Annotated in this window: 59 protein-coding genes, 1 tRNA gene and 1 riboswitch (1 of these 61 only partly in view); of the genes, 39 read left to right on the top strand and 21 right to left on the bottom strand. The window is 63.9% G+C overall.

Annotated elements, in window-relative coordinates:
- The 7 genes from rdgB to IB235_RS14610 all read left to right on the top strand — a co-directional run.
- Positions 1-71, top strand: partial view of an RdgB/HAM1 family non-canonical purine NTP pyrophosphatase gene (gene rdgB / locus IB235_RS14640; protein WP_192337335.1) — the 3' portion only. The gene continues 535 nt to the left of window position 1, outside the view; only the last 71 of its 606 coding nucleotides appear in the window; its start codon lies off the left edge, out of view; the stop codon is at positions 69-71.
- Positions 64-438: a RidA family protein gene (locus IB235_RS14635; protein ID WP_192337334.1), complete on the top strand. Its 375-nt coding sequence runs from the start codon at positions 64-66 to the stop codon at positions 436-438. The genes rdgB and IB235_RS14635 overlap by 8 nt, the downstream gene beginning before the upstream one ends.
- Positions 439-440: 2 nt before the next feature.
- Complete coding sequence (gene hemW, locus IB235_RS14630) at positions 441-1,625, top strand: radical SAM family heme chaperone HemW (RefSeq protein ID WP_192337333.1); 1,185 nt, start codon at positions 441-443, stop codon at positions 1,623-1,625.
- Between the two features lies 1 nt (position 1,626).
- Positions 1,627-1,980, top strand: coding sequence for a YbaN family protein (locus IB235_RS14625; protein ID WP_155039150.1), 354 nt, complete (start codon positions 1,627-1,629; stop codon positions 1,978-1,980).
- 108 nt (positions 1,981-2,088) lie between these two features.
- Positions 2,089-2,673 carry an S-(hydroxymethyl)glutathione synthase gene (gene gfa, locus IB235_RS14620; RefSeq protein ID WP_155039151.1) on the top strand — a complete coding sequence of 195 codons (585 nt, stop codon included), beginning with the start codon at positions 2,089-2,091 and terminating at the stop codon, positions 2,671-2,673.
- Between the two features lie 131 nt (positions 2,674-2,804).
- Positions 2,805-3,935, top strand: coding sequence for an S-(hydroxymethyl)glutathione dehydrogenase/class III alcohol dehydrogenase (locus IB235_RS14615; protein WP_192337332.1), 1,131 nt, complete (start codon positions 2,805-2,807; stop codon positions 3,933-3,935).
- Positions 3,936-4,015: 80 nt separating this feature from the next.
- Entirely contained in the window at positions 4,016-4,654 is a 639-nt protein-coding gene (locus tag IB235_RS14610) for an ATP-dependent Clp protease proteolytic subunit (protein ID WP_155039153.1), read from the top strand.
- Between the two features lie 42 nt (positions 4,655-4,696).
- On the opposite strand, the gene IB235_RS14605 is transcribed toward IB235_RS14610, so the two are convergent.
- Complete coding sequence (locus tag IB235_RS14605; protein WP_192337331.1) at positions 4,697-5,854, bottom strand: hypothetical protein; 1,158 nt, start codon at positions 5,852-5,854, stop codon at positions 4,697-4,699.
- A 211-nt stretch (positions 5,855-6,065) separates the two neighbouring features.
- Here IB235_RS14605 and fghA point away from each other — a divergent pair, with 211 nt between their 5' ends.
- The 5 genes from fghA (at position 6,066) to IB235_RS14580 (ending at position 10,997) form a co-directional block, all read left to right on the top strand.
- The gene (gene fghA, locus IB235_RS14600) at positions 6,066-6,899 is read left to right on the top strand and encodes an S-formylglutathione hydrolase (RefSeq protein ID WP_192337330.1); all 834 of its coding nucleotides are present in this window, start codon (positions 6,066-6,068) and stop codon (positions 6,897-6,899) included.
- Positions 6,900-7,087: 188 nt separating this feature from the next.
- Entirely contained in the window at positions 7,088-8,890 is a 1,803-nt protein-coding gene (locus IB235_RS14595) for a methanol/ethanol family PQQ-dependent dehydrogenase (RefSeq protein WP_155039156.1), read from the top strand.
- 108 nt (positions 8,891-8,998) lie between these two features.
- Positions 8,999-9,661, top strand: coding sequence for a c-type cytochrome, methanol metabolism-related (locus tag IB235_RS14590; RefSeq protein WP_192337329.1), 663 nt, complete (start codon positions 8,999-9,001; stop codon positions 9,659-9,661).
- On the top strand, positions 9,658-10,476 hold the full coding sequence (locus IB235_RS14585) for a substrate-binding domain-containing protein (RefSeq protein WP_192337328.1): 819 nt from the start codon (positions 9,658-9,660) through the stop codon (positions 10,474-10,476). The genes IB235_RS14590 and IB235_RS14585 overlap by 4 nt, the downstream gene beginning before the upstream one ends.
- Positions 10,473-10,997: a PQQ-dependent catabolism-associated CXXCW motif protein gene (locus IB235_RS14580; protein WP_192337327.1), complete on the top strand. Its 525-nt coding sequence runs from the start codon at positions 10,473-10,475 to the stop codon at positions 10,995-10,997. Before IB235_RS14585 ends, IB235_RS14580 begins: the two co-directional genes overlap by 4 nt.
- Here the strand turns inward: IB235_RS14580 and IB235_RS14575 are convergent.
- Together IB235_RS14575 and IB235_RS14570 are read right to left on the bottom strand one after the other, a co-directional pair.
- The gene (locus IB235_RS14575) at positions 10,978-11,901 is read right to left on the bottom strand and encodes a YncE family protein (RefSeq protein ID WP_192337326.1); all 924 of its coding nucleotides are present in this window, start codon (positions 11,899-11,901) and stop codon (positions 10,978-10,980) included. The genes IB235_RS14580 and IB235_RS14575 overlap by 20 nt on opposite strands.
- On the bottom strand, positions 11,898-12,449 hold the full coding sequence (locus tag IB235_RS14570) for an SRPBCC family protein (RefSeq protein ID WP_192337325.1): 552 nt from the start codon (positions 12,447-12,449) through the stop codon (positions 11,898-11,900). The genes IB235_RS14575 and IB235_RS14570 overlap by 4 nt, the downstream gene beginning before the upstream one ends.
- A 245-nt stretch (positions 12,450-12,694) precedes the next feature.
- Here IB235_RS14570 and IB235_RS14565 point away from each other — a divergent pair, with 245 nt between their 5' ends.
- Genes IB235_RS14565 through mobA form a run of 7 tightly spaced genes read left to right on the top strand, consistent with a single transcriptional unit; the run spans position 12,695 to position 18,157 of the window.
- Entirely contained in the window at positions 12,695-13,834 is a 1,140-nt protein-coding gene (locus IB235_RS14565) for an ABC transporter substrate-binding protein (protein ID WP_225612341.1), read from the top strand.
- A gap of 8 nt (positions 13,835-13,842) precedes the next feature.
- Positions 13,843-14,817 (top strand): YVTN family beta-propeller repeat protein, encoded by a 975-nt coding sequence (locus IB235_RS14560; protein ID WP_155039162.1) that lies wholly within the window; start codon positions 13,843-13,845, stop codon positions 14,815-14,817.
- Between the two features lie 25 nt (positions 14,818-14,842).
- On the top strand, positions 14,843-15,391 hold the full coding sequence (locus IB235_RS14555) for a hypothetical protein (RefSeq protein ID WP_192337323.1): 549 nt from the start codon (positions 14,843-14,845) through the stop codon (positions 15,389-15,391).
- A 39-nt stretch (positions 15,392-15,430) separates the two neighbouring features.
- Positions 15,431-16,153 carry an ABC transporter ATP-binding protein gene (locus tag IB235_RS14550; RefSeq protein WP_192337322.1) on the top strand — a complete coding sequence of 241 codons (723 nt, stop codon included), beginning with the start codon at positions 15,431-15,433 and terminating at the stop codon, positions 16,151-16,153.
- Positions 16,150-16,968 (top strand): ABC transporter permease, encoded by an 819-nt coding sequence (locus IB235_RS14545; RefSeq protein WP_192337321.1) that lies wholly within the window; start codon positions 16,150-16,152, stop codon positions 16,966-16,968. Before IB235_RS14550 ends, IB235_RS14545 begins: the two co-directional genes overlap by 4 nt.
- Complete coding sequence (locus IB235_RS14540; RefSeq protein WP_192337320.1) at positions 16,965-17,558, top strand: hypothetical protein; 594 nt, start codon at positions 16,965-16,967, stop codon at positions 17,556-17,558. The genes IB235_RS14545 and IB235_RS14540 overlap by 4 nt, the downstream gene beginning before the upstream one ends.
- Complete coding sequence (gene mobA / locus IB235_RS14535; RefSeq protein WP_192337319.1) at positions 17,555-18,157, top strand: molybdenum cofactor guanylyltransferase MobA; 603 nt, start codon at positions 17,555-17,557, stop codon at positions 18,155-18,157. Before IB235_RS14540 ends, mobA begins: the two co-directional genes overlap by 4 nt.
- A gap of 10 nt (positions 18,158-18,167) precedes the next feature.
- Here mobA and IB235_RS14530 read toward each other — a convergent pair whose 3' ends face one another.
- The 12 genes from IB235_RS14530 to IB235_RS14475 all read right to left on the bottom strand — a co-directional run bounded on the left by IB235_RS14530 (position 18,168) and on the right by IB235_RS14475 (position 27,944).
- Positions 18,168-18,899, bottom strand: coding sequence for an ABC transporter permease (locus IB235_RS14530; RefSeq protein WP_192337318.1), 732 nt, complete (start codon positions 18,897-18,899; stop codon positions 18,168-18,170).
- Entirely contained in the window at positions 18,896-19,684 is a 789-nt protein-coding gene (locus tag IB235_RS14525; protein WP_192337317.1) for an ABC transporter ATP-binding protein, read from the bottom strand. The genes IB235_RS14530 and IB235_RS14525 overlap by 4 nt, the downstream gene beginning before the upstream one ends.
- Positions 19,681-20,349 (bottom strand): thiaminase II, encoded by a 669-nt coding sequence (gene tenA / locus IB235_RS14520; protein ID WP_192337316.1) that lies wholly within the window; start codon positions 20,347-20,349, stop codon positions 19,681-19,683. The genes IB235_RS14525 and tenA overlap by 4 nt, the downstream gene beginning before the upstream one ends.
- Positions 20,346-21,284, bottom strand: coding sequence for an ABC transporter substrate-binding protein (locus IB235_RS14515; RefSeq protein WP_192337315.1), 939 nt, complete (start codon positions 21,282-21,284; stop codon positions 20,346-20,348). The genes tenA and IB235_RS14515 overlap by 4 nt, the downstream gene beginning before the upstream one ends.
- Entirely contained in the window at positions 21,281-22,240 is a 960-nt protein-coding gene (locus IB235_RS14510) for a HesA/MoeB/ThiF family protein (RefSeq protein ID WP_192337314.1), read from the bottom strand. The genes IB235_RS14515 and IB235_RS14510 overlap by 4 nt, the downstream gene beginning before the upstream one ends.
- Entirely contained in the window at positions 22,237-22,833 is a 597-nt protein-coding gene (locus IB235_RS14505; RefSeq protein WP_192337313.1) for a thiamine phosphate synthase, read from the bottom strand. The genes IB235_RS14510 and IB235_RS14505 overlap by 4 nt, the downstream gene beginning before the upstream one ends.
- On the bottom strand, positions 22,830-23,594 hold the full coding sequence (locus tag IB235_RS14500) for a thiazole synthase (protein WP_192337312.1): 765 nt from the start codon (positions 23,592-23,594) through the stop codon (positions 22,830-22,832). Before IB235_RS14500 ends, IB235_RS14505 begins: the two co-directional genes overlap by 4 nt.
- A 1-nt stretch (position 23,595) precedes the next feature.
- Positions 23,596-23,793: a sulfur carrier protein ThiS gene (gene thiS / locus IB235_RS14495; RefSeq protein WP_192337311.1), complete on the bottom strand. Its 198-nt coding sequence runs from the start codon at positions 23,791-23,793 to the stop codon at positions 23,596-23,598.
- Entirely contained in the window at positions 23,777-24,754 is a 978-nt protein-coding gene (locus IB235_RS14490; protein WP_192337310.1) for an FAD-dependent oxidoreductase, read from the bottom strand. Before IB235_RS14490 ends, thiS begins: the two co-directional genes overlap by 17 nt.
- Positions 24,751-25,566 carry a bifunctional hydroxymethylpyrimidine kinase/phosphomethylpyrimidine kinase gene (thiD, locus tag IB235_RS14485; RefSeq protein WP_192337309.1) on the bottom strand — a complete coding sequence of 272 codons (816 nt, stop codon included), beginning with the start codon at positions 25,564-25,566 and terminating at the stop codon, positions 24,751-24,753. Before thiD ends, IB235_RS14490 begins: the two co-directional genes overlap by 4 nt.
- A gap of 69 nt (positions 25,567-25,635) precedes the next feature.
- Positions 25,636-25,740: riboswitch (TPP riboswitch) on the bottom strand.
- 42 nt (positions 25,741-25,782) lie between these two features.
- Positions 25,783-26,781: an NAD-dependent epimerase/dehydratase family protein gene (locus IB235_RS14480; protein WP_192337308.1), complete on the bottom strand. Its 999-nt coding sequence runs from the start codon at positions 26,779-26,781 to the stop codon at positions 25,783-25,785.
- Entirely contained in the window at positions 26,778-27,944 is a 1,167-nt protein-coding gene (locus tag IB235_RS14475; protein ID WP_192337307.1) for a nucleotide sugar dehydrogenase, read from the bottom strand. Before IB235_RS14475 ends, IB235_RS14480 begins: the two co-directional genes overlap by 4 nt.
- A gap of 138 nt (positions 27,945-28,082) precedes the next feature.
- Here IB235_RS14475 and IB235_RS14470 point away from each other — a divergent pair, with 138 nt between their 5' ends.
- Together IB235_RS14470 and IB235_RS14465 are read left to right on the top strand one after the other, a co-directional pair.
- Complete coding sequence (locus IB235_RS14470; RefSeq protein WP_192337306.1) at positions 28,083-29,600, top strand: aldehyde dehydrogenase (NADP(+)); 1,518 nt, start codon at positions 28,083-28,085, stop codon at positions 29,598-29,600.
- Positions 29,601-29,717: 117 nt separating this feature from the next.
- On the top strand, positions 29,718-30,332 hold the full coding sequence (locus IB235_RS14465) for an HAD family phosphatase (RefSeq protein WP_155039181.1): 615 nt from the start codon (positions 29,718-29,720) through the stop codon (positions 30,330-30,332).
- On the opposite strand, the gene aroQ is transcribed toward IB235_RS14465, so the two are convergent.
- The 3 genes from aroQ to IB235_RS14450 form a co-directional block, all read right to left on the bottom strand.
- Entirely contained in the window at positions 30,329-30,781 is a 453-nt protein-coding gene (gene aroQ / locus IB235_RS14460; protein ID WP_155039182.1) for a type II 3-dehydroquinate dehydratase, read from the bottom strand. The genes IB235_RS14465 and aroQ overlap by 4 nt on opposite strands.
- A gap of 62 nt (positions 30,782-30,843) precedes the next feature.
- Positions 30,844-31,545, bottom strand: a complete 702-nt coding sequence (locus IB235_RS14455; protein WP_192337305.1) for a response regulator transcription factor — start codon at positions 31,543-31,545, stop codon at positions 30,844-30,846.
- Positions 31,538-33,400 carry a PAS-domain containing protein gene (locus tag IB235_RS14450; protein ID WP_192337415.1) on the bottom strand — a complete coding sequence of 621 codons (1,863 nt, stop codon included), beginning with the start codon at positions 33,398-33,400 and terminating at the stop codon, positions 31,538-31,540. The genes IB235_RS14455 and IB235_RS14450 overlap by 8 nt, the downstream gene beginning before the upstream one ends.
- A 136-nt stretch (positions 33,401-33,536) precedes the next feature.
- Here IB235_RS14450 and IB235_RS14445 point away from each other — a divergent pair, with 136 nt between their 5' ends.
- The 10 genes from IB235_RS14445 to IB235_RS14400 all read left to right on the top strand — a co-directional run bounded on the left by IB235_RS14445 (position 33,537) and on the right by IB235_RS14400 (position 44,274).
- On the top strand, positions 33,537-35,510 hold the full coding sequence (locus IB235_RS14445) for an AMP-binding protein (protein ID WP_370576903.1): 1,974 nt from the start codon (positions 33,537-33,539) through the stop codon (positions 35,508-35,510).
- Complete coding sequence (locus IB235_RS14440; RefSeq protein WP_155039185.1) at positions 35,507-35,767, top strand: hypothetical protein; 261 nt, start codon at positions 35,507-35,509, stop codon at positions 35,765-35,767. Before IB235_RS14445 ends, IB235_RS14440 begins: the two co-directional genes overlap by 4 nt.
- On the top strand, positions 35,764-36,582 hold the full coding sequence (locus IB235_RS14435) for an ABC transporter ATP-binding protein (RefSeq protein WP_192337303.1): 819 nt from the start codon (positions 35,764-35,766) through the stop codon (positions 36,580-36,582). Before IB235_RS14440 ends, IB235_RS14435 begins: the two co-directional genes overlap by 4 nt.
- Before the next feature lie 11 nt (positions 36,583-36,593).
- Positions 36,594-37,574 carry a branched-chain amino acid ABC transporter permease gene (locus IB235_RS14430; RefSeq protein WP_155039187.1) on the top strand — a complete coding sequence of 327 codons (981 nt, stop codon included), beginning with the start codon at positions 36,594-36,596 and terminating at the stop codon, positions 37,572-37,574.
- A gap of 141 nt (positions 37,575-37,715) precedes the next feature.
- Positions 37,716-38,792 carry a branched-chain amino acid ABC transporter permease gene (locus tag IB235_RS14425; RefSeq protein ID WP_192337302.1) on the top strand — a complete coding sequence of 359 codons (1,077 nt, stop codon included), beginning with the start codon at positions 37,716-37,718 and terminating at the stop codon, positions 38,790-38,792.
- Between the two features lie 42 nt (positions 38,793-38,834).
- Complete coding sequence (locus IB235_RS14420) at positions 38,835-40,115, top strand: ABC transporter substrate-binding protein (RefSeq protein WP_192337301.1); 1,281 nt, start codon at positions 38,835-38,837, stop codon at positions 40,113-40,115.
- 51 nt (positions 40,116-40,166) lie between these two features.
- A complete protein-coding gene (locus IB235_RS14415; RefSeq protein WP_192337300.1) occupies positions 40,167-40,985 on the top strand; it encodes an ABC transporter ATP-binding protein in 819 nt (272 codons plus the stop codon).
- Between the two features lie 20 nt (positions 40,986-41,005).
- Entirely contained in the window at positions 41,006-42,223 is a 1,218-nt protein-coding gene (locus IB235_RS14410; RefSeq protein WP_192337299.1) for a phenylacetate--CoA ligase family protein, read from the top strand.
- Positions 42,224-42,259: 36 nt separating this feature from the next.
- Positions 42,260-43,834, top strand: a complete 1,575-nt coding sequence (locus tag IB235_RS14405) for a peptidoglycan-binding protein (RefSeq protein ID WP_192337298.1) — start codon at positions 42,260-42,262, stop codon at positions 43,832-43,834.
- Positions 43,831-44,274: a DMT family transporter gene (locus IB235_RS14400; protein ID WP_155039193.1), complete on the top strand. Its 444-nt coding sequence runs from the start codon at positions 43,831-43,833 to the stop codon at positions 44,272-44,274. The genes IB235_RS14405 and IB235_RS14400 overlap by 4 nt, the downstream gene beginning before the upstream one ends.
- 135 nt (positions 44,275-44,409) lie before the next feature.
- On the opposite strand, the gene ykgO is transcribed toward IB235_RS14400, so the two are convergent.
- Together ykgO and IB235_RS14390 are read right to left on the bottom strand one after the other, a co-directional pair.
- On the bottom strand, positions 44,410-44,535 hold the full coding sequence (ykgO, locus tag IB235_RS14395) for a type B 50S ribosomal protein L36 (RefSeq protein WP_011746405.1): 126 nt from the start codon (positions 44,533-44,535) through the stop codon (positions 44,410-44,412).
- 82 nt (positions 44,536-44,617) lie between these two features.
- Positions 44,618-44,692: transfer RNA gene (locus IB235_RS14390), tRNA-Val, on the bottom strand.
- 200 nt (positions 44,693-44,892) lie between these two features.
- Between IB235_RS14390 and IB235_RS14385 the strand changes: the two genes are divergently transcribed.
- From IB235_RS14385 to IB235_RS14370, 4 genes are read left to right on the top strand one after another with little or no spacing between them, the layout of a single operon-like run.
- Positions 44,893-45,756 carry an N-formylglutamate amidohydrolase gene (locus IB235_RS14385; RefSeq protein WP_155039194.1) on the top strand — a complete coding sequence of 288 codons (864 nt, stop codon included), beginning with the start codon at positions 44,893-44,895 and terminating at the stop codon, positions 45,754-45,756.
- Positions 45,757-45,780: 24 nt separating this feature from the next.
- Positions 45,781-46,671, top strand: coding sequence for an SPFH domain-containing protein (locus IB235_RS14380; protein ID WP_155039195.1), 891 nt, complete (start codon positions 45,781-45,783; stop codon positions 46,669-46,671).
- Positions 46,671-46,937 carry an NfeD family protein gene (locus IB235_RS14375; protein WP_192337297.1) on the top strand — a complete coding sequence of 89 codons (267 nt, stop codon included), beginning with the start codon at positions 46,671-46,673 and terminating at the stop codon, positions 46,935-46,937. Before IB235_RS14380 ends, IB235_RS14375 begins: the two co-directional genes overlap by 1 nt.
- Positions 46,934-47,338 (top strand): NUDIX hydrolase, encoded by a 405-nt coding sequence (locus IB235_RS14370; protein WP_192337296.1) that lies wholly within the window; start codon positions 46,934-46,936, stop codon positions 47,336-47,338. Before IB235_RS14375 ends, IB235_RS14370 begins: the two co-directional genes overlap by 4 nt.
- Here the strand turns inward: IB235_RS14370 and pyrF are convergent.
- On the bottom strand, positions 47,335-48,024 hold the full coding sequence (pyrF, locus tag IB235_RS14365; protein ID WP_170297626.1) for an orotidine-5'-phosphate decarboxylase: 690 nt from the start codon (positions 48,022-48,024) through the stop codon (positions 47,335-47,337). The genes IB235_RS14370 and pyrF overlap by 4 nt on opposite strands.
- Positions 48,025-48,190: 166 nt before the next feature.
- Here pyrF and clpB point away from each other — a divergent pair, with 166 nt between their 5' ends.
- The 4 genes from clpB (at position 48,191) to IB235_RS14345 (ending at position 54,219) form a co-directional block, all read left to right on the top strand.
- The gene (gene clpB, locus IB235_RS14360; RefSeq protein WP_192337295.1) at positions 48,191-50,818 is read left to right on the top strand and encodes an ATP-dependent chaperone ClpB; all 2,628 of its coding nucleotides are present in this window, start codon (positions 48,191-48,193) and stop codon (positions 50,816-50,818) included.
- A gap of 144 nt (positions 50,819-50,962) precedes the next feature.
- Positions 50,963-52,597: an alpha-D-glucose phosphate-specific phosphoglucomutase gene (locus IB235_RS14355; protein ID WP_192337294.1), complete on the top strand. Its 1,635-nt coding sequence runs from the start codon at positions 50,963-50,965 to the stop codon at positions 52,595-52,597.
- A gap of 69 nt (positions 52,598-52,666) precedes the next feature.
- Complete coding sequence (gene msrP, locus IB235_RS14350) at positions 52,667-53,566, top strand: protein-methionine-sulfoxide reductase catalytic subunit MsrP (RefSeq protein ID WP_192337293.1); 900 nt, start codon at positions 52,667-52,669, stop codon at positions 53,564-53,566.
- Positions 53,566-54,219: a sulfite oxidase heme-binding subunit YedZ gene (locus tag IB235_RS14345; RefSeq protein WP_192337292.1), complete on the top strand. Its 654-nt coding sequence runs from the start codon at positions 53,566-53,568 to the stop codon at positions 54,217-54,219. The genes msrP and IB235_RS14345 overlap by 1 nt, the downstream gene beginning before the upstream one ends.
- Positions 54,220-54,429: the final 210 nt, after the last annotated feature.

Raw genomic sequence — 54,429 nt, 5'->3', positions numbered from 1 at the left:
CGCCCGAAGAAAAGAACAGCATCAGCCATCGCGCCGATGCCTTCAGAAAGCTTGAGGCCGCCTTTGCGTAGGATCTCGACCGGATCGCCGTTTGAAACCGCGCTCGGCTACAGCCGGGCGGTGGTCAAGGGGCCGTGGTGCTTCGTCTCGGGCACCACGGGCTATGATTATGCGGCGATGTCCATGCCGGACAGCGCCGCTGAACAGGCCCGCAACGCCTTTGCCACGATCTTTGCAACGCTGGATCAGGCCGGGTTTACACCCGCCGACATCATGCGCGTGCAATACACGATCACCGATGCCGCGCTGGTCGATGAAATCGCTCCGGTGCTGGGTGAGGCGATGAAGGATGCGTTACCTGCAGCGACAATGGTTGTAGCGGGCCTGATCAAACCCGAAATGAAGGTCGAGATCGAAGTGACCGCCTTTCGGGAGTGACAGTGACAACCACCCTTGCCCAGACCGATCCCCTTGCCGATGACTGGCGGGCAGGGGGATTCGCGCTTTACGTCCATTGGCCGTTCTGCGCCTCGAAATGCCCCTATTGCGATTTCAACAGCCATGTCTCGGCGTCGATCGACCAAAGCCGCTGGCTGGCAGCTTACCGGGTCGAGCTGGCAAGGCTGGCTCGCGAGGTTCCGGGCCGGGTTCTGAACAGCATCTTCTTTGGTGGTGGCACTCCCAGCCTGATGGCACCCGAAACCGTCGCCGGCGTGATCGATGCCGCGCGTCAGCATTGGCCCTTTGCCAATGACATCGAGATTACCCTTGAGGCCAACCCGACCAGCATCGAGATGGGCCGGTTCCGCGCCTATGCCGATGGCGGGGTCAACCGCGTCTCGATGGGGATGCAGGCCCTGAACGATGATGATCTGCGCCGTCTGGGCCGGATGCATAGCGTGGCCGAGGGGCGCGCCGCCTTTGACATTGCGCGGGAATGTTTCACGCGTGTCAGCTTTGATCTGATCTATGCGCGGCAGGATCAGGACCGCGCCCATTGGCGGCGCGAGCTGACCGAGGCCCTGTCCATGGCTGTCGATCACCTGTCCGCCTATCAGCTGACCATCGAGCCCGGCACGGCATTCGGCGCGCGTCACGCCAAGGGCGGTCTCAAGGGCCTGCCCGACGATGACCTGTCCGCCGACATGTATCAGGACACGCAAGAGATCTGCGCCGCCGCCGGGATGCCGACCTATGAGATTTCGAACCACGCCCGGCCGGGTGCCGAAAGCCGCCACAATCTGGTCTATTGGCGGCAGGGCGATTGGGCCGCGATCGGCCCCGGCGCACATGGCCGGCTGACGCTGCCAAATGGCCGCTGGGCGACCGAGGCACATCGCGCCCCCGGCGCATGGCTGGATGCGGTCGAGAAGCACGGCAATGGCGACAGCGCCCGCGAGCTGCTGACGCTTTCGGACCGCGCCGTGGAATACCTGCTGATGTGCCTGCGCCTCAGCGAAGGGATCGACATCCCCCGCTACCTTGCCCATGGCGCGACGCTGCCGCAGGATCGTCTGGCGGATCTGGTCGGCCTTGGACTGGTTGAGCAAAGGGGCGACAGGCTGGCTGCGACAGCGGCGGGCCGTCCGGTCCTGAATGGAATCCTGAGGGAGCTGGCGGAATAGGATGCGTTATCTGTGGCTCGCCCTTGGCTGGCTTTCCCTGACCATCGGGTTGTTGGGGGTGATCCTGCCGGTCATGCCGACTGTGCCCTTCCTGATCGTCGCGGTCTGGTCCTTCGCCAAATCCTCGCCGCGCCTCAGCGCCCGGATCACCCGGCATCCGACCTTTGGTCCCCAGATCCGGGCTTGGCGCAAGCGCGGTGTCATCGGCCGTCCGGCCAAGATCTGGGCGACTTTGGCCATGACCTGCGGCGTTGGCTGGTCGTTGTGGCTGGGACTGGACCCGCGGCTGATCGCCGGACAGGCGCTGGTTTGCAGTGCCATCGCGCTGTGGTTGGTCACCCGTCCCGAGGCCTGACCCTAGCCCAAGGATTACAACCTTTTGCCCACTTGCTTGCGCCCGAACGCGGCGCAAACTGCGCTCACTGAGGCCGGTCATGGCCCAGGGTCTATCGGGAGGGAGACCATGAGCGACACTTCCGGGGTAAAGATCCACCCCGCCGTTGATAACGGCATCAAACCGGCCAAAGCCGGTTTTTCGGGCGGCGAACTTCACTGCAAATGCGCAACCAACCCGGTGCGCGTCGCGGTCAAGTCTCAGACCGCCCATAACCACGTCTGTGGCTGCACCAAATGCTGGAAGCCCGATGGCGCGGTCTTCTCGCAGATCGCCGTGGTCGGACGCGATTCGGTCGAGGTGCTCAGTGGCGCCGAGAAGCTTGAAGTCGTGAACCCCGACGCGCCGATCCAGCGCTTTCGCTGCAAGGATTGTGGCGTCCACATGTATGGCCGCATCGAAAATACCGGGCACCCGTTCTATGGTCTGGATTTCGTCCATACCGAGCTTTCGGATCAGGACGGCTGGTCGGCCCCGGAATTCGCGGCCTTCGTCAGTTCGATCATCGAATCGGGCGTCGATCCCAGCCGCATGGCGGGCATCCGCGCCCGGCTCAAGGAATTGGGGCTGGAGCCCTATGATGCGCTGTCGCCGCCGCTGATGGATGCGATCGCGACCCATATCGCCAAAAAATCTGGTGCGCTCCCGGCTTGACGACGGCTGTTTCAAAGGCAAGCAGGGGGTCGGTCATACCGGCCCCCGATGCCGTCGCAGCACAAGCAGCCGGGGTCGCACGGTGACCGACATTCAGCAGGCCACCAGGCCGACTCGGAAGGAGAATCAAGATGAGAACACGTGCAGCCGTAGCGCTTGAGGCTGGCAAGCCGCTGGAGGTCATGGAAGTGAACCTTGAAGGCCCGAAGGCCGGCGAGGTCATGGTCGAGATCAAGGCGACGGGCATCTGCCATACCGACGAATTCACCCGCTCGGGCGCCGACCCGGAAGGGCTGTTCCCGGCGATCCTGGGTCATGAAGGCGCGGGCGTCGTGGTCGAGGTCGGACCGGGTGTCACCTCGGTCAAGGTCGGCGATCACGTCATTCCGCTTTACACCCCCGAATGCCGCCAATGCGCGTCCTGCCTGTCGGGCAAGACCAACCTTTGTACCGCGATCCGTGCGACGCAGGGCCAGGGGCTGATGCCGGACGGGACCAGCCGTTTCAGCATGCTGGATGGCACGCCGATCCGTCACTACATGGGTTGCTCGACCTTCTCGAACTACACCGTGCTGCCGGAAATCGCGGTCGCCAAGGTGCGCGAGGACGCGCCCTTCGACAAAATCTGCTATATCGGCTGCGGCGTCACCACCGGTATCGGCGCGGTGATCAACACCGCCAAGGTCGAGATCGGCGCGAAAGCCGTGGTCTTCGGTCTGGGCGGCATCGGGCTGAACGTCATTCAGGGCCTGCGTCTGGCTGGGGCCGACATGATCATCGGCGTCGACCTGAACAACGATAAAAAGGGCATGGCCGAACATTTCGGCATGACCCATTTCATCAACCCGAAAGAGGTCGAAGGCTCGGTCGTGCAGGAAATCGTCAACATGACGAAGACCCCGTTCGACCAGATCGGCGGCGCCGATTACAGCTTCGACGCGACCGGCAATACCAAGGTCATGCGCGACGCGCTGGAATGCACCCATCGCGGCTGGGGCCAGTCGATCATCATCGGCGTGGCGGCTGCGGGCGCGGAAATCAGCACCCGTCCGTTCCAGCTGGTCACCGGCCGGGTCTGGAAGGGCACGGCCTTTGGTGGTGCGCGCGGCCGCACCGATGTGCCGAAAATCGTCGACTGGTACATGGACGGCAAGATCGAGATCGACCCGATGATCACGCACACCATGCCGCTGGATGACATCAACAAGGGCTTCGACCTGATGCATTCGGGCGAGTCGATCCGCTCGGTCGTCCTTTACTGATCGTAAACGGCTGCTTAGTTAAAAGGACGGCGGGGCCGATTGGTCCCGCCGTCGCCATGAGGAACAGAAGGAGCAGGCCGATGCGTCACCAGTGGCTGAACGACGACGACGACGATGATGACGACGACGATCGCCCGCAGAAAGGCGACAAGGACGAAGGTCTGGGCCTGCCCGAGGGCGACAAGATCGGCAAGCTGTACTTCAAATCGCGCACGGTGATTGTCGCCGGGCCGATCAATGACAAGCTGGCGCAGCGCACTGTCGCCCATCTTCTGGCCCTGGCCGAGGACAGCGACGCGCCGATCAACATGCTGATCTCCTCGCCCGGCGGGCATGTGGAATCGGGCGACATGATCCATGACGTGATCAAGTTCATCCGCCCGACCGTGCGCACCATCGGCTCGGGTTGGGTGGCTTCGGCTGGCGCGCTGATCTTCGTCGCGGCGAAGAAGGAAAACCGCTACTGCCTGCCCAATACGCGCTTCCTGATCCACCAGCCCTCGGGTGGGATCGGCGGGACGTCCACGGACATGATGATCCAGGCGGAGCAGGTGCGCCTGATGCGCGACCGCCTGAACCAGATCTTTGCCGAGGCGACCGGCCAGACGATTGAGCGGATCGAAAAGGACACTCAGCGCGACTTCTGGCTGAATACGCAAGAGGCGCTGGATTACGGCCTGCTGGGCAAGATCATCCGCACTGTGGATGAGCTGAAATAAGATTTGGCGGGACGGGCTGTAGGGTCCGTCCCGCGAAGCCATTCAGTCCATGTCTCGGCCCCATGCATGGCCGAACTGGATGTAGAAGATCGATTCCTCCGGCCCCTTGGCCAGATCCAGCCCGACATCCAGCCCGATCTTGCGGGCCAGCTTGTAGCGGACGCCCGCGCCATAGGCCCAGATGTCACCCTCGGCATCGTAAAGCTTGGTGTGCGACACGAAGCTTTCGCCATAACCGCCAAACACGACGCCCGCCCAACGCGGGGTGAATTGCCGCCGCAGCTCGACCTCGGTGCTATAGGCCGCATCGCCCGAATAGCGACCGGATTGCACACCGCGCAGGTCGACCGAGGGCAGGGTGAAGAACGGGTTGTCGCCGTTGGTCCATTTGTATTTCGACAGGATGCCAAGGCTCCAATCCTCGCCAAAGGGCGTGAAGCTGGCCAAAGCGCCTTGACCGACCCTGAAATCCGCATCGCTGCCAAAGGCGTCGTCATAGAAATCCAGCCTCAGCACGCCATTGATGCCATCCGTCGGCGAAAGCGGATTGTTGCGGGTATCGTAATGCAGCGACGCGCCAAGGGCGATATATTGCTTGGAATCGAACAGGTTGTTGATCTGGTCGCGCACACGCGATGCGACGGGGCCCAGATCCGCGTCCTCGCCCAGGGATACGTCGGTCTGGCGATAGATCAGCCGCGGTCCGGCCCAGAAATCGGATTCACCCAGCCGCATTCGCATATTGGCGAAGCCGGCAAGGTTCTTGTTGTGATAGTCGACCGATTGGTCCAACCCGAAGGGAAAGATCGGCATGGTCATGTCGGCCGCCCCGAACCCGTATTTGTAGCGGACGCTGCCATCCCGCATGTTGCCGCTGCGCAGGATGCCCCCGGCGGTAGAGCCGTTCCCGGTCTTGGCGATGCCGATCATGGTGCGCGGCGGCTGGTCTCCGGGATGTTCGGGGGTGCGGACGAACTGACCGATGATCCCGAAGCCGCCATCCACGGCAGGCTCGGTGATGATGACCGGGACCGGGATAAAGCCGCCCCGCGCCAGAAAGGCCGAGGCGTCGATATAGTTGTCCTCGGGGTCGACAAAAATATTGAAGTCGAAACCCTTCGCCGGTCCGGTGGCGATAGTGGCGAAGCCTAGGGCGGCGCCGAACAGGGCAAAGGAAATAGATCTGCGTCTTGCGGACATAAAATGTTCCTTATCGCCGATACTTTCGGGACATTAGCACGATTCGTCTAAGCTGCTTTCCGGCCTTGGCTATTCTTGGTTGCGCGTGGCGCTGCTGCCACTTGGCGCGTATACCGCCAATTTGGTGCAGATCCGGAGATTAACGGTTGCCCCGAAGCCCGGCTTGATTTCGATTGGCCGCAGCATTCGATCTGCCCGAGGGAATAGACAGATGAAATTCGACACCGTTTCTGAAAACCGCAGTTTCGGCGGGACGCAGGGCGTCTATCGTCACAAATCCGAGGCCACCGGCACCGAGATGACCTTCGCGGTTTATCTTCCCCCGGCGGCCGAATACGGCAAGGTCCCGGTCCTGTGGTATCTGTCGGGCCTGACCTGCACCCATGAAAACGCGATGACCAAGGCCGGGGCGCAGGAATGGGCCGCTGAATTCGGTATCGCGCTGATCTTTCCCGACACCTCGCCGCGCGGCGAAGGAGTCGCCAATGATGAGGCCTATGATCTGGGGCAGGGCGCAGGCTTCTATGTCGATGCCACGCAGAAGCCGTGGGCGCCGCATTTCAAGATGTGGCACTACATCACCCATGAACTGCCCGAGCTGGTCTTCTCCAACTTTCCGCTGGACCGCGATGCGCAGGGCATCACCGGCCATTCGATGGGCGGCCATGGCGCGCTGACCATCGCGATGACCTTCCCAGAGCGCTACAAGTCGGTCTCGGCCTTTGCGCCGATCGCCAATCCGACCGAATCCGATTGGGGCCGCAAGCAGTTCACCGCCTATCTGGGCGAGGACCGTGCTGCGTGGGCACCCCATGACGCGACTCTTCTGATGCGCGAACGCGGCTTCCCCCGCGAGATCCTGATCGATCAGGGTTCCAGCGACCAGTTCCTGAACCTGCTCAAGCCCGAATCCCTGGCCCATGCCATGGCCGAGCGTCGCCAACCCGGCGAGTTCCGCATGCAGCAGGGCTATGACCACAGCTACTTCTTTGTGCAGACCTTCATGGCCGATCACGTCCGCTGGCATGCCGAAAGGCTTGCCTGATCGCATGGGCGCTTTCCCCCTGCACCATGCAGGGGGAATTCCTATTGGATTTGCCGTTTTTCCCTAAGACTTTGGTGTTACGGTCCTGTCGGCTTCGTTGACGTAAAGACAAGCGGGCACGAACACTTACCCTCGGATGGCCACCCCGCGAGGAGGAGTCGCGCTGGCCAGCAAGCGGAGGGATAATCATGAAAAGACTGCTGAAGGGCGCCACTTTGGCGCTGCTGTTGTCCGGCTCGTCTGCGCTGGCCAATGACAGCGTCATGGCAGAAATCGCGAAACCCCAGCAATGGGCGATCCAGACCGGCGACTATGCCAATACCCGCTATTCGACGCTCGACAAGATCAACAAGGACAACGTCAAGGACCTGCGGGTGTCCTGGACGTTCTCGACCGGCGTGCTGCGTGGCCATGAAGGCTCGCCGCTGGTCATCGGGGATGTGATGTTCGTCCACACCCCGTTCCCGAACAACGTCTTTGCACTGGACCTGAACGATAACGGCAAGATCCTGTGGCGCTATGAACCCCAGCAGGATCCGAACGTCATCGCGGTCATGTGCTGCGACACCGTGAACCGCGGCCTTGCCTATGCCGATGGCATGATCCTGCTGCATCAGGCCGACACCACGCTGGTGGCGCTGGACAGCAAGACCGGTGAGGTCAAATGGTCGGTCAAGACCGGCGACCCGGCGATCGGCGAAACCAACACCGCGACCGTGCTGCCGGTCAAGGACAAGGTCATCGTCGGCGTCTCGGGTGGTGAATACGGCGTACGTGGCCGCGTGACCGCCTATAGCCTGGCCGATGGCAAGGAGCTCTGGAAAGCCTATTCGACCGGCCCGGATGCCGAAATGCTCGTCGATCCGGAAAAGACCACCGTTCTGGGCAAGCCGATCGGCGCCGACAGCTCGCTGAAAAGCTGGGAAGGTGATCAGTGGAAAATCGGCGGCGGCACCACCTGGGGTTGGTATTCCTATGACCCCGAGCTGAACCTGGTCTATTACGGCACCGGCAACCCCTCGACCTGGAACCCGGCACAGCGTCCGGGCGACAACAAATGGTCGATGACCATCATGGCCCGCGACGCGGATACCGGGGTGGCCAAGTGGTTCTACCAGATGACGCCCCATGACGAATGGGACTTCGACGGGATCAACGAGATGATCCTGACCAACCAGACCCGCGACGGGAAGGAACGCAAGCTTCTGACCCACTTCGACCGGAACGGCCTTGGCTATACGCTGGACCGCGAAACCGGCGAACTGCTGGTGGCCGAGAAATACGATCCGGCGGTGAACTGGACCACTGGCGTCGACATGGACCCGAACTCGGAAACCTTCGGCCGTCCCGCCGTGGTCGCGCAGTATTCGACCGAACAGAACGGCGAGGACGTGAACTCGACCGGCATCTGCCCGGCCGCGCTTGGGACCAAGGACCAGCAACCGGCGGCCTTCTCGCCCAAGACCAACCTGTTCTACGTGCCGACCAACCACGTCTGCATGGACTATGAGCCGTTCCGCGTGGCCTATACCGCCGGTCAGCCCTATGTCGGTGCGACGCTCTCGATGTTCCCCGCGCCGAACAGCCATGGCGGCATGGGCAACTTCATCGCCTGGGACAACACCAAGGGCGAGATCAAGTGGTCGCTGCCGGAACAGTTCTCGGTCTGGTCGGGTGCGCTGGCGACTGCGGGTGACGTGGTCTTCTACGGTACGCTGGAAGGCTACCTGAAGGCCGTGGACGCCGAGACGGGCAAGGAACTTTACAAGTTCAAGACCCCGTCGGGCATCATCGGCAACGTCATGACCTATGAGCATGGCGGCAAGCAGTACATCGCCATCCTGTCCGGTGTCGGTGGCTGGGCGGGCATCGGTCTGGCCGCTGGCCTGACCAACCCGAACGAAGGTCTGGGTGCCGTGGGCGGTTATGCGGCGCTGTCGCAATATACCGAACTGGGCGGCCAGCTGACCGTGTTCGAGCTGCCCGGCTGACCTCATACTTTGGTGCCGAATAACAAACTGTGACTCGAAAAGGGCCGCTCCAAGGATAACCTTGGGGCGGCCCCGTCCTGTTCAGGGACGGAGTAGGGAGGAATATTCATGATCAACAGGACGACCGCCAGACTGATGGCGATCTGTGTCGCATGTGCGACGACCGCCATGGCCCAGACGGCCGTTGCGCAGGACAACACGACGCCTCCGGCGCAGGCCGGAGCAGGGGCGGCAGCTGCCACTTCGGGCGAAGCGCCCGCAGCCGCGCCCGCTCAGCCAGCGCCCGCGGCCCCCGCCGCAGCAGGCGGCAAGCTGGTGCTGCAGAACGGTCAGGACATGACGCCCGACCATATGGAAAACGGCCGCTGGTACACCGCCGAGGACATCCCGACCTTCAAGATCGCCGAGGATGGCACGATCGACTATGCCACCTTCTCGGGCTATCGGCGCTATTCGGCGGAATGCCATGTCTGCCATGGCCCGGACGGCGAAGGCTCGACCTATGCCCCGGCGCTGAAGAACTCGGTGCAGACACTGGACTATTACAAGTTTCAGGAAATCGTCGCCTCGGGCAAGCAGGACGTGAACACGTCCGCCAACCTGGTGATGCCGGCATTCGGCACCAACAAGAACGTTTGGTGCTATATCGACGATATCTATGTCTATCTTCTGGCACGCGGCGTGGGCGATCTGCCGCGCGGTCGCCCGGCCAAGAAGGAAGCCAAGTCGGACGATTTCACAGCGCAGGAAAACTCCTGCATGGAAGGATGATGAAACCCTTTCTTCTGTCCGCCATCATGGCGGCCTGCGTCGCGGCCTCGGCCGCATCGGCGCAGGTCGCCGATCTGCGTTCCCACACCGAGCTGCGCGTCTGCGCCGACCCGGCTGCGGTGCCGATGTCCTCCGAGGACGGCTCGGGGTTCGAGAACCGGATCGCAACCTTCCTTGGCGAAAAGCTGAACCTGCCGGTGACCTATACCTGGTTCCCGCAGGGCTCGGGCTTTATCCGCAAGACCCTGCGGGCGGGGCTGTGCGACATCGTCATCGGCTATGCTCAGGGCGATGAGATGGTCCTGAACACCAACCACTACTACACCTCGGCCTATGGGATCGTGACCCGCAAGGACAGTCCGCTGGCAAGCGTGGACCTGCTTGAGGACCCGGCGCTGAAGGACAAGCCCATCGGCGTGATCGCGGGCACGCCTCCGGCGACCAACATGGCACGGGCGGGGCTGGCCAAGAACATGAAGGGCTGGGACCTGTTCGTGGACCGCCGGGTCGAGAATCCCGTGGGCGACATGCTGGCGCAGGTCAAATCCGGCGAACTGGCGGCTGCCGTGCTGTGGGGGCCGCTGGCCGGACCGCTGGTCAAGGCCGATCCCGAATTGCAGTTCACGCCGCTGGTCAAAGAGACCACCGGCCCCAAGATGTTCTACCGCATCACCATGGGCGTCCGGCTGGGCGAGGATAGCTGGAAACGAGAGTTGAACAGCCTGATCCGCCGCAATCAGGACGGCATCGATGCGATCCTGCGCGATGCGGGTGTCCCGATCCTTGATGACTATGGCAAAGGGCTGAAGCCATGATCCGGCTGGCGGCGCTGGCGCTGATCCTAAGCGTCGCCATGGCGCAGGCGCAGGTGCCTGAGCCGCAGGACTTCCACGGTGAGCCCTACAAATCCCCGGTGCCCGCGACGCTTTCTGGCGCGCGGGTGGTGGACACGCCGCAGGCGCTGGTCCTGCATGACCAGGGTGTGCCTTTCCTTGACGTGATGCCGCGCCAGAAGCGTCCCGATGGCCTGCCAGAAGGCACGATCTGGAACGCTCCGCCGCATATGACCATTCCCGGTGCGACATGGCTTTACGACACCGGCTATGACCGCATCTCCTCGGTCGAGGAAACCCGGTTGGCCGAGGGGCTGGAGAACGCGACCAAGGGTGACAAAGCCGAGCCGGTCGTGCTGTTCTGCCGTACCGATTGCTGGATGAGCTGGAATGCCGGCAAGCGCGCCGTCCAGTTGGGCTATTCCGGCGTGATCTGGTACCCGGCAGGCAGCGATGGCTGGCAGGCGGCTGGACGCGAATTGATCACCGCTGTCGCCCCGTGAAATTGCCAAAGGCGCGGGGGCCGTCGGGCAGCTCGATCTCCCGGGTAACTGACAGGGTGGCGGCGTCGATCCAGACCAGCGTGTTCGAATCCCAATGTGCGACCACCACGCCCGAGCCGTCGGGCAGGGTGGCGATGCCCTCGGGGTAGTCGCCGGTATCCAGCGTCTGGATGACGGTCAGATCCTTGGGGTCAAAGACGGTGACGGTCCCGGCATATTGGTCGGTGACAAAGCCCCGTCCGCCCGCAAAGGCCACGCCGTAAGGATGGCTGCCGGTCGGGATCTGTCTGATCAGCTTGCCCGCAACTGGATCGACGACGCTGACCGTGTCGCTTTGCACATCTGCCGACCACAGCCGTCCGTCATGAAACGCCACTGCATAGGGATGCTTGCCAACGGCGACGCGTGCCCGCAACGCGCCCGTGGCGGCGTCGTAAATCGAGACCTGATCGTCATCCCGATCCGCCGTCGCCACCAGCTCCCCATCCACAGCGACCCCAGCCGGGGCGCGCCCGGTCGGGACGGACCAGACCGGGTTCAGCGCCCCGTCCAGTCGGATCAATTGACCCTGATACCATTCGGTCAGAAACAACCCGCCATCTGCAGCCGGGACGATGCCGAAAGCCCCTTCGGGTAGATCCAGCTGCCGCAGGATAGTGCCGCTTTCATCCAGCACAGTCAGATCCCCGGTCTTGGCCGAGACGACATAGGCCCGCCCCCGCGCCGGGTCATAGGCGACCGGGGCGGGCGCACCGGGGATCGGGGTTTCGGCCACAACCGCACCCGTCGTCAGATCGACGATGCTGACGGTTTCGGCATTCTGCGAGGTGACAAAGGCCAGATCGGCAGCATGCCCCGATCCGGCCCCGAATACCGCCAGCGCCAGCGCGGCCGGGCGGATCATTCCGCCTTGCCGAACCTTTCGGCCAGCGCGTCCAGTCCTGCCTGATAGATCCCGGTGACGGCGGCGATCGCGGCCTCATCGTTCTGATCCGGTGGCGGCTCGTTATTGGGGAAACCGCGATAGAAGCCGCCCCGCCATGCGACCGTGGCCTTGCCGCCCTCATCCTTGACGCAGATGGTCGAGGCGTAATTCGTCACCGGCAGGACCGAGACCTCGACCGCCTCGATGCGGTAGGAATAGCAGCGCTTGTCGGGCTGGATCTTGGACAGGACCTCGGTGATGGTCGGATCGCCAGCGTCGGATTTCAGATGCAGGATGCGGGTCGACTTCTCGGGCTGGTCGACCGAGCCATCGCCGGTGATCTCGGTCTTGGCGATGGCGGGATGCCAGCCCATATCCTCGAACTTGCCGATGGCGGCCCAGACTTCGTCGGGCGTGGCGTTCAGTTTCTGATCCAGTTCCAGCTTCAGCCGTACCGGACCATGCGCATGCGCCGCCCCTGCCAGCGCCAGCGTCGCGCCAAGGGTCAGGGCCAGAAATCGCTTCATCCTTCAGTCTCCTCCCGAAAGTCGCGGGCGGCGAATGGGACCGGCGCCCGGCTTGTGCCGACCTTGCCCGCCGCATTGCAGCGCGTCCACTACGACAAACGTATCGGGTGATTTTCCCCGGGTCGACCCGGGGTGTTTGCCGGGTTGGCGGGGGCGCTTTCGCCCGCCATGATGCGACGGGGAGGACGGGGATGAAAGGCAGAATCATCATACTTTTGGCGGGGTTGTGTGCGACTGGCCCGGCCATGGCGCAGCAGGCTGCGCAAAAACCTGCGCAGACCGTGCGCGCGGCGGTGCTGCGCGTCGACATGAACGAACTGCCGCCGATCTCGCGGCTGGATACGCCGCCCGCGGATCTGGGTTTTGCAGGGGCGCGGCTGGCCATCGACGATAACGACACCACCGGCCGCTTCATGGGGCAGGATTTCGAAGCGCTGGAGATCACCGCGACGCCACAGACCGCGGCTGCGGAACTGGACAAGCTGTTGGCCGAGGGTATCAGTTTCATCGTCACGCTTGCCGATGAGGAAAACACCCTGAAACTGGCCGATCAGGCCGGGGATCGCGCGCTGATCTTCAACGCCCGCGCAAAGGGCGACCGGTTGCGCGGCGCGGATTGCCGCTTCAACACCATCCACACCGCGCCCAGCCACGCGATGATGGCGGACGGGCTGGCGCAGTTCCTGATGTGGAAGAAATGGAGCGACTGGTTCCTGATCTCGGGCAGCCACCCCGAGGACATCGCGCTGGCCGACGCTTATCGCCGCGCCGCCACGAAATTCGGTGCCAAGATCGTCGAGGAACGCATCTATGAGGACACTGGCGGCGGGCGGCGCAGCGACAGCGGCCATGTGCAGGTCCAGCAACAGATGCCGGTCTTTACCCAGCGCGCCAAGGAGCATCACGTCGTCGTCGCGGCGGATGAGGCGGGGATCTTCGCACTGTGGCTGCCCTATCAGACATGGGACGCGCGGCCGGTGGTCGGCTCGGCCGGGTTGGTGCCGCATTCGTGGCACCCCTCGCTTGAGGCATGGGGCGCGACCCAGTTCCAGAACCGGTTCGAGAAGCTTGCCACCCGCACCATGAGGGACGAGGACTACCAGACCTGGCTGGCACTGCGCATGATCGGCGAGGCCGCGACGCGCACGAACAGCACGGAATCTGCCACGCTCAAGGACTTCATGCTGTCCGACCGCTTCGAGGTCGCGGGCTTCAAGGGGCAGAAGCTGACCATGCGCGACTGGGACCACCAGCTGCGCCAGCCGATCCTGCTGACCACCGGGGACGTGACCGCCTCGGTCAGCCCGCAGGACCAGTATCTGCACCAGACCTCGGCGCTGGACACGCTGGGCATCGACCGTCCCGAAACCCAATGCAAATTCTGAGGCCAAAGATGAACCATCTTTCGACAGCCATCCTGACCTCGGCGATTTGCCTTGGGCTGGGCACGCCCGCCTTGGCGAACCGTGTCTTTGTCAGCAATGAAAAGGGCAATGACGTCACCGTTCTGGACAGCGAAACGCTGGAGGTGATCGGCCATTACCCGGTCGGTGCGCGTCCGCGCGGCATCACCATCAGCCCCGACGGCAAGGAACTGTATGTCTGCGCCTCGGACGACGATCTGGTGCGGGTCTTCAACCCCGAGACGATGGAGGAAACCCACACCCTGCCATCCGGTCCCGATCCCGAACTGTTCGTCCTGCACCCCTCGGGCAATCCGCTTTATATCGCCAATGAGGACGACAACCTGGTGACCGTGGTCGATACCAAGACCCACAAGATGCTGGCGGAAATCCCGGTTGGGGTCGAACCCGAGGGCATGGGCATCAGCCCCGATGGCAAGGTGGTCATCAACACCTCGGAAACCACCAACATGGCGCATTTCATCAATTCCGAGACGTTTGAAATCTTTGCCAATGTGCTGGTCGACAGTCGCCCGCGCTTTGCCCAGTACAATGATGCGGGGACCAAGCTTTACGTCAGCTCGGAAATCGGCGGGACGGTCAGCGTGATCAATCCCGAAACCCAGACCATTGAAAAGAAGATCAGCTTCGACATCCCCGGCGTCCTGCCCGAGGCGATCCAGCCGGTCGGCGTGCGCGTCACCAAGGATGGCAAGAAGGTTTTCGTGGCGCTTGGCCCCGCCAACCGCGTCGCCGTCATAAATGGCGAAACCGATGAGGTCGAGGATTACCTGCTGGTCGGTCAGCGCGTCTGGCAGATGGGCTTCACCCCGGACGAAAAATACCTGTTCACGACGAACGGCAATTCGAACGACGTGTCGGTGATCGATGTGGCGGCGAACAAGGTCGTGAAATCCATCCCGGTAGGGCAGCAGCCTTGGGGCGTGGTGGTCGCGCCGAACTGACAAATCAAATACGGAGGAGGAACAGATGACCCGTTTGCTGACGATCCTGATGCTGATGGCCGGCCTTGCCGCCCCCGCCTATGCTCAGGAAGCCCCCAAGCCCAAGCCCGAGGATGCCGCGGCTCAGGCCGCCGAGATGGAGGAGGGAGAGGAGGAAGAAGCCGAGGCTGCCGCTGACGGCGTGCATGAGGCCGCCGCAAAATTCGACTATGGTTTCTCGGGGATGCTGGCCCGCGACAACCGCACCCAGCTTGCGCCGCTGACTCTGGCCTCGGGCAAGCCGGTTGCCAGCGCGGAATACAAGCTGAAATCGGGCGGCTATTACCGCATCGACATCACCGCCGATGGCAGCCAGGAACTGGCGCTGTCGGGTGGCGACTTCTTCCGCGCGGTCTGGGTCAATGAGATCGTCATCAACGATATCGAGATCCGTCCGATGGGGGTCCATTCGCTGGAATTCGACGATGCCGGCACCGCCTCGCTCAGTTTCGTTGCGATTGTGCCGGGACGCTATACGCTGTCCATTCCCGGCTCGCATGGCGAAACCCAGCAGGCAGTGTTCAACATCCAATAACCGCAAAGGGGGTGCGGGCCCGACCCGCGCCCGCCAAAAATGCCGCAAGACGCGCTTTCCATCCAGAATGTCAGCCATAATTTCGGGGCGTTCCACGCGCTGAAAAATGTCTCGCTGACCGTGCCACGCGGCAGCTTCACCGCCCTTCTGGGGGTGAATGGCGCGGGCAAGACAACGCTGTTTTCCCTGATCACCCGGCTTTACGACAACACCTCGGGCCGGATCGAGGTCGCGGGCCATGACCTGCGGCGCGAACCCGGCGCGGCCTTGGCCCGGCTGGGGGTGGTGTTCCAGTCCCGATCGCTGGATGCCGACCTGACCGTGGCGCAGAACCTTGACTATCACGCCGCCCTGCATGGCATCACCCGGCGCGAGACCCGCGACCGCGCGACCGAGGTGATGGCGCTGGTCGGTCTTTCGGACAAGCTGGGCGTCCGGGTTTCGGCGCTGTCGGGCGGTCAGCAGCGCCGGGCGGAAATCGCCCGCGCCCTGATCCACCGACCCGAGATCCTGCTGCTGGATGAGGCGACCGTGGGTCTGGACGTGAAATCCCGCGCCGAAGTGGTGGCCCTGACCCGCGACCTGACCCGTCAGGGGGTCTCGGCGCTATGGGCCACGCATATCATGGATGAAATCCGCCCCGAGGACGGGCTGGTCATCCTGCACAAGGGGCAGGTTCTGGCCTCGGGCCGGACGGATGAGGTCACCAAGGGCGACGACCTGACCCGCACCTTCCTGCGCCTGACAGGGGAAGACGCATGAGCCACGCCCTGACCCCGCGCATGTGGCTGACGGCCTTTCTTGGCATTGCCCGGCGCGAGACGCTGCGCTTCGTCAATCAGCGCGGCCGCTTCCTTGCGGCGCTGGTGCGCCCCTTGGTCTGGCTGTTCATCTTTGCCGCCGGGTTCCGTGCGGTGCTGGGCCTGTCGATCACGCCGCCCTACCAGACCTATGTGCTGTACGAGGTCTATGTGACCCCCGGTCTGGTTGCGATGATCCAGCTGTTCAATGGTATGCAATCCTCGCTGTCGATGGTCTATGACCGAGAGACCGGGGCGATGCGCACCCTGCTGGTCAGTCCCTTCCCACGCTGGTTCCTGCTGGGGTCGAAACTGGTCGCAGGGGTGATCGTGTCGATCATCCAGGTTTACACCTTCCTTGCGATCGCATGGTTCTGGGATGTGGAACCGCCGCCGATCGGATATCTGACCGTGCTGCCGGCGCTGATCCTGTCGGGGCTGATGCTGGGGGCGATGGGGCTGTTCCTGTCCTCGGCCATCCGGCAGCTTGAGAATTTCGCGGGCGTGATGAACTTCGTCATCTTCCCGATGTTCTTTGCCTCGACCGCGCTTTACCCGCTGTGGCGGATGCGGGAAAGCTCGACCCTGCTGCATGACATCTGCGCCATCAATCCCTTCACCCATGCGGTGGAGTTGATCCGATTTGCGCTTTACGGACAGTTCGATCTTCTGTCCTTCTTGGTGGTGACGGGGTGCCTGATCCTGTTCTTTGGCGCGGCGGTCTTCATGTATGATCCGGCCAAGGGGCTGTGGGCACGCAGAAAGGGGGGAGCATGAAGTTTCTGATATTCGCGGTGTCCTTGGCAGCCACGGGGGTCGCCCATGCCGAATCCGGCACCGATCCCGACTGGCCCTGCATCCAGCGCAAGCAGCCGCATCTGTCGCTGGGCCAGATGTGGACCGGGCCCGAGCCTGACGATGCCGTTCGCGAACTGGCCCGCTCGCCAGATATCGCGCACCTGGCCGACCGGCTGGAGCAGCGCCGCCTGCCAATCGATCAGGCCACCGCCGAGATCGGGACATTTGCCGCGCAGGCGGACAATGCGAAACTGACCGCGCTGATGGTCGCCGTCCTCGACCGGATCGAGCCGCAGCGTTCGGCGCTGATTTCCGGGATCGCGCGCTATGGCCACAAGCAGGTGGACCTTGCCAAAAGGATCGAGGATCATCGCGCCAAGATGGCCGAGATGGAAAAGGCTCCAAGCCCCGATTTCGACGCCATCGATGAGCAGGAAAAGCAACTCGACTGGGACATGCGTATCTTTCAGGACCGCCAGCAATCGCTGACCTATGTCTGCGAAACCCCGGTCATCCTTGAGCAAAGGGTGTTCGCCCTTGCCCGTGCCATTCAGGCTGGCCTGAAATGAGCCTGCCGCCCGCCGTCATCCTTGCCGGAGGGCTGTCGACCCGAATGGGCGGGGGCAACAAGGGCCTGCGCCTGCTGGCAGGGGAAACCCTGATCTCGCGCGTCCTGGGCCGGCTGCGCCCGCAATGCAGCGCTGTAGCGGTCAACGCCAATGGCGATCCCGACCAGTTCGAGGATTACGACGTGCCAGTGATCTCGGACGGGTTTGCGGGCTTTCCGGGGCCTCTGGCCGGGGTTCTGGCGGGGATGGAGTGGGCGGCGGCGCTGGGTGCCGATGCGGTGGTCAGCGTCAGCGTGGATACGCCGTTCCTGCCGCTGGATCTGGTCCATCGCCTGTGCGAGGCGCGGGGTCGCTCGGGACTGGCAGTCGCGGCCAGCGCCGATGAAACCGGAGAGTTGCGCGATCACCCGACCTGCGGGCTGTGGCCGGTGGCGATCGCGGATGACCTGCGTGCAGCGCTGGAATCGGGTCTGCACCGCACCGGGCAATTCGCCGCGGCCTATAATCCGGGCCGGGCTGTCTTTGACAGCAATCCGTTCGATCCGTTCATGAATCTCAATACCCCGCAGGATCTGGCCGAGGCTGCCCGCTACCTGTAAGCGGGCAAGGTTACACCCCGTAGCGCCGCCATGCCCGTGCCAGCGCCATCGCGACCAGCCGCGCAAAGATCACCGTCATCACCGACAGGACCAGTAGCGCGGCAAAGACCAGATCGGTCTTCATCCGGCCATTGGCATGGATCATCAGCGCGCCAAGGCCGCGCGCGCCGCCGACCCATTCGCCGATGACCGCGCCGATCGGCGCATAGACCGCCGCCAGCCGCAGTCCGGTGGCCAGTTGCGGCAGAGCCGCTGGAATACGCAGGTGGCGCATGATCCGCCCGCGGGACGCGCCCATGACCTGTGCCAGATCCAGCGCCGCCTGCGGCGTGCGGCCAAGTCCGTCAAGAAAGGCCGAGGCGACCGGGAAGAACACGATCAGCACCGTCACCGCGATCTTTGGGGCCATGCCAAAGCCCAGCCACAGTGTCAGGATCGGGGCCAGCGCAAAGACCGGGATGGTCTGGCTGAAGGTCAGGATCGGGCGCAGTACGCCGGTCAGGCGTTCCGAAAATCCCATGGCGATGGCCAGTCCCGCGCCAAGGACCGAACCCAGCAGAAAACCCAGCATGACCTCGGCCAGTGTGAAGCCCGCATGGCGCGCGATTTCCGCGCGGTTCAGCCATAGTGCCTCGGCTACCGCGCCGGGCGAGGGCAGCAGAAACGGCGGCATGCCCGCCAGCCAGATGACGCCCTGCCACAGGACAAGGACGGTGACGATCAGGGCAAGAACCGTTCTCATGCCATCATTCCCCGCATCAGGTCGGTCTGCAGGGTCAACACCTCGGGTGCGTCATAGGGCCGGGCCGCGCCTTGTGGGCGGAGCATGGGGACGGGCCATTCGGTCAGGCCTTCTTCGCGCAGCAACAGAATGCGGTCGCCCAGGCGCGCGGCCTCGGCCGGGTCGTGGGTGACCAGCAGGACGGTTCGTCCGGCCAGAAGCCGCGCCGACAGGTCCTGCATCTGCGCCCGAGTTCTTGCATCCAGCGCCGAAAAGGGTTCGTCCAGCAGGACCAATGGCCGGTCCTCGAACAGGGTTCGGGCCAGAGCCACGCGCTGGCGTTGTCCGCCAGACAGGTTGGCGGGCAGGTGATCGGCACGGTCGCCAAGGCCAACCGCGTCGATCAGGGTCCTGGCGCGGGTGATGGGGTCGGCAGGGGGCTCTGCCCCCCGCCACTCCGGCCCCTCAATGGGGCCAGAGCGGCGTCCCCCGGGATATTTAGGCAAGAAAGAAGCCGGAAGGTCGCCACGCAGGCGGGCGCCGATGGTGACATTGCCGGTGACACCCAGCCAAGGGATCAGGCCGGGGTCCTGCGCCATCAGGGCAACGGGGGTGCTGCGAGTGACCTCGCCGTCGAAACGCGCGCCGGTTTCAAGCCCGGCGATCAGGCGCAGGATCGTCGACTTGCCGACCCCCGAGGGGCCCAGCAGGCAGGTCCAGCCGCCTTCTGCCAGCGTCAGATCGACGGGCGCGAAAAGAGGCGTATCGCCGACCCATGCCTGTCCCCGGACCCGCGCGATGGTCATGCCCGGCCCAGATCCCAGAAGGCGACCTCAAGCCGGGTCGCCGTGGCGAAGCGTTCGCGCAGCGCGGTCCAGCGGGGCAGGGCTTCGGGATTGTCGCCCAGCCGCTTGCGGATCGCGTTGTCCAGAAGCGCGCCTGCCTTGGCGCAGGCCTGCTGATATTCGGGACCGGCATAGGTCTCGATCCAGTCGCGATAGGGGGTGTCGTTCGCGGCCTCGCGTGCCAGTCGCGTGCCGATTTCGCCATATCCCAACACGCAGGGCATCAATGCCGCCAGCAGGTCAAGGAAATCGCCCGACAGACCCGCATCCATGACATAGCGCGTATAGGCGATATTGGTCATCGCCTCGGGCGTGCGGGTCATAGCCTCAATGTCGATGCCCGCCTCCGCGCAGGTCTGGACATGCAGCGACATCTCATGGTCCAGCAGCGCATGGACCGTGGCCGAGCAGGCGCGCATTTCATCCAGATCGCCTGCCTTGACCACTGCCAGCGCCCAAGCGCGCGAGAAATGGATCAGGAACAGGTAATCCTGCACCAGGTAGGTCAGGAAATCGGCGCGTGGCAGCGTACCGTCGCACATGCCCTGAACAAACGGGTGGCGGGTATAGGCGTCCCAATCGGATGCCGCATCGCGCCAGTTGGCGAAGGTCTGACCGTAGCTCATTGCGCCCCCAGATCCACGGCCAGTTCCGAGACCGGCAGCACGCTGTCGACCAACCCGGCCTCATGAAGGAAGGTCTCGAACCGGGCGTAGCGTCCTTGATCCAAGGCGGCGGGGCTTTGCGAGAAGCGGGGCAGGGTGTCCTTCCACGCCGCGGCGTTCAGTTCGTCCTTGAGGTCGGGGGCAGTGCCGGAAAACAGCTCCCATGCCTCGTCGGGGTGGTTGACCATATATTGCGCGCCGCGCTCGACCGCGTGCAGGAAGCGCTGGGTCTTGGCCTTGTCCAGAACCTGCGAATTGGCGACGAAGATCAGCTCGTCATAGGTCGGAACGCCCTGTTCCTCGACGAAGAAGCATTTCCCTTCGGCGCCTTCCAGACGCATCTGGGTCAGCTCGAAATTGCGATAGGCGCCGATCGTGGCATCGACCTGACCGGCGATCAGGGCGGGCGAGAGCGACCAGTTCACATTGACCATTTCCACGTCAGCCATGGTCAGGCCTGCGGATTTCAGGATCTGTCCGACCAGCGCGTCTTCCACCCCCGAGACCGAATAGCCGATCTTCTTGCCCTTCAGATCCTCGATCTTCTGGACCGGGCCGTCGGCCTTGACCATCAGGCAGTTCAGCGGCGTTGCAATCAGCGTGCCGACACGCTTCAGCGGCAGGCCCTCATGCACCTGCAAATGCAGCTGCGGCTGGTAGCTGATCGCCAGATCCGCCTTGCCTGCAGCGACCAGCTTTGGCGGATCGGCGGGATCGGCGGGGGCCACGATCTCGACTTCGAGGTCCTCATCTTTGAAGAAGCCCTTTTCCTGCGCGACGATGATCGGGGCATGGTCGGGGTTCACGAACCAGTCCAGCATCAGCGTGACCTTATCTGCGGCCAGTGCGGGTTGGGCCAGCAGGGCCAGCGTGGCGGTCAGGGCGAAATGCTTCATGTGTCTCCTCCAAGGGCAAGCAGGGTGATCTCGCCGTTCCAGCGGCGGGACAGGGCTTCGGCTGCGCGCCATGAGCGCAGGCCAGAGCGGCAGGCCAGCACGATGCGCTGGCCGGGTTCGGGCAGGGGGCCGGTCGGGCCGTAGCCGGGATCGCGCAAGGCGTCGGGCGTGGCCTTGCGCGGGGCCTCATCGGCAGGGCGCAGGTCGATGACCAGATCACCGTTGCGGATGTCTTCGGGCGCAATGAACCGGGGGCCGTCGTTTTCGGGTGCGCCGTCAAAGCGGAACTGGGTGAAGCGGCCATGCTCCAGCCGGGTGAACTGGCCCAGCGGCGAGGGCTGCAGGCCCAGCAGTACGCCCAGAGCCATCTGCGCCTGAAGGCAGCCCAGCATCCCCACGACCGGGCCAAGCACACCGGCGTTGGCGCAGGTCTGGCCGCTGTCGGGCGGGTCGGGGAACAGTGCGCGCAGGCTGGGCGCACCGCCGCAGAAGCCCCCGACATAGCCCGACAGCCCCAGTGCCGAGGCCGAGATCAGCGGCACGCCCGCCGCAAGGCAGGCATCCGACAGGGTGTAGCTGGCGGCGTAGCTGTCGGCGCAGTCCAGCACGATATCCGCCGCAGCGACCAGATCCGCAGCATTCGCGGGGGTCAGGCGTTCGACCAGCGCACTGACCGTGACGTTGGGGTCCAGCCGGGCCGCGAAGCCAGTTGCGGCCTGTGCCTTTGGCTGGCCGATATCCGCCATCGAATAGATCGGCTGGCGGTGCAGGTTGGATTCCTCGACGGTATCGGGATCGATCAGGGTGATCCGGCCGATGCCCGCGCCCACCAGATATTGCAGCGCCGGGACGCCCAGCCCGCCCGCGCCGACGATCAGGACATGGGCGGCGGCAATGGTCGCCTGACCCATCGCCCCGACTTCGGGCAGGATGATCTGGCGGGCATGGCGGCTCATGCGGCCACCCGCAGCCATTCGCGGATGCGGCCTTCGGGATCAGGATTCAGGGTGATGTCGGTCACTGCCGAGGCAATGTCGGCACCCGCCGCATAGGCGAGAGTCGCGCGTTCCGGGGTCACGCCGCCAATGGCGACCAGCGGTGTATCGCCCACCAGCTTGCGCCATTCGCTGACGCGTTCCAGCCCCTGCTGTTCCCATTTCATCTTTTTCAGGATGGTGGGCCAGACCGGGCCAAGTGCGATATAATCCGGGGCCAGCGCCAGTGCGCGGTCCAGTTCGGCATGGTCATGGGTCGACAGACCCAGCCGCATCCCGGCGCGGCGGATGGCCGGGATGTCGGCCACGTCCAGATCCTCTTGGCCGAGATGGATGAAGTCGCAACCCAGCTCGATGGCGGTTTGCCAGTGATCGTTCACGACCAGCGTCGCACCATGCGCGTGGCACAGATCGCGGGCGCGGGTCAGTTCCTGCACCAGTTGGTCACCATCCACATCCTTGATGCGGATCTGGACCAGCTTCACACCCAGCGGCAGGGCGCGCGCGATCCAGTCGGCGCTGTCGAAGATCGGGTAGAAACGTGGAAAGCTCATCCGAGTACTGCCATTCCGAAGACGGGGGTCGAGGGAGCGGCCATGTCGCGGGCCTCGATCGGGTTTGCGGCATGGGCCAGTTGCCCGGCCTGAATCGCCAGTGCCATTGCGCGGGCCATGGCGACCGGGTCGCCTGCCTTGGCGACGGCGGTGTTCAGAAGCACCGCGTCATAGCCCAGTTCCATCGCTTGGGCGGCGTGGCTGGGCAGGCCGATCCCGGCATCGACGACCAGAGGCACATCGGGGAAATGAGCCCGGACCGAGCGCAGCCCGTAGGGATTGTTCAGCCCCCGGCCCGAGCCGATCGGCGCGCCCCATGGCATCAGCACCTGACAGCCTGCATCGAGCAGACGCCCACAGACCGAGAGATCCTCGGTGCAATAGGGAAAGACCTGAAAGCCGTCATCGGAGAGGATCCGCGCGGCCTCGACCAAGGCGATCACGTCGGGGCAAAGCGTGTCATCGTCGCGGATGACCTCCAGCTTGATCCAAGGCGTGTCGAACAGCTCGCGCGCCATCTGGGCGGTGGTCACGGCCTCGCGGACCGAGTGGCAACCGGCAGTATTGGGCAGGACCGGGACGTTCAGGCCCTTGATCAGGTTGTGGAAGTCCTGACCGGCGCCGCCCTCGCGGCGCAGGCTGACGGTGGCGATGCCCGCGCCGGATGCGCGGAATGCCTCGGCCATGATGGCGGGCGAGGGGTAAAGTGCTGTCCCCAGCATCAGCGGGCTGTCGACATGGGTTCCGTAAAAGACAGGCATCCTAGCCCCCCTGCATTGGCGCCACGACTTCCAGCGCGTCGCCATTCTTCAGTTGCGTGGCCGCGCGCGACGGCGCGGGCAGGAAGCCGCCATTCAGCGCGGTCGCCACCTTGGCCTCGCCCAGCCCGATCTGGACCAGCGCGTCCTGCACGGTCGGCCCGGCCAGATCGCGGGCCTCGCCGTTAAGGGTGATCTTCATCCATGAACTCCGGTCGTTGGCCCGTGGTGATGTAATCGGCGGCCATGCGGGCGACAGTGGGGGCCAGAAGGTAGCCGTGGCGGTAAAGGCCATTGGCATAAAGCGTGTTCCCCCGCCGGCGCAGGCGGGGCAGGTTGTCGGGGAAGGCGGGCCGCGCGTCCGAGCCAAGCTCGAGGATCTCGGCCTCGGCGAAGCCGGGATGCAGGGCATAGGCGGCGGAAAGCATCTCGACGGCGGACCGGGCGGTGACGCGGTATTTGCCGCCGGTTTCCAGCATGGTCGCGCCGATCATGTAGATGCCTTCGCCGCGCGGCACGATGTAAAGCGGGATGCGCGGATGCAGCAGGCGGACGGTGCGGGTCAGGTTCACCTCGGGGCAGCGCAGGACCAGCATCTCACCGCGGACGCCGCGCAGGTCGCTGAGTTCGTCGCGGGCGGACAGGCCGCGCGCATCGACAGTCAGGCCGGTGGGTGCGGCGTCGGTTTCGATTTCGATGCCCTTTTCCGCCAGCCGGTCGCGCAGGACGCGCAGCGCCTCACGCGGGTTCAGGTGGGATTCGGTGCCGAAGAACAGGCCGCGGGCAAAGCGGCCTTCAAGCTCGGGTTCCAGCGTGGCGATGGTCTCGGCATCGACGGGGGAATGGGCTTCGGTCATGCGGGCAAAGCGGTCCAGTTCGGCCCGGTCGCGTGACGGGGCAAGGACCAGCGTGCCGCGATGGGTGACCTCGACGCCCTGCGCCTGCCACCAATCCGCAGCGCCAAGGCCATGGCGAACCACGACCGGCTCGGCGCTTTCGGCTTCGCAATAGGGGGCGAGCATGCCGCCCGCGCGCCAGCTGCAGGCATGCGCGCCGGGCTTGCCTGCCGGATCGATCAGGCGCGGCGTCAGCCCGCGCGAGGCCAGTTCGGTGGCGATCGACAGGCCCATGACCCCGGCCCCAAGGATGGTGACTTCGGTCATGACTGTCCCCATAGCGCGTGGAAGTGATGGACCGGGCCGTGACCCAGCCCGACGGACAGGTCATCGGCGGCGGCAATCGCGCCTTGCAGCCAGCGATGGGCGCGGGTGACGGCTTCGGCGACGTCCATCCCCTGCGCCAGACCCGCCGCGATGGCCGAGGACAGCGAGCATCCCGTGCCATGCGTGTTGCGGGTGTTCTGGCGCGGGGCCGACAGGGCCAGCGGTTGCGGCCCGATCAGCAGGTCGGTGCAGATGTCGCCCGAGGCATGTCCGCCCTTCATCAGCACATGGGTTGCGCCAAGGGCCAGCAGCGCCTGACCCTGTTCCTGCATGGCCTCGGTCGTGTCGGCCGGGGCAAGGTCCAGAAGCCGGGCAGCCTCGGGCAGGTTTGGGGTCAGCACGGTGGCCAAGGGAATCAGGCAGTCGCGCAGCGCAGTCACGGCCTGATCGGGCAGCAGCGCATCGCCCGATTTCGCCACCATCACCGGGTCGAGGACGATGGGAAAGGGGCTGGCCTCCTGAAAGACCTTCAGCCGGTCGGCGACTGCCGCGATCCGCTCGGGACCGCCGACCATGCCGATCTTGACGGCGCGAATGTCCAGATCGCCGAAAACCGCGTCGATCTGGGCCGCGACCATGCCGGGGCTGACGGATTCGACCGCAGCGACGGTTCGGGTGTTCTGCGCTGTGATCGCTGTGATCACGGATGCGCCATAGACCCCCAAAGCCGAGAAGCTTTTCAGATCCGCCTGAATGCCCGCGCCACCACCGCTGTCAGAGCCGGCAATGGTCAGGGCGATGGGATATGTCATGGCCCGCCTTTCGTCATCAGCGGGTCATGCGGTCTGGGGGATATGCGCGCACGAAACCGGGGGACCCGGCCAAGGCGCTCTACCCTTCCCTACGCCGGCATGACCCGGATCAGGTTCGATGGGTCGGTGCCTGGCACCTCTCAGCCCCGTTGCGGGACTCCCCAAGTGTAGAAATTGTGACGACAACCTAGGGCCGAAGCCCGCGCCCCGCAAGGGTCATCCGTAATAGCTGCGGAACCAATCGACGTAATCGGCGACGCCCTGCGCAACCTGCGTTTGCGGCGCATAGCCGGTCAGGCGGCGCAGCAAGGTGGTATCGGCCCAGGTCGCAGGCACGTCGCCGGGCTGCATGGGCTGCATGTCCTTGATCGCCGCCCGCCCGGTGGCCGATTCGATCGCGGCGATGAAGTCCATCAGCTCGACCGGCGCGCCATTGCCGATATTGACCACGCGATGCGGCGCGACCGGGGACAGGCTGTCCTCGGGGCCGACGGGTGTGTCGCCGGGGACCGCATCCATCAGCAGGCGGATCGCGCGGACCAGATCGGCGACATGGGTGAAATCCCGCCGCATATCGCCGTGGTTGAAGACCTTGATCGGCTGCCCCGCCAGAATCGCGTTGGTGAACAGCCAAGGCGCCATGTCGGGCCGTCCCCATGGTCCGTAGACGGTGAAGAAGCGGAACATCGTCACCGGCAGGCCGAACAGATGGGCGTAGCTATGGGCCATCGCCTCGGTCGATTTCTTGGACGCGGCATAGAAGGACATCTGCGCATCGACCTTGTCAGTCTCGCGGTAAGGCATGTCCTTGTTCGCGCCATAGACCGAACTGGTCGAGGCCAGCAGCAGATGGCGCGGCGGATGTGCCCGCGCAGCCTCGAGCAGTTCAAACGTGCCGATGATGTTCGACTGCAGATAGGCGCGGGGATTGTCGATGGAATGGCGCACGCCCGCCTGCGCGGCCAGATGCACCACCATATCCGGGCGATGGGTCGCGAACAGATCGGCCAGAAGGCCGGGTTCCTCGACGCGGGCGCGGATCGCGGTGAAGCCGGGACGGGCGCGCAACTGCGCCTCGCGCGCTTCCTTCAGGGCCGGGTCGTAATAGGGGTCATGGGCGTCCAGCCCGATCACTTCGGCGCCTTCGTCCAGCAGCAATTGCGCCAGATGATAGCCGATGAACCCGGCCGAACCCGTGATCAGAACGCGCATCAATCGACCCCGTACAGATCGCGCGTATAGACCTTGTCCGCGACATCGGCGAGCTCGGACGTGATCCGGTTGGTGATGATCAGGTCGGCCTGCTGCTTGAACTGCGCCAGATCGCGCACGACCGGGCTGTGAAAGAAATGGTCCTCTTTCAGCACCGGTTCATAGACGATGCAGGAAATGCCCTTGGCTTTGATCCGCTTCATGATGCCCTGAATCGAGCTGTCGCGGAAATTGTCCGAGCCTGCCTTCATCACCAGCCGATAGACGCCAACCAGCTTGGGCTGCCGGGCAATGATCTGGTCGGCGATGAAATCCTTGCGGGTGCGGTTGGATTCCACCACCGCCGCGATCAGCTGCTGCGGCACCTGATCGTAGTTGGCCAGCAGCTGCTTGGTATCCTTGGGCAGGCAATAGCCGCCATAGCCGAAGCTGGGATTGTTGTAATGCGCGCCGATCCGGGGATCGAGGCCGACGCCCTCGATGATCTCGCGCGTGTTCAGGTCGCGTGACATGGAGTAGCTGTCGAGTTCGTTGAAATAGGCGACGCGCAGCGCAAGATAGGTGTTCGAGAACAGCTTGATCGCCTCGGCCTCGACCGCGCCCGTGAACAGGACCGGCATGTCCTTGCGGATCGCGCCCTGCACCAGCAGTTCGGCAATCTCATGCGCCTCCGGGCTGTGATCGCCCACCACGATGCGCGAGGGATGCAGGTTGTCATGCAGCGCCCGGCCTTCACGCAGGAACTCGGGCGAGAACATGATCCCGTCATAGCCGAACCGCGCCCGCATCTCGGTCACGAAACCGACGGGGACGGTGGATTTGACCACGATGGTGGCTTCGGGCGCATGGGTCCGGGCCAGTTCGATGACCTGCTGGACGCTGGACGTGTCGAAATGGTTGGTGCGCGAATCGTAATTCGTGGGCGTCGCGATGATGACGAAATGCGCGCCCTCAAGCGCCTGAACCGCGTCGGTGGTGGCGGTCAGGTCCAGCGCCTTTTCCGCCAGCCACTGGCTGATCTCGACGTCCTCGATGGGCGAGCGGCGGGCATTGACCTGCTCGACGCGACCCGCATTCACATCCAGAGCGACGACCTTGTTGTGCTGGGCCAAAAGGACGGCGATCGACATGCCGACGTAACCCAAGCCTGCTACGGCAATCTTCATCCGTGCTATCCGCAAGTTGTTTCATGCAGCCGTAACATATCGGGCAGACGGGAAGAAGAAGGCAGTTTTCCCCGGTTTACCTTGCGACTGGTATACCAAGATGCCAAATAGTGTCCGACCAAACGGAGGACCTCCCCAATGACCTTCACCCCTCACGGCAAACATCTGATCGCTGGCGAATGGGTCGCGACCGAGCAGACCTTCCCCTCGGAACCGGCAACCGGCCCGTCGCATGCGTTCAGCGTCGGCACCGTCGATCTGGTGAACCGCGCCTGCGAAGCCGCGGAAGACGCCTTCTGGAGCTATGGCTATTCCTCGCGCGAGGAACGTGCCCTGTTCCTTGAGGCCATCGCGGACGAAATCGAAGCCCGCGCTGATGCCATCACCCAGATCGGCAGCCAGGAAACCGGCCTGCCGGAAGCCCGCCTGCAGGGCGAGCGCGGCCGCACCACCGGCCAGCTGCGCCTGTTCGCGGACCATATCCGCAAAGGCGAGTACCTTGACCGCCGCTTCGACGCGGCGCTGCCCGACCGCAAGCCGGCTGCCCGTCCCGAGATCCGTCTGGTCGAGCGTCCCATCGGCCCGGTTGCCGTTTTCGGCGCCTCGAACTTCCCGCTGGCCTTCTCGACCGCCGGTGGTGACACCGCCGCCGCTCTGGCTGCTGGTTGCCCGGTCGTCGTCAAAGGCCACTCGGCCCATCCCGGCACCGGCGAGATCGTGGCCGAGGCCGTCGCCGCTGCCATCGCGAAACGCAACCTGCACCCGGGCGTCTTCAGCCTGATCCAGGGCGGTCGCCGCGATGTCGGCACCGCGCTGGTCCAGCATCCGCGCATCAAGGCCGTGGGCTTCACCGGCAGCCTCGGCGGCGGTCGTGCGCTGTTCGACCTGTGCGCACAGCGCCCCGAGCCGATCCCCTTCTTCGGTGAGCTGGGCTCGGTCAACCCGATGTTCCTGCTGCCGCAGGCGATGTCCGCCCGCGCCGAGGAACTGGGCGCTGGCTGGGCCGGTTCGCTGACCATGGGCGCGGGCCAGTTCTGCACCAATCCGGGCATCTCGGTCGTGATCGACGGTCCGGAAGCTGACCGTTACACCGCCGCCGCCAAGGCCGGTCTGGAAAAGGTCGGCGCGCAGACCATGCTGACCGACGGCATCGCGAAAGCTTATCGCGACGGCAAGGAACGCTTTGAATCGCGCAATTCGGTGACCCCGGTCTATGCGACGGAATCGTCGGATCGTCAGGCGAACCCGAACCTTTATGAAACCACCGCCGAAGCCTATCTGCAGGACCACGCGCTGGGTGAAGAGGTCTTCGGCCCGCTTGGCCTGATCGTTCGCGTGAAATCCGTCGACGAGATGGTGACGCTGGCAAAAGGCTTCGAAGGTCAGCTGACCACTACGATCCACATGGATGCGGACGATCTGGCCGATGCGCAGAAACTGCGCCCGGTGCTTGAGCGCAAATCGGGTCGTGTGCTGGTCAACGGCTTCCCGACCGGCGTGGAAGTGGTCGATTCGATGGTTCATGGCGGGCCGTACCCGGCCTCGACCAACTTCGGCGCGACCTCGGTCGGCACGCTGTCGATCCGTCGTTTCCTGCGTCCGGTCAGCTACCAGAACTTCCCGGAAGCCCTGCTGCCGGAAGACCTGCGCGGCTGATCCCTTTCGGATTGCGATGACATCATGCCACGGGGCTTTGGTCCCGTGGCATTTCCGTTTCTTGACCTTGGGCAGGACGATGCTCAGGTTTGGGCCAGAATGCAGGGGGTTTGCGGCATGGCGACGACTAAGAACGTGATCTTTGACCTTGGCGCGGTGCTGATCGAATGGGATGCGGCGCTGGGTTTTTCCGATGTCTTCACCACCCGCGACGCGGCCGAGGACTGGCTGCGGCAGATCGATTTCGCGCGCTGGAACCGGTTGCAGGATGGCGGGCGCAGTTTTGCCGATGGGCTGGCAGCGGCAAAGGCCGAACATGGCGATCTGGCGCGGCATATGGCCCACTACCTGACGACCTTTCCGGTCACCATCGACAAGACCGTGCCGGGCACTTGGGAAATTCTTGAGGATCTGGCGGCGCGGGATGTGCCTCTTTACGCGATTACCAATTGGGCTGCGGACACCTGGCCTGCCGCGCTTGAACTGTATCCTCGGTTGGGTACGGTCTTTCGCGACATCGTGGTGTCGGGGCAGGTCGCGCTGCTGAAACCCGAGCCCGCGATCTATCGCATGCTTCTGGACCGCAACGGGCTGGTCGCGCAGGACTGCCTGTTCATCGACGACAGCCTGCCGAATGTCGAAGGTGCCCGCGCGGTCGGCATGGATGCGATCCATTTCACCGATGCCGAAGCGCTGGCAGCCGAGCTGGCCGCGCGCGGGCTGTTCGCTTAAGGCCGGGGCTGATCCGCGCCGACCAGCGGCGCCAGATGGCGCAGTGCCAGCAGATAGCCGTGGGTGCCCAGACCCGCGATCACGCCCTCGGCCCGCAGGCTGACATAGGAATGGTGGCGGAAGCTTTCGCGCTTGTGGATGTTCGAGATATGCACCTCGATCACCGGCGCGTCGAAGGTGTTCAGCGCGTCGAGGATCGCGACCGAGGTGTGGGTCAGTGCGCCGGGATTGATGATGATCGCATTGGCCTCGTGCCGGGCCTCGTGGATCGTGTCGACGATCACCCCTTCATGGTTCGACTGGAAGAAGCGGATCTCCAGCCCCAGCTCGCGGCCCAGATCGGTGCAGGCGCGCTCGACATCGGCCAGCGTGGTGCTGCCGTAGATTTCGGGCTGGCGCTGGCCCAGCAGGTTCAGGTTTGGGCCGTTCAGGACATAGACGGTGGGCATGGCTTCCTCGTGGCAATTCGCGGCGGGCAGGATAGTCGCATGAGGCCCTGCCGCAAGCGCGATCAGGCGGGCTCGGCCAGGAAGATATAGCCCGCGCCATAGATCGTCTTGATCAGCCGCGGGCTTTTCGGGTCCTCGCCCAGTTTGGTCCGCAGCCGCGAGATGCGCACATCCATCGCCCGGTCAAAGCTTTCGCCCGCTGATCCGCCCAAGGTTTCCAGCATCTGCGCGCGCGAAATCAGCCGGCGCGGATTGTCGAGGAACAGCCGCAGCACCTCGGCCTCGGCATGACTGATCGGGGTTTCCTCACCCTCGGGAGAGGTTAGCGCATAGCGGTCGAAATCGACGGTCCAACCGGCAAAGCGGATCAGCTGGCGGCCCGCGCCCGCATCCCGCGCGGGCTTGCGCAGCCGGGCGCGGATGCGGGCCACGACCTCGGCGGGTTCAAAGGGCTTGATGATGTAATCATCGGCCCCCAGCTCCAGCCCCGCCACCCGGTCCTGCACCTGTGCCCGCCCCGAGATGATGATGATCGCCGCCCCGGATTCGCGGGCCAGCCGGTGGACCAGCGCCAGCCCGTCGCGGTCGGGCAGGCCCAGATCGATCAAACAGGCCTCGGGCTGGATGCGACGCAGGGCGGCCTCGAATTCGGTGGCGCGGGCAAAGCATTGGGTGCGAAAGCCCGCCTCGACCAGGGCCGCGGACAGCAGGCGGCGGATCTCGGGTTCGTCGTCAAGGATCGCGATCAGCGGGGCGTCAGTCATCCGTCACCTTCATCAGGGCCATGGCCAGTTCGGCCTCATCGAATGGTTTGGTCAAGACCGGAACGCGCAAGCCCTCGCGTTGGGGGGCGCTGGCGGGCAGGGCGGTCATCAGGATCAGGGGCAGGCCCGCATCGGCGAGCGCGTCGCCCGAACCATCGCCCAGCTGCAGATCGGACAGGATCAGCGCCAGCCCCGGCAGGTCGGTCAGGTCGCGTGCCTCGGACAGGGCGGCGGCCTCGATCACGGCATGGCCTTGGGCCAGCAGCATTTCGCGCGTGGTGGCGCGGATGTCGGGATCGTCCTCAACCAGCAAGATCAGCAGCGGGCTGACCGCGTGCCAAGGCAGGCGGATCGTCACCTGCGCCCCATCCGCATTGGCCAGCCGCATCGTCCCACCCGCCAGCTTGATCTGGTCATAGACCATCGACAGGCCCAGACCCGAGCCCTGCCCACCCTTGGTGGTAAAGAAAGGTTCGGTCGCGCGTTCCAGTGCATCGGCGGAAAAGCCGGGGCCGGAATCGGTCACGACCAGTTCCAGCCAATGCCCGGCGGGGCGGGCGGCGATGGTGATGTTTCCCTGTCCCTGCATCGCGTCGCGGGCGTTCAGGATCAGGTTCAGCAACGCATCCTGCAGCGCGCCGGGGTCCAGCATCAGCTGCGTTTCTGGCAGGTCTGGGGCGATGTCCAGGCGGATGCCTGCGCCAAGACTGGGCCGGGTCATCGTCGCCAGTTCGTCCAGCAGCAAGCGCAGATCGACCGGGCGCGGGCGGTGATCGCGCCGTCCGGTCAGGGTGGCGATTCCGGCCAGCAGCGTGACCCCGCGCCGGGCGGCTGCCTGCGTGGCCTGCACATCCTCGGCCTGCTCGGACGTCAGCCCGGCCCGTGACAGGCGTGCTTGCAACCCAAGGATCACCGTCAGCAGGTTGCCGAAATCATGCGCCATGCCCGAGGTTACCTGCGCCGCCACCGCGCGCTTGGCGGCATGGGCCATCGCCTCGCGCGAGTGGACCTCGGCGGTGACATCGGTGGACAGGATATAGGCCCCGCGACCGTTCTGGTCCGGGGTCAGCGCGATCCGGATGCGCCGACCTGATGGCGGGTGGGTGATCTCGAACACCTGCGGCTGGCCTTCGATCGCGCGGTCCATATGCGGGCGGATGCGGGCAAAGGTCTCGGGACCCAGCACCTCGACCCCGTCGCGGCCAAGGATCGAGGCCCCGGCACCCGGAAACACTGCCGAGATCTGGTTGTTCGAGAAGGTGTAGCGATAATCTCGGTCCATATGCGCGATATGCGCCGGGACCATCGCCGTCACCTGCCTTGTGCGCTGCTCTTGCTCGGTGACGATGCGCTTGGCTTCCTCTAGCGCGGCATTGGTCGCGGCCAAGGCCCGGTTTGCCGCCGAAAGCCGCTCGGCATGGTCAAGGACCAGCTCGGACAGTTCCTCGGACCGGGCGCGCAGCAGTTCCTGATGCTGCTTGATCGGGGTGATGTCGGTATAGACCGCGACCCAGCCGCCTTGCGACAGCGGCGCCCCCTCGACCGAGATCCAGCGCCCGTCGGCGCGCTGACGCTCCATGTAATGGGGCTGAAAGGTGCGGGCCTGCGCCACGCGTTCGTGGATTGCGGCTTCGGGATCGTCCTGCGGGCCATATTCGCCGCGCAGGACAAGGTAGCGGATCGTATCCTCGAACCGCGTGCCGGGGTGGGTCAGTTCATCGGGCAAAGCGAACATCGCCTGATAGGGCCGGTTGCAGACCGCCAGCCGCAGGTCGGCATCAAAAATCGAGATCGCCTGCTGAATCAGGTTCAGCCCGGACCTCGTCAATTCGCCATGGTTTTCCTCGGTCAGCATGTCCCCCCGCAAGGCTGGCCCCGGCCCCGTAACAATTCGTAGGATTCGGGACAAATTCGCGCAAGGATTACCGGGCTAAGCTGAACTTGCCGGATGGGAGGGGAGCCCGGACGGCGCGGAGGAACCCATGTCCAACATGCAGTCTGCCGAGGCCGGGCTGCGGTCCATTCCCGCTTTGCTGGCGCGAAACGCCTTGCAGTTCGGGAACCGGGCCGCCTACCGGGAAAAAGAGTTCGGGATCTGGCAAAGCTGGACCTGGGCCGAGACCTCGCGCCAGATCCGCGACATCGCGCTGGGGTTTCTGGTGCTGGGCCTGAAGCCCGGAGAGCATGTCGCCGTCATCGGCCGCAATCGGCCCATGCATTACTGGTCGATGGTTGCGGCGCAGATGTGCGGCGCGGTTCCGGTGCCGCTTTATCAGGACGCTGTCGCCGATGAGATGGCCTATGTGCTGGGCAATTGCGGCGCGCGTTTCGTGGTCTGCGGCGATCAGGAACAGGTCGACAAGGTGCTTGAGGTCGGCGACCGCGCCCCCGCCGTTCAGCACCTGATCTATACCGACCGGCGCGGCATGCGGAAATACGACCATTCTCGGATGAACGCGTTGGCCGACATCCAGACCGAGGGCCGCGCCGCCGAGCAGCGTCTGGGCGCGGAACTGGACGCCCGCATTGCCGGGCTGGGTTATGACGATACCTGCGTGATGCTGTATACTTCGGGGACGACCGGCAAGCCCAAGGGCGTCGTCCTGTCCAACCGCAATATCATCGAGACTTCGAAGAACAGCGCCGGTTTCGACCGCCTGACCGAAGCCGAAGAAGTGCTGGCCTATCTGCCGATGGCATGGGTCGGCGATTTCATCTTCTCGGTCGGACAGGCCTATTCGGCAGGCTTCACCGTCAATTGCCCCGAGGGCGCGCAGACGATGATGACCGACCTGCGCGAGATCGGCCCCAGCTATTTCTTTGCCCCGCCGCGGGTCTTTGAGGGCCAGCTGACCAGCGTGATGATCCGCATGGAGGATGCAGGCCGCATCAAGCGTGGGCTGTTTCGGCATTTCATGGATCTGGCCCGCCGCGTCGGCCCATCCATCCTTGAGGGTCGTTCGGTCGGGCCGCTGGACCGGCTGCGCTATGGCCTTGGCAACCTGCTGATCTATGGACCGCTGAAAAACACGCTGGGCTATTCCCGCATCCGCGTCGGCTATACCGCAGGCGAGGCGATCGGCCCCGAGATCTTCAGCTTCTATCGCAGCCTTGGGATCAACCTGAAGCAACTTTATGGTCAGACCGAGGCCTCGGTCTTTATCACCCAGCAGCCAGACGGCGCGGTTCGGCCCGATACGGTTGGCGTGCCCTCGCCGGGGGTGGAACTGAAGATCGCCGAAAGCGGCGAGGTCTTCTATCGCGGCCCCGGCACGTTCGTCGAATATTTCGGCAATCCCGACAGCACCGCCTCGACCAAGGACCCCGAGGGCTGGGTCGCGACCGGGGATGCTGGCTTCTTCGAGGAACAGACCGGGCAATTGCGCATCATCGACCGCGCGAAAGATGTGGGCAAGATGGCCGATGGCCGGATGTTCGCGCCCAAATATGTCGAGAACAAGCTGAAGTTCTATCCCAACATCCTTGAGGCGGTGGTCTTCGGAGCGGGGCGGGAATTTTGCACCGCCTTCATCAATATCGACCTGACCGCCGTCGGAAACTGGGCGGAGCGCAACAACATCGCCTATGCCAGCTATCAGGAACTGGCCGGGCATCCGCAGGTCTATGCGATGATCCGTGACCATGTTTCGCAGGTGAATGCCTCGGTCGCCGAGGACCCGATGCTATCGGGCTGCCAGATCAGCCGCTTTCTGGTCCTGCACAAGGAACTGGACCCCGACGATGGCGAAATGACCCGCACCCGCAAGGTTCGCCGGGGCGTGATTGCCGACAAATATGCCGACCTGATCGCCGCGCTCTACGATGGATCGCAAAACGTCTTTACCGAAACCGAAGTCACCTATGAAGATGGCCGCAAGGGCAGGATCAAGGCGACGCTGCGGATCGAGGATGCCCAGGTCGCACCCCCGGCCCTCCATGTGAAACCAAGGGGAATTGCAGCATGAGCACCGAAAAACCCGCCTATGTCTTCGCCATCGCCTTCGGCATTGCCGGGATCGTTCTGGCATGGATTCTGGCCTCGATCCTGCCACCGAACATCTTTCACGTCTTTGCCGGGGCCGTCGGCGCGATCTTTGGCGTGCTGCTGATCTCGCGCCTGTGGCCGGCGCTGCCCCTGGGCAAGGCGCATCTGTGGGGCGCGGCGCTGATTGCCTACAATATCGGGCTGTCGCTGCTGGAAAGGGTGTGGCTGGCATCATGATCGCAACGCCCGCAGCCGAATTCAGCACCGACAAGGGCGCGACCCGCCCCGTGCTGATGGACCTGAAAAACATCACCCTGCGCTTTGGCGGGGTGGTGGCGATCAAGGACATCAGCTTCGATATCCGCGAGGGCGAGATCCGCGCCATCATCGGGCCGAACGGCGCGGGCAAATCCTCGATGCTGAACGTGATCTCGGGCTTTTATGTGCCCCAGCAGGGCGAGATCTGGTTCGAGGGGCAAAAGCGCCCGCCGATGAAACCCTATCAGGTTGCGCGTCTGGGGCTGGCGCGCACCTTCCAGAACATCGCGCTGTTCGATGGCATGTCGGTCTTGGACAACATCATGACGGGGCGGCTGAACAAGATGAAATCATCGCTGTTCAGCCAAGCCCTGTGGTGGGGCCGCGCCGAACGCGAAGAGGTCGAAAACCGCGCTCAGGTCGAAAAGATCATCGACTTTCTGGAAATCCAGAACATCCGCAAGACCCCGGTCGGCCGTCTGCCCTACGGGCTGAAAAAGCGCGTCGAACTGGCCCGCGCCTTGGCGGCCGAGCCGCGCATCCTGCTTCTGGACGAGCCGATGGCCGGCATGAACGTCGAGGAGAAAGAGGACATGTGCCGCTTCATCCTTGATGTGAACGACGAATTCGGCACGACCATCGTCCTGATCGAACATGACATGGGCGTGGTCATGGATCTGTCCGACCGGGTGGTGGTGATGGATTACGGCCGCAAGATCGGTGACGGCACCCCCGACGAGGTGCGCAATAATCCCGAGGTCATCAGCGCCTATCTGGGCGTGGCGCACGAGTAAGGGGCAAGCGCATGGAATTCCTTTACGCAAGCGAAGTGCTGGTCAACGGGCTGATGGCCGGGGTGATGTACTCGCTGGTCGCCCTTGGCTTTGTGCTGATCTACAAGGCCTCGGGTGTCTTCAACTATGCCCAAGGGGTGATGGCGCTGTTCGCCGCCATGACGCTGGTGGGAATCATGGAAGGGCGCGTGCCCTTTGCACATCTGATCAATGCGGCGTTCGGCGTGCATGTGGACCGCTTCGGCTGGACCGTGCCCGCGATCTTCGGGATCGCACTGACCGCGCTGATCATGGTCGGTCTGGCCATCGCGGTGGAAAAACTGGTGCTGAAACATCTGGTCGGCCAGGAGCCGATCATCCTGTTCATGGCGACCATCGGTCTGGCCTGGTTCCTTGAGGGCTTGGGCGACGTGATGTGGGGCGCCGATGTGAAGGTGCTGGATGTGGGCCTGCCCCAAGGCATCTCGGACAGCATCGAGACGGCAACAAACAACTGGTTGGGCTATGGCTTCTTCATCGACCGGCTCGACATCTGGGCAACGGTCATCGCGGCAGCCTTGGTGGCAGCTCTGGTCGGCTTCTCGCAATATACCAAGCAGGGCCGGGCGATGCGCGCGGTCGCCGACGACCATCAGGCGGCGCTGTCGGTGGGCATCAGCCTGCGCTTCATCTGGATCATGGTCTGGTCGATCGCGGGCTTTGTCGCGCTGGTAGCGGGCATCATGTGGGGCACGAAATCGGGTGTGCAATTCAGCTTGTCGCTGATCGCGTTAAAGGCGCTGCCGGTGCTGATGCTGGGCGGCTTTACCTCGATCCCCGGCGCCATCGTCGGCGGGCTGATCATCGGCATGGGCGAGAAGCTGTTTGAATACTTCATCGGTCCGATGGTCGGCGGCGCGACCGAGAACTGGTTCGCCTATGTGCTGGCGCTGCTGTTCCTCGTCTTCCGGCCGCAGGGCCTGTTTGGCGAGCGGATCATCGAGCGGGTCTGAGGTGAAAAGATTCAATGCCTCCGGCGGGGATATTTGGACAAGAAAGAAACCGGTGCGACCGAGCTTCTTTCTTGCGGAAATATCCCGCGGGGGTGTGGGGGCGCGAAGCCCCCACGGCAAGGCTGATGCCGGGAGGGGCAGATGATCTATCGCGAGGCGGGTGACTTCAAGACGAGCTATCGCGACGATGGCCAGACCTTCCCGATCCGGCTGGACCGTTGGGGCTATTACGCGTTGCTGGCAGTGGCTTTTCTGGTCGTGCCCTTTGTCATCGACAGTTACTGGGCCAATGCTGTTCTGGTGCCGTTCCTGATCTATGCCATCGCCGCAATCGGGCTGAACATCCTGACGGGCTATGCCGGGCAGGTCAGTCTGGGGACCGGCGGTTTCATGGCGGTGGGGGCCTATTCGGTCTACAAGCTGATGACCGCCCTTCCGGGCGTGCCGATCTTTGTCCATATCCTGCTGGCAGGGGCGATCACCGCCGTGGTGGGGATGCTGTTCGGGCTGCCCAGTCTGCGGATTAAGGGCTTTTACCTGGCCGTGGCGACGCTGGCCGCGCAGTTCTTTCTGGTCTGGCTCTTCAACAAGGTGCCGTGGTTTTACAACTACTCGGCCTCGGGGCAGATCAACGCGCCTGAGCGCACCGTCTTTGGCTGGGCGGTGACCGGGCCTGCGACGAGTGCTCCGGCGAAATACCTGACCTGTCTGATCTTTGCGGTGGTGCTGGCATGGGTCGCGCGCAACCTGACCCGCGGCATGGTGGGGCGTAAATGGATGGCGATCCGGGACATGGATATCGCGGCCGAGATCATCGGGGTGAACCCGCTGACCGCGAAACTGTCCGCATTTGCCGTCAGCAGCTTCTTTGTCGGCATTGCCGGGGCGCTGCTGTTTTCGGTCTATCTGGGCGCGGCAGAAGCCAGTGAGGCCTTCGGCATCAACAAAAGCTTCCTTGTCCTGTTCATGATCATCATCGGCGGCCTTGGCAGCATCTTTGGCAGCTTCGCCGGGGCGGCCTTTCTGGTCCTGCTGCCGGTCCTGCTGAAAAACCTGCTGGTGGTACGGTTGGGATGGCCGACCGATCTGGCGGCCCATCTGGAACTGATGATCGTCGGCGGGCTGATCATCTTCTTCCTGATCGTCGAGCCGCATGGCCTCGCGCGGTTGTGGCGACTGACAAAGGAAAAGCTGCGGCTGTGGCCGTTCCCGCATTGAAGACCGGATAACCGGCACATCACCCTTGGGAGGAGAACCAGGATGAAACTGAAGCTTGCTACCGTCGCGCTGGGGGCCATTCTGGCCGCGGCCCCCGCCATGGCCGATCTGGTCGTGCCGAACCTTAGCTATCGCACCGGCCCATATGGCGCGAACGGCACGCAATATGCCGACGGGTTCAACGACTATTTCGCCCTGCTGAATGAACGCGATGGCGGCATCGGCGGCGAAAAGATCCAGACCCCGGAATGCGAGACCGCCTATAACACCGAAAAGGGTGTCGAATGCTACGAGGCCACCAAGGGCTCGGGCGCGCTGGTCTATAACCCCTTGTCCACCGGCATCACCTATCAGCTGATCCCCAAGGTCTCGGCCGACAAGATCGTGCTGTATACGCCGGGCTATGGGCGGACCTCGGCCAAGAATGGCAGCGTCTTCGAATGGGTCTTCAACGCGCCCGCGAACTATTGGGACGGGGCTTCGGTCGCCGTGAAATACTTGCTGGACCAAAGCGGTGGCGACCTGAAAGGCAAAAAGGTCGCGCTGGTCTATCACAATTCGGCCTATGGCAAGGAGCCGATCCGCACCCTGCAGGATCTGTCCAAGAAGCACGGCTTCACCCTGACCGAACTGCCGATCGACCCTCCGGGACAAGAGCAGAAAAGCCAATGGCTGCAGATCCGCCGCGACAAGCCCGATTACGTGCTGATGTGGGGCTGGGGCGTGATGAACCAGACCGCCATTCAAGAGGCCGCGAATATCCGCTTCCCGATGGAGAATTTCATCGGTGTCTGGTGGTCGGGTTCCGAGGTTGACGTGTTGCCGGTCGGTGCCGCCGCACATGGCTACAAGTCGCTGACCTTCAACGGCGTCGGGACCGATTACCCGGTCTATGCCGACATGAAGAAATTCGTCATCGAGCCGGGCAAGGCATCGCAGGGCGGGCAGTTCGTCGGCTCGGCGTTGTATTCGCGCGGCATGTATGCGGCGGTGGTGATCGCCGAAGCGATCAAGAAGGCGCAGGAGCTGGCGGGGACCCCCGCGATCAACGCCACGCAACTGCGTGACGGCTTTGAGGCGCTCGACATCACGCCTGCACGCCTGACCGAGATCGGCCTGCCTGACTTCGGCCCCGAGATCAAGATGAGCTGCGACAACCACGGCGGCAGCGGCATGGCCCGGATCCAGCAATGGGACGCCAACGCCAAGAAATGGAGCCTGATCACCGAGTTCACCGAACCTGACCAAGAGGTTCTGAACCCGCTGATCGCTTCCGACAGCGAGGCCTTTGCCAAGGAATTCAACATCACGCCGCGCTGCTGATCCCGCGCGCCCCGGCGGCCTGTCGCCGGGGCATTCCAGACTGGGGGAACTATGCCTGACGCCACCCAAGGCCCGCTGCTCGAGGTCAATAATATCGAGGTGATCTACAACCATGTCATCCTTGTGCTGAAGGGTGTCAGTCTGTCCGTGCCCAAGGGCGGTATCACCGCGCTTCTGGGCGGGAATGGTGCGGGCAAGACCACCACGCTGAAGGCCATCTCGAACCTGCTGCAATCCGAACGGGGCGAGGTCACCAAGGGACAGATCACCTATCGCGGCGCGCCCGTGCAGGGCATGGACCCGGCTGCGCTGGTGAAACAGGGCGTCATTCAGGTGATGGAGGGGCGGCATTGCTTCGAACACCTGACCGTCGAGGAAAACCTGCTGACCGGCGCCTATACCCGCAGCGATGGCCGCGCCGCGATCGCCCGCGACCTTGAGATGGTCTATTCCTATTTCCCGCGCCTGAAAGAGCGCCGCAAAAGTCAGGCGGGCTATACTTCGGGTGGTGAACAGCAGATGTGCGCGATGGGACGCGCATTGATGTCGCGGCCCGAAACCATCCTGCTGGATGAGCCCAGCATGGGCCTTGCGCCGCAGCTGGTCGAGCAGATCTTCGAGATCGTCAAGGCGGTCAATGAGGGCGAGGGCGTGACCTTCCTTCTGGCCGAGCAGAACACCAATGTCGCGCTGCGCTATGCCCATCACGGCTACATTCTTGAAAGCGGCAGGGTGGTGATGGACGGCCCGGCCGAGGCGCTGCGCGAAAACCCGGATGTGAAGGAATTCTACCTCGGCATGTCCGAGCAGGGCCGGAAAAGCTTTCGCGACGTGCGCTCCTATCGCCGCCGCAAACGCTGGTTGGCCTGATTTTCGGCGAAAGGCGTCCGATGACATTCTATGACGAACTAGAGACCCGCAGCGCCGATGAGCGCGCCAGATGGCTGGCCAATGCATTGCCCGCAGCAATTGCACGGGCGCAGACTGCCCCGGCCATGGCCCGCATCCTGCAAGGGGTCGATCCCGCTGCGGTCACCACGCGCGCGGGGCTTGCCGCCCTGCCGGTGATCCGGAAATCCGAACTCTCGGAAGCGCAGCGGAAATCGCCACCGTTTGGGGGCTTCACCACCCGCTATCCGCATGAGTTCGAGAACATCTTTCAAAGCCCCGGTCCGATCTATGAGCCGGGACGGCGCGGCAATGACTGGTGGCGGCTGGGGCGATTCCTGTCGGCCGCGGGGGTCGGGCCGGGTGACATCGTGCAGAACTGCTTCGGTTATCACCTGACGCCGGCGGGCATGATGTTCGAAAGCGCCGCCCGCGCCGTCGATGCCGCCGTCCTGCCCGCGGGCACCGGCCAGACCGAATTGCAGGTCCGCGCCGCCGTGGATATCGGCACCACCGCCTATGCCGGGACGCCCGATTACCTGAAGATCATCCTCGATAAGGCCGACGAGATGGGCGAGGCGCTGGCCTTTACCCGTGCCGTCGTCTCGGGTGGGGCGCTGTTTCCCAGCCTGCGTCAGGCTTACGTCGATCGAGGCATTGCCACGACGCAATGCTATGCCACCGCCGATCTGGGGCTGATTGCCTATGAATCCCCGGCGCTTGAAGGGATGATCGTCGATGAAGGCGTGATCGTCGAAATCGTCCGCCCCGGAACCGGCAATCCGGTCCCCGATGGTGAGGTGGGCGAGGTTGTGGTGACCACGCTGAACCCCGACTATCCGCTGATCCGCTTTGCAACGGGCGATCTGTCCGCCGTCCTGCCCGGAACCAGTCCCTGCGGACGCAGCAACATGCGCATCAAGGGCTGGATGGGCCGCGCCGACCAGACCACCAAGATCAAGGGCATGTTCGTCCGTCCCGAGCAGGTGGCAGCGCTGGTCTCGCGCCATCCTGATCTAAGGCGCGCCCGCGTGCTCGCCGATCGTGCCGGAGACATGGATGTGATGACAGTGCTGCTGGAAACCGACAGCAAAGATGCGGCAAGATACGAGGCAGCGGTGTTGGACACCCTGAAACTTCGTGGCCGGATCGAACTGGTTGCGCCGGGATCACTTCCGAATGACGGCAAGGTCATCGAGGATCGGCGCAGCTACGACTGAACCCCGGCCGCCAATAAAAGGCCATGAGGATCGTCGATGCGGTATTTCCTGTTTCTGCTGGCCGCCCTTGCGGGCGCGGCTCCGGCCATGGCCGAGAATCGCGCGGTGGTCATCGGCAATGCGGATTACCGGAATGCCCCCGATCTGGCCGGGTCAGATACCGCCGCCCTGGCCGCAGTGATCCGCAAGGCGGGATTTGTCACTGCCGAAGGTGTCGATCTGCCCTCGGAGCAGTTGCGGCAGGTGCTGGATCTGCTCGCGCGTGACGATCTCGAACCCGGCGCGCGGGTGGTGATGCTCAGCGGCCGTTTCCTGAATGACGGGTCCGAGACATGGTACATGGGCACCGAGGCGCAGAAGTCCGGCCCGCTGGGCGCAGGTGCACAGGGCGTGCCGCTGGGGCTGATCACGCAGTTGATGGCGAACAGGGATGCGGTGCTGCTTCTGGGTACCGATCAGCAGGACATGCCCCATGATCAGGGTCTGACCAGTGGGATCGGCCCCATGAGCAATGCCGAAGGGGTCTCGGTTGTCACTGGCTCGCCCGAGGCGGTGGCGCGGGCATTGCGGGAACTGGCTGCGGGACGCTCGGTTGCCCGTGCGCTGTCGGTGGGGCAGGGCGTCGAGCTGCTGCCGGGCGGTGATCCGCAGATGGTCCCGGTTCGGCCCATGCCGGCAGGTCAGCAGGATCAGCCATCCGCCCTAGACCGCAGCGCATGGGCCGAGGCGGCGGCGCTGGACACGATCAAGGCCTGGTCCACCTATCTTGAACGCTTCCCCATGGGCAGCTTTGCCACCGCCGCTCGCGAACGCCGCGCGGCGTTGCGCCTGCAGGAACAGCCGCAGGTCGCATCGACATTGCAGCTGGCCCCTGCCGATCAACTGGAGATCCAGCGCGCCCTTGCCCGACTTGGCTTAGAACCGGGCCCGCTTGACGGAAGGATCGGCGTCCAGACCCGAGAGGCCCTTCGCGATTGGCAAAGACGAAACCGCGCTGACCCAACCGGAGATCTGACCGTTCCGCAACTGGCTGAACTGCGGCGGCAGGTTGCCGCCTTGGGTGAACCCGGCGGCAAGCAGGATCGCGATTTCTGGGAACGCAGTGGCGCGCGCGGCGGCATCGAACGCCTGCGCAACTACCTGCGTCGTTATCCCGAAGGGCTTTTCGCCATCGACGCGCGTCGTCAACTTGCCTCGAGCGGCCAGCATCCATTGCTGCAGCCAAGGGCCAGTGGCGATTCGACAACCTTCAGATGGGCGCGCCGGCAGGACAGCGCCGCGGCCTATCAGCAATATCTCGACCGCTTCCCGCAAGGCTCCCATGTCGCCGAAGCGCGGCTTCGTCATGACAATCTGCTGGCGACGACAAGGGCCGCGCAGCAGGAAGAGGCCGCGCTTGGCCTGAACACCACCACCCGCATGCTGATCGAAACCCGTCTGGATCAAGCCAAGTTGATACCGGGCGAGGTCGATGGCCGCTTCACCGACGACACGCGCGAGGCGCTGCGCCGCTATCAGGCCGTGCATAATTTGCGGGTAACGGGATATGTCTCGCGTCAGACTTTAAATGCGCTTCTGGCCGAGCCGGAAACAGAAGGAGCCCGCCCATGATCCACTCACTTCTGCCCGCCGCGCTGATCGTGCTGGCGGGGATCTGCATCGCCGTGCAGGCACCGATCAACGCCGCGCTGGCGCGTCAGGCCCAGAGCCCGCTGGCGGCAGCGGCGATTTCCTTCGGCGTGGGTTTCATGATCCTTGTTACGCTTTCGCTGCTCATGGGGCAGGGCCGAGGCTTCCTGCGCGCGACCCAGACCGAGCTGTGGATGTGGGCCGGGGGGCTGCTGGGGGCCTTCTATGTCTGGGCGATGGTCTGGTCATTGCCGCGTCTGGGCGCGCTGACCGCGCTTTGCGCGCTGGCGCTTGGCCAGATCGTCGCGGCGATTCTCCTCGACCGCAGCGGTGCGTTCGGTCTGCCGATCCGCGATATTTCGCTGCCGAGGATCCTTGCCGCGCTGATGGTTGCGGGCGGGCTGGTCCTGTCGCGATTCTGAGTTCATCGTTTCGGAAATACCCACGGGGGTGTGGGGGCAGTCAGCCTCCACGGCAGGGCGCAACGAATCGACAAAGGAAAACGCCCGCTGCGGGGGACGCAGCGGGCGTTTCAACTGGGCAACAAGTGTCGCGGATCAGCCTTGGCGGGCTTTGAAACGCGGGTTGGTCTTGTTGATGACATAGATGCGGCCTTTACGGCGCACAACTTGGCAATCGCGGTGACGGCTCTTGAGCGAGCGGAGCGAATTGCGAACCTTCATGGGTCTTCTCCTATCGCGGCGCATCGCAAAAGGCGCCATGGAATTGAAATGCCCCGGTCATTGCCCGGGGCGCGGAATTAGATGGTGGGCGGTACTGGGATCGAACCAGTGGCCACTACGATGTCAACGTAGTGCTCTACCGCTGAGCTAACCGCCCACTTGCCCGGCGATCTGTGCGCTTTCGCGTCCATTTCTCCTTGGTCTGCGGCTCTATATATACGCCTGTCGGGGGCTGCAACCCCCTTTTGCAATGTTTCTGAACCGGACTTGGCTCAAGCTGAACTTGAGCTATAACCGGAACTGTATTCCGCCCGGCAGATCTTGCCCAGCCAGCCGAGTTCCCAAGGATTTCCGTGCATGAGCCTGGACGACAAAACCTTCGATCTATCGCGCCCTGAAAACTGGCTGGGCGGCGTGATCTTTGCCTCGCCGCATTCAGGGCGCTGTTATCCCGACTGGTTTTTGGCCGAATCGCGCCTTGATCCACAGAATCTGCGCTCATCCGAGGATGCTTTCGTCGATCGGCTGATTGCGCCGGCGCTGGATCACGGTGCGGTGGTGCTGACAGCGCGGGTGCCGCGCTGTGTCGTCGACCTCAATCGCGGGCCGGATGAAATCGACCCTCTGGTCGTCGCGGGTGCGGTTCCCCGGATCATGAGCCCGCGAATCATGGCCGGGCTGGGGGTGATTCCGCGCGTTGTCTCGCAAGGGCGGGTGATTCACGACCGTCCCATTGCCAGGGAAGAGGCCGATTTGCGAATCGCCCGGCTCTGGCATCCCTATCACCATGCCCTTTCCGCCCTGATCGACGAGGCGATCAGCCGCTTTGGCGGGGCGATTCTGATCGACATGCATTCCATGCCTCGCGATGCCCTGGCGCATCTGCCGCGCCCGCGTCCGGATTTCGTGCTTGGTGACCGCAACGGCGTTTCGGCCGCGCCCCGGATCGCCAAAGCTGTCGTCGAGGCCGTTTCGGGCGAAGGTTTCCGCGTGCAGAAGAATTCGCCCTTCTCGGGGGCCTATATCGCGGCGGCCTATGGCAAGCCCACGCGCAATGTCCATGTCGTCCAGCTTGAACTGGATCGCTCGCTTTACATGGATGAAAAGCGCATCGAGCCGCGCCCGGACTTCGACATCTTTGCCGCGCGCTTTGCCCGCATCGTCGAAAAACTGGCCGGATTGCGCCCGGATGAAAGCGAATCCGCAATCGCTGCCGAATGATCTCCTGACACAAGGGACCGGAAGATGCAGACCGACTTCGCCGAACTGATCGGCCAGAATATTGCCCTGATCGTCCTTGCGATCGTCATCTTCCTTGCGGTCACCTCGGCCGTTCGCATCGTGCCGCAATCGGAAAAATACGTGGTCGAGCGTTTCGGGCGGCTGCGCTCGGTGCTGGGGCCGGGGATCAACTTCACCGTGCCCTTCCTTGACCGGGTGGCGCACAAGATCTCGGTGCTGGAACGGCAATTGCCAACCAGCAGGCAGGACGCAATCACTGCCGACAACGTACTGGTGCAGGTCGAAAGCTCGGTCTTCTATCGTATCATTGAGCCTGAAAAGACCGTCTACCGGATCCGCGACATCGACGCGGCCATTGCCACCACGGTCGCGGGCATCGTGCGTTCCGAGATCGGCACGATGGAGCTGGATCAGGTCCAGTCGAACCGCGCCCGCCTGATCGAGCGCATCCGTGAAAGCCTTGCCAATGTCGTTGACGATTGGGGGATCGAGGTAACGCGGGCCGAGATTCTGGACGTGAATCTGGACGATGCTACCCGCGCCGCCATGTTGCAGCAGTTGAATGCCGAGCGCGCCCGCCGCGCACAGGTGACCGAGGCCGAGGGCAAGCGTCGCGCCGTCGAACTGGCCGCCGATGGCGATCTTTACGCCGCCGAGCAGCAGGCCAAGGCCAAGCGCATTCTGGCCGAGGCCGAGGCATTCGCCACCAGCGCCATCGCCGGGGCGATCCGCGAAGGCGGGATCGAGGCCGCGCAATATCAGGTCGCCATGCGTCAGGTCGAGGTGCTGGGTGATGTCGGCAAGGGGCAGGGCAAGCAGACGATTATCCTGCCCGCGTCGGCGGTCGAGGCGATGGGCGATGCCTTCAAGCTGTTCAAGGGCGGCAAGGCGTGATGCACGGCTGGATCTGGATCATCGCGGCACTGATACTGGGCGCGCTGGAGATCGTGCTGCCGGGCTGGTTTTTCCTTGGCATCGCGTTGGCGACCGGCCTGATGGGGTTGGCGATACTGGCCGGAATCTGGACCGGGGGCTTGCCGATGGCGCTGGTGGTGACGGCAGCGCTTAGCGGCGCGATCTGGCTGGGTCTGCGCCGGATCTTTGGCTCGAGCCGGGGGGATGTGCGGATCTGGACCCGCGACATCAACGACGACAAATGAGCTTTGTTGGCGCGAAACTGATCCTGACGCAGGGCGCGAACCTGCTGACCTGCCTGCGGGACGACTTCGACTGGCTTCCCTTTCCGGGCCATTGGGACCTGCCCGGCGGCCAGGCCGAACCGGGCGAGACGCCGATCGAATGCGCGCTGAGGGAACTGGATGAGGAATTCGGACTGCGCCTTGATCCCTCGCGGCTTGCGGGGCAGATCATGCCATCGGTCACCCGTCCGGGGCGCGATTCATGGCTGTTCGTCGGGACGTTGACGATTGGTGAAATCGCCTCGATCCGCTTTGGCGATGAGGGGCAGGAATGGCGGATGATGCCGATTTCCGAATTCGTGGCGCACCCGCGCGCCGTGCCGCATTTTCGCAGCCACGTCGCGCAGGTGCTGGGGCTTTAGCGCGGCAGTTCCGCGACGATGGCCTGCGCCGCGGCGCGTGGGTCTGCGGCCTGCCAGATCGGGCGGCCGACGACGATATGGTCGGCGCCATTGGCGATGGCGGTGGCAGGGGTCTCGATCCGTTTCTGATCGCCCGCATCCGAGCCCGCCGGACGCACGCCCGGTGTCACGATCAAGCGGCCCGCCGATTCCGGCAGGGCGCGGATCAGCGCGGCCTCACGCGGGGAGGCGATGACGCCATCGGCACCGGCCTCAAAGGCGCGGGCGGCGCGGGTGGTCACGATCTCGGTCACGTCGCCCGGAACGATCAGCCCGGCATCCAGATCCGCGCGGTCCAGCGAGGTCAGGATGGTGACGGCGAGGATCTTCAGGTTCGAGCCCGCCGCACCCTGTTTCGCCGCGCGCACGACATGGGGGTCGCCATGCACGGTCAGGAAATCCAGATCATATTGCGCGATGCCGCGCACGGCGGCTTCGACCGTCGCGCCGATGTCGAAGAACTTCATGTCCAGGAAGATGCGCTTGCCATGTTCCTGTTTCAGCTCATTGGCCAGCGCCAGACCGCCCCCGGTCAGCATGCCAAGACCGATCTTGTAGAAGCTGGCGGCGTCGCCGATCTTTTCGGCCAGATCCAGCCCGGCCAGCGCATTCGGCACGTCCAGCGCCACGATCAGACGATCATCCATTCCCATTCCTCAATTTTCAGGCAAACTCTGCGACAAACGGCGCGGTTATATGGGGGATGCGCGAGTCTTGAAACCCCGTTTCTGGCTGCCCATTTCACAGGCAGGACCCGAGGGGCCGTGCCGAATGCGGGCGGTCCCATGCGGGGGCTGAGGAAAGGAATTTCATATGGATATGGAAAAATTCACGGAACGGTCGCGCGGTTTCCTGCAAGCGGCCCAGACTATCGCGATCCGCGAAGACAACCAGCGCGTCATGCCCGAACATCTGCTGAAGGCGCTGATGGATGACGATCAAGGCTTCGCCAGCAACCTGATTTCGCGGGCCGGGGGCGATGCCCAAGCCGTGCGTCAGGCTGTTGATCAGGCGGTGGCCAAGCAACCCAAAGTCAGTGGCGGACAGGGTCAGGTCTATGTCGATCCCAGCATGGTCCGCGTGCTGGACGAGGCCGAGAAGCTGGCCAAGAAGGCTGGCGACAGCTTTGTTCCGGCGGAGCGCGTGCTGACTGCCTTGGCAGTCGTCAACACCAATGCCCGCGACGCGCTGTCGGCGGGTAAGGTCACGGCACAATCGCTGAATGCGGCGATCAACGACATTCGCAAGGGCCGCACCGCCGATACCGCCAGCGCCGAGGACAGCTATGAAGCGCTGTCGAAATATGCCCGCAACCTCACCGAGGCCGCGGCCGAGGGTAAGATCGACCCGATCATCGGCCGGGACGAAGAAATCCGCCGCGCCATGCAAGTGCTGTCGCGCCGGACCAAGAACAACCCGGTGCTGATCGGTGAACCGGGCGTCGGCAAGACCGCGATCGCCGAGGGCCTCGCGTTGCGCATCATTGATGGCGACGTGCCGGAATCCCTGCGCAACAAGCAGCTTTGGGCCTTGGACATGGGCGCGCTGATCGCGGGTGCGAAATATCGCGGCGAGTTCGAGGAGCGGCTGAAATCCGTTCTCAAGGAAATCGAGAACGCTGCCGGTGAAGTTGTCCTGTTCATCGACGAGCTGCATGTGCTGGTCGGCGCGGGCAAGACCGATGGCGCGATGGATGCCGCGAACCTTATCAAGCCCGCCCTGGCGCGGGGTGAGTTGCATTGCGTCGGCGCGACGACGCTCGACGAATACCGCAAGTATATCGAGAAAGACGCGGCCCTTGCCCGGCGCTTCCAGCCGGTGATGGTCACCGAGCCGACGGTCGAGGATACGATCTCGATCCTGCGCGGCATCAAGGAGAAATATGAACTCCATCACGGTGTCCGCATCAGCGACGCTGCGCTGGTGGCTGCGGCGACGCTTTCGAACCGCTACATCACCGACCGTTTTCTGCCCGACAAGGCCATCGACCTGGTCGATGAGGCCGCAAGCCGTCTGCGCATGGAAGTGGACAGCAAGCCCGAAGAGCTGGACGCGCTGGACCGCCAGATCCTGCAGATGCAGATCGAGGCCGAAGCGCTGAAAAAGGAAGACGACTCGGCATCCAAGGACCGGCTGGAAAAGCTGGAACGGAACCTGTCCGAATTGCAGGAGCAGTCGGCGACGATGACGGCCCGTTGGCAGGCCGAACGCGACCGGCTGGAAGGCTCGCGCAATCTGAAAGAGCAACTCGACAAGGCCCGCGCCGAGCTGGATCAGGCCAAGCGCGAGGGCAATCTGGCGAAGGCCGGGGAGCTGTCCTACGGCATCATCCCCGGTCTGGAAAAGAAGCTGGCCGAGGCCGAGGGCGACGATGACAGCCCGATGGTCGAGGAAGCCGTCCGCCCCGAGCAGATCGCCGAAGTCGTGGAACGCTGGACCGGCATCCCCACCAGCAAGATGCTGGAAGGCGAGCGCGAGAAGCTGCTGAAGATGGAGGAAGTCCTTGGCAAGCGCGTCATCGGTCAGGCCGAGGCGGTGACGGCGGTCTCGAATGCCGTCCGTCGCGCGCGCGCCGGGCTGAACGACCCGAAACGCCCCTTGGGCAGCTTCCTGTTCCTTGGTCCGACCGGCGTCGGCAAGACGGAATTGACCAAGGCCATCGCCGAATACATGTTCGACGATGACAGCGCGATGGTCCGCATCGACATGTCCGAATACATGGAGAAGCATTCGGTTGCCCGCCTGATCGGGGCGCCTCCGGGCTATGTCGGCTATGACGAGGGTGGCGCGCTGACCGAGGCCGTCCGCCGCCGTCCCTATCAGGTGATCCTGTTCGACGAGGTCGAAAAGGCCCATCCCGACGTCTTCAACGTGCTATTGCAGGTGCTGGACGACGGTCAATTGACCGACGGGCAGGGCCGGACGGTGGATTTCAAGCAGACGCTGATCATCCTGACCTCGAACCTTGGGGCGCAGGCTTTGTCGACGCTGCCCGAAGGGGCCGATAGCGGTCAGGCGCGGACGCAGGTCATGGACGCGGTGCGGGCGCATTTCCGCCCCGAATTCCTGAACCGTCTGGATGAGATCATCATCTTCCACCGCCTGACGCGGGACAATATGGACGGGATCGTCAAGATCCAGCTGTTCCAGCTGGAGCAGCGCCTTGCGCAGCGCAACATCTATCTGGATCTGGACGATGACGCGATGAAATGGCTGGCGGATGAGGGTTACGATCCCGTCTTTGGTGCGCGTCCGCTGAAGCGGGTGATCCAGCGCAGTCTGCAGAACCCGCTGGCCGAAATGATCCTGGGCGGCGAGATCATGGATGGTCAGACCGTCCATGTCGGCGCGGGGCCGGACGGGTTGATCGTCGGCAACCGCATCACCGGCGCTCATCTGGGCGAGGCGGGCGACAACGGCCCGCGCGTGCCTTTGCACTAAGGTCATGCCACAAGAACGGGCGGTCGCGATGCGGCCGCCCTTTTTTCCATCGGCGGGACTTTACCCCGCCGTCATACGCGGCATGGTAAGCCATCAGGAAACATGCAAGATCCCCGCAAAGGCTTGTACAACCAAAGGCGCGACATGACCCGCATCCTGACCGTTCCCACCCAGCCGATCGACGGGCAGAAGCCCGGCACCTCGGGTCTGCGCAAGAAGACCAAGATCTTCATGGGCCCGCATTATCTGGAAAACTTCACCCAGTCGGTCTTTGATGCGATCGGTGGCGTGCAGGACAAGATCCTGATCCTTGGCGGCGACGGGCGCTACTTCAACGACCGGGCGGTGCAGGTGATCCTGCGCATGGCCGCGGCGAATGGCGCGGCGCGCATGATCGTGGGGCAGGGCGGCTTGCTGTCGACGCCCGCGGCCTCGAACCTGATCCGCAAGCTGGGGGCGGATGGTGGGATCATCCTGTCGGCCAGCCACAATCCGGGCGGCATCGACGAGGACTTCGGCATGAAGTTCAACGGAGCGAACGGCGGCCCCGCGCCCGAATCCGTGACCGACCTGATTTTTGCCCGCACGCAGGAGCTGACCGAATACCGCATCCTTGAAAGTGCGGATCTGGACCTGTCCGTGATCGGCGAGACCGAAATGGGCGACATGGCGGTCGAGATTGTCGACCCGGTTGCCGATTACGCCCAGCTGATGGGCGAGCTGTTCGATTTCGACCTGATCCGCAACCTGTTCATCGGCGGATTCCGCATGCGCTTCGACGCGATGCATGCGGTGACCGGGCCTTACGCGACCGCGATCCTTGAAGGTATCCTTGGTGCGCCCAAGGGGACGGTCGTGAATGGCACGCCGTCGCCCGATTTCGGCGGCGGCCATCCCGATCCGAATCCGGTCTGGGCTGCCGATCTGATGCAGGCGATGTTTGGCAAGGACTCCCCCGATTTCGGCGCGGCCTCGGACGGGGACGGCGATCGCAACATGATCGTCGGGCGCGGGATCTATGTCACTCCCTCGGACAGTCTGGCCGTTCTGGCGGCAAACGCGCATCTGGCGCCAGCCTACAAGAAGGGGCTTGCCGGGATCGCGCGCTCGATGCCGACCAGCCGCGCTGCCGACCGGGTGGCCGAAAAACTGGGCATCGAATGCCATGAGACCCCGACCGGCTGGAAGTTCTTTGGCAACCTGCTGGATGCGGGTCGGGTGACCATCTGCGGCGAGGAAAGTGCCGGCACAGGTTCCGATCATGTGCGGGAAAAGGACGGGCTGTGGGCGGTGCTCCTGTGGCTGAACATCCTTGCCCGCCGCATCGAACCGGTCGAACAGATCATGTCGGCGCATTGGGCCGAGTTCGGTCGCAACTATTATTCGCGCCACGACTATGAGGCCGTGCCGTCCGAGCGCGCCAATGCCCTGATCCAGCGGTTGCGCGATATCTCGGCCGATCTGCCGGGTCAGCAATTCCAGGGCCTGAGCGTCGAACAGGCAGATGATTTCGCCTATCACGATCCGGTCGACGGTTCGGTCTCGGCCAAGCAGGGCATCCGCATCGGCTTCACCGACGGCTCGCGCGTGGTGCTGCGCCTGTCGGGAACTGGTACCGAGGGCGCGACCCTGCGCGTCTACCTGGAGCGTTACGAAGCCGATCCCGCCCGCCATGGGCTGCCGGTCGAGGAGGCGCTGGCCCCGGTCATCGCCGCCGCCGAGGAAATCGCCCTGATCCGCGAATTCACCGGTCGCGCGCAGCCTGACGTCACCACCTGACACACGAAGAAGTTCATCGGCGGTTAACCCCGCCGCTGCTATCCTTGCACCGTCAAAGGGAGGCTGCCGATGAAGCTCAAATGGTCCGAGGTCACGCCTGAACCGGTCTATCTGACCCGCCGGGCACTTATCGCGGCGGGCATGGCCAGCATCGCCGCCCCGGCCTTTGGCCTGACCGGAAAATCCTCGGCGCTGTCCACCGATGAAAAGCCGAACAGCTTCGAAGAGATCACCAATTACAATAACTTCTACGAATTCGGCACCGACAAGACCGATCCGGCGCGCTATTCGGCGACGCTGAAACCCGCGCCTTGGTCGGTCAAGATCGACGGTCTGGTGGATCACCCCGGAAATTATGCGGTCGAGGATCTGGCCCCGGATTCCGCGCTGGAAGAGCGCATCTATCGTCTGCGCTGCGTCGAGGCTTGGTCCATGGTCATTCCCTGGCTGGGTGTGCCGCTGGCCGCGGTCCTGCAAAAGGCCGCTCCGCAAGCTGGGGCGAAATACGTCGCCTTCCAGACGTTGGAAGACCCCAAGCAGATGCCGGGTCAGGCCTATAGCAGCGGTATCGACTGGCCCTATCGCGAGGGCCTGCGTCTGGATGAGGCGATGAACCCACTGACGATTTTGGCGACCGGGCTCTATGGCAAGGTGCTGCCGAACCAGAACGGCGCGCCGATCCGGCTGGTCGTGCCGTGGAAATACGGCTTCAAGTCGATCAAGTCGATTGTCGGGATCACCCTGACCGACAAGCAGCCGCAGACGACGTGGCAGATGCTGCAGGCCAATGAATACGGCTTCTATGCCAATGTGAACCCGCAGGTGGACCATCCGCGCTGGTCGCAAGCCACCGAACGGCGCATCGGGGCCGGATTGCTGGGCGGGCGTCAGGAAACGCTGATGTTCAATGGCTATGGGGATCAGGTCGCGCAGATGTATTCCGGCATGGACCTGGCAAAGAACTACTGATGGCGCAGCGCCTGAACCGCTGGTTGCGACATGTCCCAGTCTGGCTGGTCTGGATCTTGGCGGCGATCCCATTGGCCCTACTGGTCTGGGATACATTTCAGGGCAATCTTGGCGTCGAGCCGGTGCGAGACATCGAGCATCGGCTTGGCCGCACCGCGCTGTATTTCCTGATTGCCACGCTGTCGGTCACACCGCTGCTGCGGCTGACCCGGATCAACCTAGTTCGTTTCCGGCAGGCGCTGGGGTTGATCTGCTTTTCCTATGCCGTCCTGCACCTGGCGGCATGGGTCGTCTTCGACATGGCACTGCTTTGGGCGCAAATGCTCAAGGATGTGGTCAAGCGACCCTACCTGATCTTTGGAATGCTGGCCTTTCTGATGCTGCTGTCTCTGGCGGTAACCTCGAACCGCTTTTCGATCCGCCGGATGCGGGCAGGGTGGAAGCGCCTTCACCGCCTGATCTATCCCGCAGCCATTCTCGCGTCGCTGCATTGGATCTGGGCTCTGAAGCTATGGGAGCGGAAGCCAGCACTGATTCTGGCGGCGATTCTGCTGCTGCTCGGCCTGCGATTCTTCTGGTTTTTGCGTCTGGGGGCGCGTTTCCGCAGCGTGCGACCCGATCCGAAACCGGTGACACCACAGCACGCTGAATAGATTATATAATAAATTCATACACTTGCCAACAATTTCATATTTTTGTGGTTTTTGCTCTTGCGGGTTCTGGCGGTGATCCGTAGATACGCCTTCACCGAGCCGGCAGGGTGCTGGAGCGGTTCGGACGGATGGCCTTGACGGTTGTTTGTCTGGTAAAATCGGGAAGTTTGATGGCTTGTGCGGCGCCTGATGAGAAGATGGCGCGGTTCG

It is taken from the genome of Paracoccus sp. PAR01, assembly GCF_014851995.1.
GTDB lineage: Bacteria > Pseudomonadota > Alphaproteobacteria > Rhodobacterales > Rhodobacteraceae > Paracoccus > Paracoccus litorisediminis.
The sequence above is the reverse complement of the archived record's forward strand: the minus strand, read 5'-3'. Positions and strand labels throughout refer to the sequence as shown.

What these genes read in the sequence shown, in the direction of transcription:
- IB235_RS14625 (WP_155039150.1), top strand. Translation starts at nt 1,627, where the DNA reads ATGCGTTATCTGTGGCTCGCCCTTGGCTGGCTTTCCCTGACCATCGGG.
- gfa (WP_155039151.1), top strand. Translation starts at nt 2,089, where the DNA reads ATGAGCGACACTTCCGGGGTAAAGATCCACCCCGCCGTTGATAACGGC.
- IB235_RS14615 (WP_192337332.1), top strand. Translation starts at nt 2,805, where the DNA reads ATGAGAACACGTGCAGCCGTAGCGCTTGAGGCTGGCAAGCCGCTGGAG.
- IB235_RS14610 (WP_155039153.1), top strand. Translation starts at nt 4,016, where the DNA reads ATGCGTCACCAGTGGCTGAACGACGACGACGACGATGATGACGACGAC.
- IB235_RS14605 (WP_192337331.1), bottom strand. Translation starts at nt 5,854, where the DNA reads ATGTCCGCAAGACGCAGATCTATTTCCTTTGCCCTGTTCGGCGCCGCC.
- fghA (WP_192337330.1), top strand. Translation starts at nt 6,066, where the DNA reads ATGAAATTCGACACCGTTTCTGAAAACCGCAGTTTCGGCGGGACGCAG.
- IB235_RS14595 (WP_155039156.1), top strand. Translation starts at nt 7,088, where the DNA reads ATGAAAAGACTGCTGAAGGGCGCCACTTTGGCGCTGCTGTTGTCCGGC.
- IB235_RS14590 (WP_192337329.1), top strand. Translation starts at nt 8,999, where the DNA reads ATGATCAACAGGACGACCGCCAGACTGATGGCGATCTGTGTCGCATGT.
- IB235_RS14585 (WP_192337328.1), top strand. Translation starts at nt 9,658, where the DNA reads ATGATGAAACCCTTTCTTCTGTCCGCCATCATGGCGGCCTGCGTCGCG.
- IB235_RS14580 (WP_192337327.1), top strand. Translation starts at nt 10,473, where the DNA reads ATGATCCGGCTGGCGGCGCTGGCGCTGATCCTAAGCGTCGCCATGGCG.
- IB235_RS14575 (WP_192337326.1), bottom strand. Translation starts at nt 11,901, where the DNA reads ATGATCCGCCCGGCCGCGCTGGCGCTGGCGGTATTCGGGGCCGGATCG.
- IB235_RS14570 (WP_192337325.1), bottom strand. Translation starts at nt 12,449, where the DNA reads ATGAAGCGATTTCTGGCCCTGACCCTTGGCGCGACGCTGGCGCTGGCA.
- IB235_RS14565 (WP_225612341.1), top strand. Translation starts at nt 12,695, where the DNA reads ATGGCGCAGCAGGCTGCGCAAAAACCTGCGCAGACCGTGCGCGCGGCG.
- IB235_RS14560 (WP_155039162.1), top strand. Translation starts at nt 13,843, where the DNA reads ATGAACCATCTTTCGACAGCCATCCTGACCTCGGCGATTTGCCTTGGG.
- IB235_RS14555 (WP_192337323.1), top strand. Translation starts at nt 14,843, where the DNA reads ATGACCCGTTTGCTGACGATCCTGATGCTGATGGCCGGCCTTGCCGCC.
- IB235_RS14550 (WP_192337322.1), top strand. Translation starts at nt 15,431, where the DNA reads ATGCCGCAAGACGCGCTTTCCATCCAGAATGTCAGCCATAATTTCGGG.
- IB235_RS14545 (WP_192337321.1), top strand. Translation starts at nt 16,150, where the DNA reads ATGAGCCACGCCCTGACCCCGCGCATGTGGCTGACGGCCTTTCTTGGC.
- IB235_RS14540 (WP_192337320.1), top strand. Translation starts at nt 16,965, where the DNA reads ATGAAGTTTCTGATATTCGCGGTGTCCTTGGCAGCCACGGGGGTCGCC.
- mobA (WP_192337319.1), top strand. Translation starts at nt 17,555, where the DNA reads ATGAGCCTGCCGCCCGCCGTCATCCTTGCCGGAGGGCTGTCGACCCGA.
- IB235_RS14530 (WP_192337318.1), bottom strand. Translation starts at nt 18,899, where the DNA reads ATGAGAACGGTTCTTGCCCTGATCGTCACCGTCCTTGTCCTGTGGCAG.
- IB235_RS14525 (WP_192337317.1), bottom strand. Translation starts at nt 19,684, where the DNA reads ATGACCATCGCGCGGGTCCGGGGACAGGCATGGGTCGGCGATACGCCT.
- tenA (WP_192337316.1), bottom strand. Translation starts at nt 20,349, where the DNA reads ATGAGCTACGGTCAGACCTTCGCCAACTGGCGCGATGCGGCATCCGAT.
- IB235_RS14515 (WP_192337315.1), bottom strand. Translation starts at nt 21,284, where the DNA reads ATGAAGCATTTCGCCCTGACCGCCACGCTGGCCCTGCTGGCCCAACCC.
- IB235_RS14510 (WP_192337314.1), bottom strand. Translation starts at nt 22,240, where the DNA reads ATGAGCCGCCATGCCCGCCAGATCATCCTGCCCGAAGTCGGGGCGATG.
- IB235_RS14505 (WP_192337313.1), bottom strand. Translation starts at nt 22,833, where the DNA reads ATGAGCTTTCCACGTTTCTACCCGATCTTCGACAGCGCCGACTGGATC.
- IB235_RS14500 (WP_192337312.1), bottom strand. Translation starts at nt 23,594, where the DNA reads ATGCCTGTCTTTTACGGAACCCATGTCGACAGCCCGCTGATGCTGGGG.
- thiS (WP_192337311.1), bottom strand. Translation starts at nt 23,793, where the DNA reads ATGAAGATCACCCTTAACGGCGAGGCCCGCGATCTGGCCGGGCCGACC.
- IB235_RS14490 (WP_192337310.1), bottom strand. Translation starts at nt 24,754, where the DNA reads ATGACCGAAGTCACCATCCTTGGGGCCGGGGTCATGGGCCTGTCGATC.
- thiD (WP_192337309.1), bottom strand. Translation starts at nt 25,566, where the DNA reads ATGACATATCCCATCGCCCTGACCATTGCCGGCTCTGACAGCGGTGGT.
- IB235_RS14475 (WP_192337307.1), bottom strand. Translation starts at nt 27,944, where the DNA reads ATGAAGATTGCCGTAGCAGGCTTGGGTTACGTCGGCATGTCGATCGCC.
- IB235_RS14470 (WP_192337306.1), top strand. Translation starts at nt 28,083, where the DNA reads ATGACCTTCACCCCTCACGGCAAACATCTGATCGCTGGCGAATGGGTC.
- IB235_RS14465 (WP_155039181.1), top strand. Translation starts at nt 29,718, where the DNA reads ATGGCGACGACTAAGAACGTGATCTTTGACCTTGGCGCGGTGCTGATC.
- aroQ (WP_155039182.1), bottom strand. Translation starts at nt 30,781, where the DNA reads ATGCCCACCGTCTATGTCCTGAACGGCCCAAACCTGAACCTGCTGGGC.
- IB235_RS14455 (WP_192337305.1), bottom strand. Translation starts at nt 31,545, where the DNA reads ATGACTGACGCCCCGCTGATCGCGATCCTTGACGACGAACCCGAGATC.
- IB235_RS14450 (WP_192337415.1), bottom strand. Translation starts at nt 33,400, where the DNA reads ATGCTGACCGAGGAAAACCATGGCGAATTGACGAGGTCCGGGCTGAAC.
- IB235_RS14445 (WP_370576903.1), top strand. Translation starts at nt 33,537, where the DNA reads ATGCAGTCTGCCGAGGCCGGGCTGCGGTCCATTCCCGCTTTGCTGGCG.
- IB235_RS14440 (WP_155039185.1), top strand. Translation starts at nt 35,507, where the DNA reads ATGAGCACCGAAAAACCCGCCTATGTCTTCGCCATCGCCTTCGGCATT.
- IB235_RS14435 (WP_192337303.1), top strand. Translation starts at nt 35,764, where the DNA reads ATGATCGCAACGCCCGCAGCCGAATTCAGCACCGACAAGGGCGCGACC.
- IB235_RS14430 (WP_155039187.1), top strand. Translation starts at nt 36,594, where the DNA reads ATGGAATTCCTTTACGCAAGCGAAGTGCTGGTCAACGGGCTGATGGCC.
- IB235_RS14425 (WP_192337302.1), top strand. Translation starts at nt 37,716, where the DNA reads ATGATCTATCGCGAGGCGGGTGACTTCAAGACGAGCTATCGCGACGAT.
- IB235_RS14420 (WP_192337301.1), top strand. Translation starts at nt 38,835, where the DNA reads ATGAAACTGAAGCTTGCTACCGTCGCGCTGGGGGCCATTCTGGCCGCG.
- IB235_RS14415 (WP_192337300.1), top strand. Translation starts at nt 40,167, where the DNA reads ATGCCTGACGCCACCCAAGGCCCGCTGCTCGAGGTCAATAATATCGAG.
- IB235_RS14410 (WP_192337299.1), top strand. Translation starts at nt 41,006, where the DNA reads ATGACATTCTATGACGAACTAGAGACCCGCAGCGCCGATGAGCGCGCC.
- IB235_RS14405 (WP_192337298.1), top strand. Translation starts at nt 42,260, where the DNA reads ATGCGGTATTTCCTGTTTCTGCTGGCCGCCCTTGCGGGCGCGGCTCCG.
- IB235_RS14400 (WP_155039193.1), top strand. Translation starts at nt 43,831, where the DNA reads ATGATCCACTCACTTCTGCCCGCCGCGCTGATCGTGCTGGCGGGGATC.
- ykgO (WP_011746405.1), bottom strand. Translation starts at nt 44,535, where the DNA reads ATGAAGGTTCGCAATTCGCTCCGCTCGCTCAAGAGCCGTCACCGCGAT.
- IB235_RS14385 (WP_155039194.1), top strand. Translation starts at nt 44,893, where the DNA reads ATGAGCCTGGACGACAAAACCTTCGATCTATCGCGCCCTGAAAACTGG.
- IB235_RS14380 (WP_155039195.1), top strand. Translation starts at nt 45,781, where the DNA reads ATGCAGACCGACTTCGCCGAACTGATCGGCCAGAATATTGCCCTGATC.
- IB235_RS14375 (WP_192337297.1), top strand. Translation starts at nt 46,671, where the DNA reads ATGCACGGCTGGATCTGGATCATCGCGGCACTGATACTGGGCGCGCTG.
- IB235_RS14370 (WP_192337296.1), top strand. Translation starts at nt 46,934, where the DNA reads ATGAGCTTTGTTGGCGCGAAACTGATCCTGACGCAGGGCGCGAACCTG.
- pyrF (WP_170297626.1), bottom strand. Translation starts at nt 48,024, where the DNA reads ATGGATGATCGTCTGATCGTGGCGCTGGACGTGCCGAATGCGCTGGCC.
- clpB (WP_192337295.1), top strand. Translation starts at nt 48,191, where the DNA reads ATGGATATGGAAAAATTCACGGAACGGTCGCGCGGTTTCCTGCAAGCG.
- IB235_RS14355 (WP_192337294.1), top strand. Translation starts at nt 50,963, where the DNA reads ATGACCCGCATCCTGACCGTTCCCACCCAGCCGATCGACGGGCAGAAG.
- msrP (WP_192337293.1), top strand. Translation starts at nt 52,667, where the DNA reads ATGAAGCTCAAATGGTCCGAGGTCACGCCTGAACCGGTCTATCTGACC.
- IB235_RS14345 (WP_192337292.1), top strand. Translation starts at nt 53,566, where the DNA reads ATGGCGCAGCGCCTGAACCGCTGGTTGCGACATGTCCCAGTCTGGCTG.